Below are 57,671 nucleotides of genomic sequence, written 5' to 3' on the forward strand. Positions count from 1 at the left end.
ACCCAGAAGGTCTGCCCGACCATGCCGCCATTGATATGCGTCTCGGCAAGGCCACCGACCCAGAGATCGACCCGGTCGATCCCCTTCACGATGCCGGTGCCGTCGGCCTGGATGGCCACGCTGATATTCGAGTTGATCGCCTGGAAGGCCGCGATCTCGTCGGCGTCCAGGACGAGGTCCGGATAGGCCTGCTTGAACTGGGCGATCACTGCATCGCTCAGATTGTTGCGCTGCTGGAAGTCCTCCCACGAGGTATAGGGCGAGAGATTTCCGGCATATCCGACGGCCTCGGAGACATAGGGATCCTGCGAAGCGGCAAGATCCGAACGCACCTGGTTCAAGGTGCCAAGCCCGACATCCCAGCCGCGGGCCACATTGAAGGCGAAGAGGTCGGCATTGATCMGAACCAGATCGTTGCGCACCGCGTCGACGATGTTGAAGTCGACCTCCTCCGCCGGCTGCCTGATGATGCCGCCCAGGATCGATCCCACGCCGAGCTGCTCATAGCCGGGCTGCGGGACATAGCCGGGAGGCAAGGGAGCGGTGAAGGCGCCAGCGTCGTTCGTCGGGTTCAGGAAGGCGTCGAACAGCGCCACCTGCTTCGGCTGACCATCGGCATCGAGCACGGTCATGGTCTGGCCGATCAGGGAGTGACCGACCCGGTACACGGCCGCCGCGAACTCATGCGAGATGGCGGCCGTCGCATCCGGATTGTAGTCGCCGTGGCCGTGGTCGCCATCGCCCTTGATGCCGCCGATGAGATGATCGGCGAACTCGTCGAAGACGACGCGCTGGTACTCGGCCTCGTTGATGATCTTGGCCGCCTGGAAGAGCTCCTCCTGCGTGCCCTGGAAGCCGGCTTCCACCAGATTCTCGACGTGGAAGTTGTGATTGCGCGCCCAGATCGTGTGCATCGCAGTCAGGGCAAAGTTCTCGTTCGCCCGGCCGTCGCCGGCGATGTAGTGGTCGAGAACGCTGACGAACGGATTGGCATCGAGCAGCAGCGCATGTCCGGTGCCCATGAAATTGGACGCCATGCTCGCTGCCATCGTGGTGTTGATCACACCGCCGTTGACCAGCCCAGGGAAATAGGTCTGGAAGGCGACCGGGCCGCCTGGCAGGCCGGTGAAGACGGTGTTGTTCTCCCAATGCTCGAGGATCAGCTCGCGCAGCGTCGGCAGCAACCGGAAGTTCGGGTCAGACGGATCCGGCCCTCCCGCCAGCAGCATGGAGCCGAGACCGCCATCGCCGTCGCCTTCGCGGAGGAACTGGCCGACGAGCCCGTTCGAGCCATAGGCCTGGTTCTGGTCCGCGAAGGGCGAAGTGCGGTTGATATGCTGGGGAACGCCGTCGACGATTTCGTCGACCGTGCCCCGGGTGAGATCGGCCGGGTTGCCTGATCCGGGCGCACCGTTCCCGGGAGCTCCGATCTGGATCGTGCCGTTGCCACCCTTCGGCAGGAAGTCGAGGCCATGGTCGAAATACTGGCCGAAGGCCATGAAGAAGATATTGGCGTCGTTGCTGTTCTTCGGCAGGTCGGCTTCCTGCACACCCAGGATGTTGCTGATATTGCGCGGATCCAGCCCCTCGAAGATCGGGTTGATCTGGTTGTTGCCGGTCGCCGCGTCGTATTCGCCATAGCGGGCTTCGGTCAGCCGGATGAAGTGCTCGTCCGCCGCGCCGTAATCGGGATGGGCGACATTGTTGCCGTGGCCGCTGAGATCACGCACGCCGGGCACCGTGTCGTCATCGCCAGGAACGTCCTGGCCGTTGACCAGGTGCTTCAGCCCCGAAAGGTCGCCGGCGGTGAGTTCGAACGCGCCGGTGACGCCGTCGCCTCCACCATCTCCGCCTCCCGTGCCGCCCCCATTTCCGCCACCGCCGTTGCCACCGCTGCCGCCGGAATTCGCGAAGGTCGGCGACGCGCCGCCCGGCAGGGTCGCGAAGGTGATGGTATGGCCGCCATTCGTCAGGGTCGTCGTGCCGTTGCCGTTGTTCGTGCTCGTGTAGTTGGCGAGCGTCGAACCGGGCGCCAGTTCGATGACATCCTGAGGCCGCAAGGTCCCGATGATCGTGTCATGGCCGCCCATCGACTTGAAGACGATGCGATGTGCCGAGGTTAGCGCCGAGATATTGACGGTGTCGTCGCCCGTCGAACCATCGATCGTGATGGTGTTGGTGAACAAGGTGGTCGCCGCGAAATTGCCGAGGACCTGGAAGGTATCGCCGCCGCCACCACCGGTGATCTGGATTTCCTCGATGTTTGCCAGCTCCGCGATCACCACGCCATTGCGGACGATGGCGATCTCCGTTGCCGGGTTGAGATTGAACGCGGCCGGCGCATTGGCTGCCGCATAGATCTGGAAAACCTCAGCAGTCGCATTCCCCACGATCCGAACGGTGTCGGTGTCACGGCCGCCGTCGATGATGTCACGCCCTTCGGTCGAACCGACGATGATCAGATCATCGCCGCGATCGCCAAGGATCGTGTCATTGCCCAGGCCGCCATTGATGGTGTCGTCACCGCGGCCACCATCGATCGTGTCGTTTCCGGCTCCGCCATTGAGGATGTCGTTGTCGCGATCGCCGAGGATGGTGTCGTCGCCGTCGCCGCCGTCAACCGTATCGGCCCCGCGGCCTGCGTCGATCGTGTCATTGCCTGCAAGACCGGTGACGGTGTCGTCACCGCGATCAGCGTTGATGATATCGGCCCCGGCAGTGCCGACGAGCACGTCATTGCCGCGCGTTCCGAGGATGGCCGGATCCGTCGGGATATTGGTGCCGACAGTCGCGGTCGGGAGCGAGAACACCTCCTCGAGCACGCCATGGGCATCCTGGTAGACGATGCGCAGCCTGATCGGCAGCCCGTTCTCGCCATCCGTGACCGTGAAGCTCGGGCCATGCGCGCGCTCCACCTCGCCGGCGCCGAAGAGCTCGATATCGGCGAAACCGGTGCCGTCATCGACCTGCCAGAAGTAGGAAATGGGTGCGGCTGGAACGAGCCCGCCCGGATTGTCGGCATCCGTCAGCCCCGCCAGATTCAAGCCGGCCAGGCTCACAGTCAGGACGTCGCCGACCTGAATGCCGACGTTGGTGGTTGTGCTATCAACGATGACCGGCCGGCCCACGGGCTGGTTGTTCGCGCCGCCGAGCACGATCGACTGATCCGCGAACTGCAGCCGCTCGATGTTCCGGAGCGTATCCGTCCCATCAGTGCCAACATTGTCCGTAACGGTCACGGAGCCGTCGGCGTTGGGCGTGATCGTGTAGCTCGCCCGCAGGCCCGAGAACTTGGCCGTATCGAAATCGGTGGTATTCGAGCTCAGGATCTCGCGAACGATCCTGAGCTGGCCGGGATTATAGGTGCCGTTCAGCATCAACGGAACCATCGGCTCCATGCTGTCGAAGGTCGCGATCTCGGGGCCGCTACCGTCCAGATTCTGTCGAACGCTGATGCGCACGTTCAAGTAGCGGTCGCCGTCGATAATGTCGTCGCCGCCGCGGCCCTGGATGATGTCGCTGCCCTTGCCGCCGAGGATGATGTTACCACCATCGAAGAAGGTTGCGGCGCTATTGGGAAGCAGAGCGCGCAGACCGTCGATCAGATCGATATTGGTCATCACGCTGCCGGTCGCACCTGCAGTTGGCAGGGTGGTGGCATCGGAGTCATCGCCATTGAGGACATCGCCGAAATCCGAGCCGGAGAGGCCTTCGACGAAGTCGAAGCGGCTAAGCGAGGTCGACCCACCGGGCACGGGCGGCTGATCGAAGAAGCGGTCGGAGATGTCGATATAGACGCCGGTGGTGTTGGGCTTGTAGATCGCCCAGTCATAGCCGGAGCCGCCGATATAGCGATCGCCGAAGCCGGTCTTGCCGGCCATGATGTCGTCGCCGCCTTCGCCGTTGAACTTGTCGTTCTCGCCGTCGCCGATGAAGACGTCATTGCCGATGACCGGGTCATTGCCGAGCGGATCGAAATTGTCACCAGGCGCGCCGTCGGTGGTGCCCTTCTCGATCCAGTCGTCGCCCTCGTTGCCCATATCCTGTTCATTGGCCTTGCTGCCGAGGATGAAGTCGTTCCCCTGGCCGCCAATGGCCTCCGATGCGTCCTCGCCAGTGACGATGAAATCGCTGCCGAAACCGCCGATGATCAGGTTGACGCCGTTGCCGCCATGGAGGACGTCGTTGCCGTCGCCACCCTGGATGTTGTCGTCACCACCGGTGTCCGTGATGATGTCGTCGCCGGCGCCGCCGCGCAGCTGGTCGTTGCCGTCGCCGCCCTCGATGCGGTCATTTCCGCCATCGCCCCAGATCGTGTCGTCGCCCTCGCTCGCAATCAGGATGTCATTGCCGACGCTACCGCCGAGAACGACATGCTCGTCACCGGTATACTGCAGATAGTTGCTGTCGGGCCCGGCCGTATTCGGGTTGTCGCGAATGACGAGCGGAAGCAACGGATCGCCGTTTGTCGGGTCGTCGTTGCCGGTCGCGCCGAGCCCGGTGTGCTGCTTGGTCGGATCGACCTCGAGCGTGAAACCGGGTGTCGTGAAGACCACGCCGGGGAGATGGGTCGCCGACGAATTCGCCATGATCAGCTTGGCGAAGGAGTTGCTCTCGAGCTCCGCATTGAAGCTCAGGCCGGACGTGCGCTCGAGATAGTAGAAGCGGTCGCCATCCTGCAGCTTTTCGAGCTGGTTCTCGAAGATGAAGTTGAAGGTCGAGCCCAGCATGCCGCCGAAGGGCATCTTCTCCTCGGCGAGACCGCCGATCCAGAGATCGATGGCATCGACGCCGGTGATGGTGACACCATTGGCGCCGCTGGCCCAGGCCCCCGTACCGTTCAGGAAGTCGAGACGGTCGGCAGGTGCGCCGGCGCCACCGAGTACCAGCGACATGGCGGCCGCACGCTTGTCCACAAGTGTGGCCGCGCCCGTGATCGACGAATGCGTGCCGTAGGCGGCGATGAAGTTGATCAGCGAATCCGGGTGCTTCAGGCTCTGAACGAGATCCGCCCAGCTGGCGTAGGGCTTGAGCTGGACTTCGCCGGTCGACGTATAGATTTGCCGGCGGACTTCGTTCAGCGAGGGAATACCGACGTCCCGGCCGCGCGCGAGGTTGATCGCGGGAAGGTCGAGCGGCAGGCCGAGCAGGTTGTTGCGCAGCGCCTCGGTGACGAATTCGTCGATTTCGTTGCCGGCCTGGCGGGTCACGCCGCGGACGATCGCGCTGACTGCGTCTTCCGGATTGGCTCCGCTGGCAGCGAAGGCGAGCGGGTTCAGGAAGGCAGCGATCAGGCCCATCTGCTGGTCGGGATTGCTGGGATCGGACGAGACGACGTCGAAATCCGCAGTGAAGCGGTCGACCGTCTCGGTCAGCATCGAATGGCCGAAACGATAGACCGTGTGCGCGAACTCCGCGACGATCGAGGGATCCAGGTCGACGTCATAGACCTGGGTCGGCGCAAAGAAGAGGTCGACATTCGGCTGGATCGTTCGGGCGAACTCTTCGAAGACCAGATGCTGATACTGCATCTCGGTGCCGAATTTCGCCGTCTGGAACAGGCGCTCGCCATTCCATTGCAGGGCGTCGATCGCCGCCTGATTGGCCGGGAATGTCGCCGGCTCGGTGCCGGGGATCAGCCATTCCTTGAGGAAGGCGAGATCGCCCGAAGTCAGCACCGTATTCTTGGTCTGCTCGACCAGCCGGTTATGCTCGGAGTGGAAGATCGCGTGGACGGCGGTGAGGCCGATATTCTCGTTCACGCGGCCGTCGCCGGCGATGTAATGCGCGTCGAGCAGCTCGTTGTCGTAAGCGAGGTTGTTACCTTGCTGATTCACCGGCACGGGATTTCCCGTCAACACATCGCCATCGGGAACAAGGTCGTCAGCCGTGTTGGCAACCCCGTCGGCACCGAGACCAGCGAATACCGGCACGGCGTTGTGGGCGATGTCGTTGAGGAAGGCGTGGCCGGTGCGCACGGCATTGGTCAGGGAGATCGGCGCAAGCGGATTGCCCTCGACGAGGATGTCGTCAGCGGTGCCGCCGATGCCGTCCAGCCCCTTCATCACGACCTGCGGGAAGCCGTTCGGGCCCTTGATGAAATTGCCATAGGCGTCGGTCGCCAGCAGCGGACCGCTGTCGATATCGGCGTCGGTGAGATTGATGCCGAGAATGTCGCGCGCCTGCGCCTTCACCACCTTCCAGGTCGCCATACCGCCAATTTCGATATCGTCAGCGGTTCCGAACTTGCCGTCAGCGCCCAGATTACGATTGGTGATCAATTCACCGGTCGCAACTGGCCGCGCTCCTCCCACTCCAGCGCCATCGGTATCCATGAGTTGGTAAGCTCGCAGGAAGACCTGGTGCGAGGGATGCGAGGAGTAGGTCTGGTTCTGGTCGACGAAGGGCGAGGTCGTGTTGGTGTGCTCGTGGATGTCGTCGGCATTGCCGAGGATCCCGTCCGGACCAGGCAGGTTGGTCGCCCGGGTCAGGACCATGAAGTTMGTCGGGCTGCCCTGCACGTAGAGCGGATCGTCCGGCTGAAGCGGGATGAAGACCGTGCCGGAACCGCCCTTGGTCACGAGATCGAGGCCATGGTCGAAGAACTGGCCGAAGAAGGTCATCCAGGCGTTGAACGGCGCCGACAGACCGGCATCCGGAGCAATGTTCGGGATTTCGAAGACCTGCTTATCGTCGGCCGTGCCGAACTGGCCGTCGAGACCCGGGCTGGTAACGATGGTCAGGCCGAGGTCGTCGGCCACGCCGTCGAAGGTCGCCTGGGCGGCGACGACGGGGGCATTCGCGTCGTTCAAGGCCGCCTGATCGAGCGCAACGTGGTTCGCCGCCTGCGTCTGGGCGGTTTGGGCTGGGCCGAGAGCGGCCTGAGTCGAGGTAACGAGTGCGTCCGCCTCTGCGAACGCAGCTTCGGCATCCGTCCGCACCTGAACGGCGTTATCGAGCGCGATGACAGCCGCCTGCACGCCTGGATCAGCCAGAGGGTCTTCACCCGCCGGCACCGCGGCGACCGCCAAGGCCAAAGCCGTCTGCGCGGTCGATTCCCCCAGTTGCGCAGCCGTAACCGCGCCTGCTGCGGACGCGGCCGCCGTGGTGGCGGTGTTCGCAGCGGCCGTCGCTGCGGCGAGATTGGCATCCGCGGTTGCAAGGACCGCCTGTGAAGCACCGAGCGCTGTCTGCAGAGCGGCAACTCCGCTCGCCGCAGCCGCTTTCACAGCGTTGAATGCCTGGAGCGCGGCCAGGAAGGTCGCGGTGTCCGCCGTGATGTTTTCCGAGCCGGCGTTGCGAAGGGCCGCCGCAATCGCAGCGGGATTGTTCGCGGTCTGGTCGACGATGAGATTGCTGATCGTGCGCGGCTGCGAGTCGATCACCAGACCGTTCGTCTGCTGGTAGGAGGTACCCGACTGCGCCGGATTGAACACCGGCGTCGTGACGCGTGGGAAGACGTTGTCGGCGGCTCCGAAGGTGTCGCTCTGCTGCTGATTGAGCAGGTTGTTTCCGGAACCATCGACCGTGCGCAGGCCAAGCGCCGCCCGCACATTCGGCAGCAGCGAGGTCAGCGGCGTACCGGCCGCATTCGCTTCAGCAATCTTGATCTGGTCGAGGATGAAGTTGAGGTCAGAGCGCACCAGCATGATGCCCTCGCCACCCGCCGTCGCATCGACGACCGGCGTCGGCGCGACCGGCGGCGCCACGGGACCGGCCACGACCGGCTGGGTCGGAGCCGAGAACACCGTCTCGGTGACGCCATGCCCGTCGGTGAAGATCGCCTTCACCCGCAGGGCCGAACCGGCGAGATCGGGCGTGACCCTGAAGGTCGTGCCGTCGGCACTTTGGAAGGCGAGATCCCCGAGCGGAAGCAGGATGATGTCCTCGAAGATACCCGAACCGGGATCCGCCTCGAACTGCCAGAGATAGGAGATCGAGCCGGGCAGGATGCCATTGGGGGCCGCGGCACTTGTATTGCCGTCGCTCACGCCGGCAATCGAGACACGCAGCAGTTGACCTGAGGTCGGCGTGTTGTCAGCCGTGCTCGATGCCGCGTCGAGAATAGCAAGTGTGCCGCTCGGGTTGAGGTTGAGGCCGACGCCATTCGGAAGCGTCACGCTCTGATCCGCAAATTGCAGTCGCTCGACATTGACGAGAGTATCGCTGCCATCCCTGCCGACATTGTCGGTAACGGTGGTGATACCAGTCGTCGTGTTCGTGGTGACCGTGTAGTCGGCCCTGTTGCCGGAGAAAATGGCCGTGTCGAAGCCGTTGTCGTCGTCCTTGAGCTCGCGCACCGCCACCAGCTGACCAGGGTTCCAGACCCCGTTCAGCATGTTCTGCAGCAGTTGTGGCGCGACCATGCTGTCGAAGGTCGCGATCTCCCCACCGCTTCCATCGGCGTTGGCCCGCACGCTGATGCGCACGTTCAGCCAGCGGTCGCCATCGATCAGGTCGTCGCCGCCACGCCCCTCGAGCAGGTCGCTGCCGGCGCCGCCGAGCATGATGTTGCCGGTCGCGAAGCCGGTGGTCGAGAGACCGGCCTGGCCGAGGAGTGCCGCTAGCCCGTCGATCAGCGCGACATTGGTCAGCGCGCCGCCCGTGGCGCCGCCATGATTGAGGATCGTGACCGCGTCGATATTGTCGCCGCGCAGGATGTCGGCAAAGCGCGAACCGGACAGGCCCTCGACCTCGGCGAAGCGGTCGAGGATCGAAGCCGGAGAGGCGCCGACGGGCTGCACTGCCCCCACATTCGTGTTTGGCGTCTCGCCATGCGGCTGGGCCAGCGCGGCCAAGGTCAGGTCGACCGTGACGCCCTGATTGTCGCTCTTATAGGTGACCCAGTCGAAGCCGGACATGCCGTCCATCTTGTCCTGGGCATCGCTGCCGACGAAGATGTCATCACCGCCCTCGCCGATGAACTCGTCGAAGCCGCCGCCACCGACGAAGATGTCGTTACCGATGATGTCGTCGGCCAGGAGGGGCGCGAAATTGTCGCCAGGGGCGCCGTCCTGCGTGCCCTTCTCGATCCAGTCATCGCCCTCGTTTCCGGTCGGCGGCAAGCTGGTCTTGGAGCTGTAGATGAAGTCGTCGCCGCGGCCACCGAAGGTGGTCGAGATATCCTCCATCGTGACGATGTAGTCCTTGCCGGCGCCGCCCAGGATCAGGTTCCCGACGCCACCGACCATCATGTTCCCGGCGTGGATGACGTCGTTGCCGTCGCCGCCCTCGAGCCGGTCATCGCCGCCCAGATCCTGGATAATGTCGTCGCCGGCGCCACCCAGAATGGTATCGTTGCCGTAGCCGCCTTCCAGCCGGTCATTGCCGCCATCGCCATAGAGCGTGTCGTCGCCATCGCCGGAGATGATGACGTCATTCCCCGCGGTGCCGCCGAGGACAACATGGTCCTCACCGGTGTACTGCAGGTAGTTGGTGTCCGCGCCGGGCGTCGCCGGATTGTTGCGGATGACGAGAGGAACAATTTCGACGCCATTGATCTCGATGCCGCCGGTCGGGTCGGAATTGCCCGCAATGCCATCGGCTCCGACGACGTTGTCGGCGCTTTCGTCGACCAGGGTATTGGGATCGTCGAGCTGAATGCCATCAGGCCCAGCCTCGTTCAGCCCTGTGTGCTGCTTGGTCGGATCGACTTCGAGCGTGAAGGTCGGGGTGGTGAAGATCGCGTTCGGCAGATGCGTCGCATCACTGTTCAGCATCACCAGCTTGGCGAAGGAGTTGTTCTCGAGTTCGGTACCGAAATTCATGCCGGCGGTGCGCGACAGATAGTAGAAGCGGTCGCCGTTCTGCAGGGATTCAAGCTGGGTTTCGAAGACGAAGTTGAAGGTCGAGCCGAGCATGCCGCCAAACGGCATCTTCTCTTCCGCAAGGCCGCCGATCCAGAAATCGACATCGTTGAGGCCGCCGAGCGTGCCGCCGGTAAAGGCGCCGGTGGCGTTCAGGAAATCGAGGCGATCTCCGGGCGCACCGACTCCGCCCAGCACGATCAACGTCGCCGCCGCGCGCTTGTCGGCCATCGTCGTCGCGCCGGTGATCGACCCATGCGTGCCATAGGCCGCGATGAAGTTGATCAGCGACTCCGCGTGCTTCAGATGCCCGGCAAAGTCGGTCCAGCTGGTATAGGGCTTGAGCTGGCTGTCGCCGGTCATCGCGAAGAATTCGGAGCGCGCATTGTTGAGCGACGGGATGCCGGTATCGCGACCGCGCGCAATGTTCAGCGCCGGCAGATCGAGCGGCAGGCCGAGCAGGTTGTTGCGCAGCGCCTCGGTAACGAACTCGTCGATCTCATTGCCGACCTGGCGGGTAACGCCGCGCACGATCGCGCCGGTCGCCTGCTCCGGCGTCACGCCGCTTGCGGCATAGGCGAGCGGATTGAGGAAGGCCGCGATCAGGCCGAGCTGCGAATCGCCGCCGACAGTGTTGAAATTCGGGTCGAAGCGATCGACCGTCTCGGTCAGCATCGAATGGCCGAAGCGATAGACCGTGTGCGCGAACTCCGCGAGGATCGCCGGGTTGATCGTGGTGTCGTAGCCGTTGGGCGCCAGGAATTCGTCGACCTGCGGCTGGACCGTGCGGGCAAACTCCTCGAACACCAGATGCTGATACTGCATCTCGGTGCCGAACTTGGCGGACTGGAACAGGCGTTCGCCGTTCCAGTCGAGCGCGTCGATCTGGGCCTGCGTCAGCGGGAAGGTCGTGGCCGGCGTATCGAGCCACTGGTTGAGGAAGGCGAGATCGCCGGTCGCCAGCGCCACGTCCTTGGTCTGCTGGACCAGGCGATTATGCTCGGAATGGAACACGGCGTGCACGGCGGTGAGGCCGATATTCTCGTTCACGCGACCGTCGCCGGCGATGTAATGCGCGTCGAGGAGTTCGTTATCGTATTGGCCAGCCGCCAGCGGGCCGGTGCTGACGATGGTGTCGGTATCCGCGGTCTTGCCCGCCGGATCGGCATTATGCGCGATGTCGTTCAGGAAGGCATGGCCGGTATGGGCTGCGCCCGCCAGGCTGATCGGCTCCGCCCGGTTGCCCTCGGTGAAGCTGCCGTCGGTCATCATGACCATCGGCATGCCGCCCGGCCCCTTGATGAAGTTGCCGTAGGCGTCCACGGCCAGGACCGGCACATTGCCGACATCGGCATCGGTGAGATTGATGCCGAGAATGTCGCGGGCCTGGGCCTTGACCACAGCCCAGGTCGCCATGCCGCCGATCTCGACATCGTCGGCGGTGCCGAACCTGCCGTCAGCGCCGAGATTGCGGTTGGTGATCAGTTCGCCGGTCGCCACCGGATCGCCGTTGGCGTCCAGCTCATAGGCACGCAGGAAGACCTGGTGCGAGGGATTCGAGGAGTAGGTCTGGCTCTGGTCGACGAAGGGCGAGGTCGTGTTCGTGGCAGCCTGGCCACCTGCAGCGCGGCTCAGAACCATGAAGTTCAAAGCGCCGGGAGCCGTGCTGAACAGCGGGTCATCGGGCTTCAGCGGAATGAAGACGACTTCGGTCTGGCTTGAACTCTTGGTGACGAGATCGAGACCGTGGTCGAAGAACTGGCCGAAGAAGGTCATCCAGGCGTTGAACGGCGCGGAAAGGCCGACATCCGGGGAGACATTCGGGATGAAGTTGACCGGCTTGTCGTCCGCCGTGCCGAAAATCCCGTCCAGCCCGGGGCTGATGACGGTGCTCGATCCCGGGTTCTGCGCAGCAGCCGCAACGGCCGCCGGATTGTTGTTGGTCTGGTCGACGATCAGGTTGCTGATCGTGCGCGGCTCGGAGTCCACGACCCCGCCTGGAACACCATAATTGGTGCCGGCCTCGGCCGCCTGGAAGGACGGGTCAGTCAGGCGCGCAAACGCCAGGTCCGCGGCCCCGAATTCCGGGTGGGCCAGGTTGTTGAATGTACCATCGACGGTCCGCAGACCGAAGGGCACCTGGACGCTGGGCAGGATGTCAGTAAGGCTCTCGCCCTGAGCATTCCGCTCCGCAATCCTGATCTGCTCGAGGATGAATTCAAGATCGGAGCGAATGTACTGTACCATGACGCCCTCCTGGGGTGTCCAGGACCCCGTGTTGGCCTTGCCTGGGACAATGCTCCGCCGCTCGCGCCAAAGAGGCACGACGCTGGTTGCATCGTTTGCCAGAACTTGATCGGACAGCGCTTCAGCCCGTCATGGGCCTATCGCAGTGACAGCATGATGCCTGTCGGCACTACTGGTCGTTAGAGGACTATGTCGGACGTTATTTCCCGACCAGCGTCTGGGGCGCGCGACGGAGTTTGGTCTGGTCGTTCTTCCAGACCTAATTCCCTACACTACCGACCAAGGTCCCTAGCTCCTGCTGCCTCGGCGATGCCGACCTGCCGGACCGGTTCCCCCGAAGCCATTCCGGGACGCGGCCTCTTGCCCTCGCCGCCCGCCTATAGAGGGGGTCCATGCCCCCTCATCCAACAGCTGCGAGGTGGTCAGCGGTGATTGCAGACCGGGATGAAGGGCTTACGGGGCGAGTCGCCAGCGATGGCTAACCCATAGCCTCGTTCGTGCGCGGGATGGGGGTAGGCGCCGCCGCGCATGCCGCGCCCCCCGCACAAGGAATGGTCGGGATAGCAGGGGTTTTCGGGATTTGCGCTCCCGTGCCACGGCTCCAGGGCGAGCTTGGTGCTGATCGGTATGGAGCGAGCAGGGTGCGTGAACGGCCCAGGAGCTATGAGCCGTCGCGCCGGCCACGCCTGGCAAGGCCGCGAGCCCGGCTGTGCGGTCGCGAATCGGCCATTCCGGATCAGACCAATGCCGCCTGCCCCTCATGCACGACGCCGGGCAGAGCTGAGCCTGCCCGGCGTCGAAAGCTGCACAGCGTCAGCTGCGCGTTGCGACCCTGAGTTTGTTCGGGTCGCCCTCGGGCAGAACCTCGGGCTGTTTCCAGACGACACCGTTCGGTGTCGGGATCGGCGTCATCGTCACCTGGTACTGTGGTTGCCCCTTGTAGTCCGGGTCGCCGGGGGGCGGTGTCTGCAGCTGGTAGCGCAGCAGCATCGCGAAATCCTCATGGGTGGTGTTGTGGCAATGGCTGACATAGGCGCCACCGAACTCCCCGAACCGCACCTGGAACCTCACCCTCCCGGACGGCCGCAAGCGCCAGACATCCTTGCGGACGAGCCGCTCCGTTGCGGGAATGGGCGCGCTGCCCCGGTCCATGGTGACGCCCTCCTCGAAGTGGAGGTGGATGGGATGGTCCCAGCCGCCCCCGCCATTGATCAGGGTCCAATGCTCCACCTCGCCCGGCTTGGGCATCAGCAGGGAGATGCGGTTGGCGTTGAGCGAATGCGCCTTCTCGCCGTTGATCTTGATCGTCCAGGGGAAGGACTTGATGTCTCCGCATTCGGGTATGCACTGCCCGTCCGCCGTAGCGCGTGAATCCCCCTCTCCCGACCTGCCGAACTCGATCACCCGCTCACGCACCGGGRCCACGATCGGGATCTGCGTGGTCAGCGTCTTGACCCCTGATTTCCAGTCGGGATCGGCGAAATTGGCACTGCGATCGGCATCGAGCGGGTTGCTGGCATTGTAGACCTTGCCGGGATTGTCGACGCTCTGGACCTGGCTCACGACCCTGAACTCAAGGATGGGGCCGACGCACGGGTCATCGTCCCGTCCCTTGAACGCCTTCTCGATCGAGACGGCGCCCTTGGGCTTTCGCCCGTCGGTCTGTTCCAGCAGGTTCATGATGTAGACGCTGTCGCCCGGCGCAAAGGCGGAGAAATCGACGACGATATCGTAGCGCTCTGCCACGCCCATCTCGTCGGTCTCGGTCAGCAGAATCGGATTGACCACCAGGTTGCCGTCATTGGCGATGAAATAGAAKGGCACCTTCGTGCCCTGGGAAAAGCGCCTGCTCTTGTTGACCGCAAGCGCAAGCTTGACGAAGCGGGCCATGGCGGCGTTCAGGATGCGGAAGCGGTAGCGTCGCGGCAGCACCTCGAAATAGGGATAATAGGCACCGTTGACGCAGAGCATGTCGCCGAGGAAACCATCGGTATCGAAGATATCGAAGCGGCACTGGCCCCTGGCATCGAAGGCGGGATTCGAGATCGCGAGATTCACGTCGAAATCGAGATTACCCCATTTCAGCTGCGAGCCGCTCGGCAGCCGCAGGTTGATGCCGTCATTGAGATCCTCGCGCCCCCTGTCGGGCCCGCTATAGATGTTGCAGAGCGCGAAGATGCCCTTGTGCACATTCTCGGCGGTGAAGAAGAAGCGGTGATCGTGGAACCAGAGGCTGCCCTGGATCTCCCGGTAGTCGCCGGCGACCGGGACATAGCCTTCGTCATCGTCGGGCCCCGAGCATTTGCGCGAATAGTCGCGATCGCCCGTCGGCCACAGGCTCGGCATGTCGCGCCGGGCCATCGCCATGCCCCAGTGATAATCATAGAAGGTTCCGGGGAAATGATAGGCGTTGCAGGCACCATCGCTTTCGGCGCCGTTATGGGCGTTGTGGAAATGGATCGAGATCTCGTTCCGTCCGAAGCCGCCGTTCTTGGTCCGGTCGACYGGGAGATCATTGTAGATCCGGCTCAGAACCGGTTCGCCATAACGTGCCTTGATCAGGATCGGACGGCCGAGGCCCGTGCGCAGGCCGTCCTTGCTCCCCGCCTGTCCGGGCTGGCGCGGACCGAAGGTCCACATCGCAGTCGCGTCCTGCTCGGGCATTTCCCCGCAATAGCGGCTGCCCGTGCCAATCTGCCCGAGGGACAATAGGTAGCCCTTTTTCGGATAGAGTTCCTCCCAGCGCTGATGCGCGAAGAACTCGCCGGGCGGGCGCCCTTCCATCGGTCCAACCCAGGTGACCGGGTTGCGATAGGCCGCACCGCCGGAGTTGCTGAAATCGGTATGGTAGGAAAAGTTCTTCGCCGGCAGTTCCTGGCCTCCCCCAGCAAACTGCCAGGCCGCATCGCCATTCGACAGGCGCTGAAGCGGAACCGGCTTCTGGACGTCTGGCCGCGGCATCGGGTCATGAAATTTGACAGCGCCGAAGTTCGGGCTGCGCGGGGCACCGGTCGGCACCTGGGCATATGCGCTCTTGGCGAAGGGGCTGAGCCCATTTTTCGCGACCAACAACCCGCCGGCGGTAAAGTATCCCCACCGCAACAGGTCACGTTTGGTGATCTGCCCCACCGAAAGGGCCTTCACGATATCGAGCCGGTTCTCCAGAGCCCTCTCAGCTTCCTTCAACCGGATGCCAGTGGTCTCGCGCGAGAGATACATACCTCTTCCCCTCTTCCGGACTGAACCAAGGCGCGCCTCGACGCTAACCTTTAGTTCGGCCAGACGCGGTTCAGTAAGCGGAAAAGGTCTGACCCAGTATGCAACCAAAGTCCCTAGTCCTTGGCGCCTTCTTGCGTCGCATCACATCAATTCACTGAGATACGCCTATCGATCAAAATGAACCAGCCCGAACTGTCACTCAATCACAACGGTCGAGAGCGGGAATTTCGGCTCGGTAATTACCACCACAAGTTACCTATAAATTACATTTAAACATAAATATCTTAAAATTTATACGAAAATATACATACATCACTGGCGAAACAATCAACCAATAGATTACATGCAAGCCAACATCGACCCGCCCCTACGGTACTTCTGCAATGCGCAGAGTATTCATCGCCCAGGCATCATCCGCTGGTCCCGACGTCAGCGCGCCGGCGGCCGCGTGGAACCAGCGCTGGGTTGCCTCTGTTTCAGGCAAAGCAATCAGACGAATCGACTTTCGGCGAAACTGGCTGCGCGATCACCTGCCTTGCGTCCGCCGCACGCGTTGCACTGCACAATGAAAGCTTGGCAAGGCAGCATGAGTCATGCTGCCTTGGCCGGGAACGCCACCTGTCGACCCTTTTCCTCGCGAGGCGCCCGTGCCTGTCACCGCCATCGATCCGCGGCCAAATCCAATCGCCGGCCCCGCCGACGCCCAGCCCCTGTTCGAGGATATCCGGCTGCTCGGACAGATCCTCGGCGACACCGTGCGGCAGCAGGAGGGCGAGCAGACCTTCGAGCTGATCGAAGCGATCAGGCGGCTCTCCGTCACCTTCCAGCGCAAGGCCGATGTCGAGGCCGGTCGCGATCTCGATACGCTGCTGGCGCGATTGAGCCCGAAGGAGACCGTTTCGGTCATTCGCGCCTTCACCTATTTTTCGCATCTCGCCAATCTCGCAGAGGATTGCCACCAACTCCGCCGACAGGCCGATCTGGAGGCCGTTGACGCCCATCCCGAGGGCAGCCTGGCGCATAGTTTCGACCTGTTCGCGCAGGCAGGCGTCAGGGCGCCGGCGATCGAGCGCGCCCTCTCGCGCAGCCTGGTGTCGCCCGTGCTCACCGCGCATCCGACCGAGGTTCAACGCAAGAGCATTCTCGATGCCGAGCGCACCATTGCCGAGCTGCTCGCCGCCCGGCCCACCCTGCGCGGCGCGCGCGCCCGTACCCGCAACGAGACGGMGCTGCGGGCCAGCATCGCCCAGCTCTGGCAGACGCGGCTGTTGCGTTACTCCAAGCTCGCCGTGCGCGACGAAATCGAGAACGTGCTGAGCTATTATCGCGCGACGTTCCTGCACGAGATCCCGCGCCTCTATGCCGAACTCGAGGAGCTGCTCGGCGCCCGCGTGCCGAGCTTCTTCCGGATGGGAAGCTGGATCGGGGGCGATCGCGACGGCAATCCCAATGTCACCGCCGAAACCCTGCTGATGGCGGTTCGCCTCCAGGCAGAGACGGCGTTGCGTCATTACCTGACCGAGGTTCATGAGCTCGGTGCCGAACTGCCGGTTTCAAACACGCTGGTCGGCAGCACGCAGGCGCTGCGGGACCTTGCCGATCGCTCGGGTGACGACAATCCCCACCGCGCCGACGAACCCTATCGCCGCGCCCTGATCGGCATCTACGCCCGGCTGGCTGCGACCCTGCGCAAGCTGACCGGCACCGAGGCGCTCCGTCATGCGGTGGCGCCGAGCGCGCCCTATTCAGCGCCCGCGGAATTCGTGGCCGAGCTGCGCATCGTTGCCGACAGCCTGCGATCCCGCCATGGTAGCCTGCTCCTGGGAGCGCGGCTCTCACCCCTGCTGCGCGCGGCGGAGGTTTTCGGCTTCCATCTGGCGAGCATCGATTTGCGCCAGAGCTCGGACAAGCACGAGGCGGTCATTGCCGAACTCCTGGCCACGGCCCGCGTCGAGCCACGCTATGGCTCTCTCACGGAAGACGCCAAGCGCGCCTTGCTGCTCTCCCTGCTGGCCGATCCGCGCCCGCTTCGCGTGCGCAACGCCGCCTACACCCCGCAGACCGAGGGAGAGCTTGCGATCTTCGAGGCGGCAAAACAGGTCCGCGCCGATTTCGGCACCGATGCCATCCGCCACTACATCATCAGCCACACCGAAACGGTCAGCGATCTGCTGGAGGTGGTGCTGCTGCAGAAGGAATGCGGCCTGATGGCGGGCACGCTTGCGCCCGGCGAGGCGACGCAGCCCCGTGTCGAGTTGATCGTGGTGCCGCTGTTCGAGACCATCGGCGATCTGCGCGCGGCCGAGCCGATCATGCGAGGCTTCTACGACCAGCCCGGCATCGAGGCGCTGATCCGCAATTCCAGCGGCGAGCAGGACATCATGCTCGGCTACTCCGACAGCAACAAGGATGGCGGCTACTTCACCTCCAACTGGGAACTCTATCGCGCGTCGACGGCGCTGGTCCGCTTCTACGAGACCAAGCCGGGGCTGACACTGCGGCTGTTCCATGGCCGCGGCGGCACTGTCGGGCGTGGTGGCGGGCCGAGCTATCAGGCCATCCTCGCCCAGCCTTCCGGCACCGTGAAGGGGCAGATCCGCCTGACCGAGCAGGGCGAAGTGATCAATGCCAAATATGCCAACCCGGAGATCGGACGGCGCAATCTGGAAACCCTGCTGGCAGCGACGCTGGAGGCCACCCTGCTGCAGCCGCACAACGAGGCGGCGCCCGAATTTCTCGACACCGCAGCCGAACTCTCCGTGCGCAGCATGGCCGCCTATCGGGCGCTGGTCTATGGAACGGCCGGCTTCACCGACTACTTCTATTCAGCCACGCCGATCACCGAGATCGCGGAGCTGAATATCGGTTCGCGCCCGGCGTCGCGAAAGGCGACGCGCTCGATCGAGGATTTGCGCGCGATCCCCTGGGGTTTCTCATGGGGCCAGAGTCGCTTGGCCCTGCCCGGCTGGTTCGGATTCGGCTCCGCGGTCGAGGGCTTCATCGCCGCCGCGCCGGCCGAGCGCATCGCGCTGCTGCAGCGCATGAGCGCGCAGTGGCCATTCTTCCGCACACTTCTGTCCAATATGGACATGGTCCTGGCCAAGGCCGATCTCGGCATTGCCCGGCGCTACTGCGATCTCGTTCCGGATCGCGAGCTTGCCCAGCGCATCTTCACCGAGATCGAAGCAGAATGGACCCGGACGGTTCAGGCGATCACGACCATTACCGGCGAAACCCAGCGCCTGGCCKATAACCCGGCCCTGGCGCTGTCCATCATCCACCGCTTCCCCTATATCGCCCCGCTCAACCATCTCCAGGTCGAGCTCCTGCGCCGTTGGCGCTCCGGCCAGATCGACGAGAAGGCCCGCCGCGGCATCCTGATCTCGATCAACGGCATCGCTGCCGGGCTGCGCAATACCGGGTGAGCAGCGCGCGTCAGTCCGACAGTGTCGGCCCCGGAAGGTGCCGGGGCGACGACGCTACGGCACCGCGGAGATTTCCGACGAGACCGAACGATCGCGCCCCTCGTTCTTGGCGCGGAAGAGCGCGAGATCGGCGGCATTGACCAGTTTCGCCGGCTCTCCGCCTTCATGAGGCATCGTCGTTGCCATGCCCACACTGATCGTGACCCGGCCCGTGCCGTGCGCGATGTTCAGATCCCGTACGCCCTGAACCAGCCGTTCCGCCACGTATCTCGCGCCTTCCTGCGGCACATCCGTCAGAATGACGACGAACTCCTCGCCGCCGAAGCGCGCCGCCAGATCGGTCGAACGGGTGCAGCCGCCCTGGATCACGTTGGCGACCTGTTTCAGCACTTCATCGCCGGCGAGATGGCCATACGCATCATTGTAGCGCTTGAAGTGATCGACATCGATCATCAGGACAGACAGCGGATGCTGCGTGCGCAGGCAGCGTCTCCACTCCGCCGCAAGATACTCGTCGAAATAGCGGCGGTTCCCGAGTCCGGTCAGCCCGTCGATCCGCGTCAGGCGCTCGAGCTCGAGATTGACCCGCATCAGCTCGCGCTGGCTTTCGCGCAGCGCCCGATAGGCCTCGTCACGCTGGACATGATCGAGATAGGCGCGGGTGTGGTAGCGCACCCGAGCGATCAGTTCGAGCTTGTCGGGGAGCTTGACGAGATAGTCGTTCGCGCCCGCCTGGAAGGCCTCGCTCTTAGTGGCGGGATCTTCCTTGGTCGAGAGAACGATGACGGGAACATTGTGGATCGACGGGTGCTTGCGATACTGCCGCACCAGGTCCAGCCCGTCGACGCCCGGCATGACGAGATCCTGCAGGATCACGGTCGGCTTCACCTGTTCGGCCACCTTGATCGCCGCCAAGGGGTCGGTGCAGTAGTGGAAATCGAGATCGGGCTGGTTGGCCAGCGCCCKCCGCACGGCTTCGCAGACCATGACCTGGTCATCGACGAGCAGGATCATGGACATGTAACTGTCCGCCGGCGGGGGCACGGAAGACATGGTGAGGGTCGGTTCGCCTGTCATCAAGACAACCTCTTCAGAACGACTGACAGCATGCCTCGACAAGGCGTGGCGCAATCGCGGCAAGTGGTAGAATTTCGGAAGCTGCATCGATCGCAGCGGCCGCCTTGGGCATTCCGTAAACGGCGCTCGTCGCCCTGTCCTGTGCCAGGGTCAAGTATTTCCTGTCGCGCAGGAGCTTCAACCCGCGGGCGCCGTCCCTGCCCATGCCGGTCAGCAACACGCCCACCAGATCTCCCTGCCACCATTGCGCAACACTCTCGAAGAACACATCGACCGATGGCCGGTAGACGTAGTCGCGCGGTTCGGACCTATAGCCGAGGTCATGGCCCGATTTGAAGACCAGGTGATCGCCACTTGCCGCGATCAGCACGGTCCCCGGTTCGGGCCTGTCGCCTTCGATGGCGGGGCGCACGGAAAGAGCGGTGTGCTGGCCCAGCCAGCTGGCGAAGCCCGGCACGAATTGGGCATCGAGATGCTGGACGAGAATGAGAGCAGCGCGAAAGCCGCCCGGCAGTCCGGCCAGGAGTGTGGCCACGGCAGCGGGGCCCCCCGCCGACGCACCGATCGCGATCAACTGCTGCGCCKACGGTGCAGCGGTGCGGGCCGGCGCCGTCGTCCGGACGACGGGCGCGACATCACGCGAGAGCCGGCCGATCATCGCGATCCTGGCCAGCAGCGCCGCCGATTGAGCTTGGGCATTGCCGTCGGCCCCCACGCTGGGAATGTCGACCGCGTCCAGCGCGCCATGGCCCATGGCGTCATAGACGCCCGAGACATTGGCATCGACGCTCGCGGTCACCAGCAGAATGGGACAGGGCGTCTCTGCCATGATCCGCTGGGTGGCCGCGACGCCATCCATCTCGGGCATGTTCAGATCCATCAGGATCAGATCCGGCCTGTCGCGTCGGCACGCCTCCACCGCTTCGCGCCCGTTCACCGCGATCCAGGCGACTGCATGCTCGGTTGTCGAAACGACGATGCGCCGAAGCAGCTCGACCGCCATCGGCAGATCATTGACGAGGCCGATCCTCATGAACCTCTCTCCGTGCTGCCGCTCAGCCCCATGCTTCACCGATCAGGTCGGCGACGGCATGGATCAAAGTCTCGTCGTGGAAACTGCCCTTGGTCAAATAATAGTCCGCACCGGCATCGAGCCCGCGGCGGCGGTCTTCTTCCCGGTCCTTGTATGACACGATCATKACCGGCAGGTTCCGAAGCCCGCTATCCTTCTTGATCAGTGTCACGAGCTCGATGCCGTCCATACGGGGCATGTCGATATCGGTGACCACGAGATCGAACGGCTCGGATCGGACGGCGTTCCAGCCATCGATGCCGTCGACCGCGACCTCAACCTCGTAGCCGTGATGATCGAGCAGCTTGCGCTCCAGTTCGCGCACGGTGAGTGAATCGTCGACGACCAGGACGCGCTTGCGCCGCTTCTGGCCAACGCTGGCAACGACGCGCTCCAGGGTCTTGAGCCTGCCGGTCGAGGCGAGCTTCTCCATCGAACGGATCAGATCATCGACGTCGAGGATCAGGACGGGTGAACCATCCTCCATCAGGGCCGCAGCGCTGATGTCCTTGACCTTGGCGAGCCGTGGATCGAGCGGACGGACGACGAGATCGCGCTCGCCAAGGAAGCGGTCGACGACCAGCCCATAGGCCCCGCCCCCCTCGCCGACCACGACGACAGCGAGATCGACAGAACCCGATTGCGGTTCGTCACGCCCCAGGACCTCATGCGCCGTGACCAGTCCGACCTGCCGCTCCTCAAAGCGGAAATGCGGCCTGCCCTCGAGGATCTCGATCCGCTCCCGCGGCAGCATCAGCGTCCGCGTGATCCCGGCCAGCGGAAACGCATAGGGTTCGCCGTCGATCTCGACGAGCAGGGCGCGKATCACCGAGAGCGTCAGCGGCAACTGAAGCTGGAAACGCGTCCCGGCGCCGAGCTCCGACGACACGGTCACCTGCCCCCGGACCTGGCGTGCCATCGCCTGCACGGCATCGAGGCCAACGCCGCGTCCGGAAATGTCACTGACGCTGCCCTTCATCGAGAAGCCAGGCAGGAACAGGAACTCCAGGAGTTCGGCCTCGCTCAGGCTCTGCGCCGTCTCGGCCGTCGTCAGCCCCCGCCTGCTGGTCGCAAGGCGCAGCGCGTCGAGATCGATCCCGCGGCCATCGTCGACAACGATGATCTGCAACAGCCCGGCATTGTGCCGGGCCTCGAGCTTGATCAGGCCTTCTTCCGCCTTTCCTGCGGCCCGCCGCTCCTCGGGAGGTTCGAGCCCGTGATCGACGGCGTTGCGCAGGAGGTGCCCGAGCGGGGCATCGAGTTCCTCGAGGATGTCGCGGTCGATGCTCGTCGAGCCGCCGACGATCTCGAGGCGGACCTTCTTGCCCAGGGTTCGCCCGATATCGCGGACGGTCCGCGAAAAATGCCGGACGCCATCGTCGAAGGGGCGCATCCGGCTGGCGAGCGTCTCGTCATAGAGCCGATTGGCGAGATCGGTGGCGCGCCGGTCGACGGCATCGAGCTCGTCGAGGCGCTGCGCCAGAATAGCCTGGCTTTCCCCGAGCTTGAGCTGAGCCTCGGCGAGCGCCTGCAGGGCCCTGACATCCGTCGTCACCGCCGGCATCGCGGCGCGCAGCGCGTCAAAGCTCTTGGCAAGATCGGTCTGGACGCGCCTGAGGCGCAAGAGCCCATCGTTGAACGGTCTGAGGCGCCGGGCCGACATCAGGGACTCGCCCGCGAGCCCGAGCAGCCGGTTCAGGCTTTCTGCCGTGACGCGCACCATGCGGTCCGACCCCGGGCTTCCCGGCGTCTGGGATAGCGCCGGCGCGGATCCGGCAGCCGGCTCCTGGGCTCGAGCGGGCGGAGCTTCGCTGGAATGATCTCTCTCCGGAGCCGCCGCAGGGAGCTCGTCATTCACGTCCGGCCCCGAAGCCGAGGAGCCAGGCTGCTGAAGCGCCTGCGCGAAGCCTGCGATTCTGCGCTGGATCTCCTCTTCGCCAGGTCCCGGCTCAGTGGCGATCGCGGCCAGCAGATCGACGCCCTTCAGAAGCGCATCGATATGGGCGTGATTGAGCCTGACCTGCCCGCGCTGGGCAGCAACGAAGCACTCCTCCATCTCATGCGCCACCTGCACCGCAGGCGTCAGATCGATGATCCGGGCCGCGCCCTTGAGCGAATGGGCGGCGCGCATGCAGGCTTCGAGATGAACGGCCGCGACAGGATCGCGCTCAAGCGCCAGCAGGCCTGCTGTCAGCGCCTGCGACTGCGAGTCGAGTTCGGCGCGAAACAGGTCCAGCATCGAGAGCTGGCTGAAATCCTCGCCGCTCATGCGATACTCCGGTCGATCATGGCGAGCAGCGGTGCCTCATCGAGGCAGCCGACCGTGCGCCCCTGCCAGGACAGCATGGCCTGGATGACGGTCGAGGCCGATTTGCCGATCGTTGCCGGTACCGCGATCAGGTCGCGCTCCCCATAGGAATGCATGCCGTGCACCTCGTCGACCTCGAAGGCGACGCGCCTCTCATCCCTGCCAATCACGATCAGACGGCGAAACACGGCGATCTTGCCACCGCCTGAACTCTGCCCGCCCGTATTGATGCCGAGGAGCTCCGGCAACGACATGCAGATGAGCAGTTCGCCCCGGACATTGACGATGCCCAGCACTGCGCCGGTCCGGCGATGGGGCAGCGAATGGATGCGGCGCGGCTCCGCGATCTCGTGACAGGTCGTCGTCGGGAGACCGAGCCATTCCTCTTCCAGACGAAAGAGAACGACGCTGCGAGCCCCACCCTCGGCCTCGGGGCGCTCTGCAGCTCTCGCGAAATGCTGTGCCCATTCCTCGGAATAGCCCGCAGGCAAGGGGCGATCGAGCAGACTGCGTGCGATCTCCGCATGGGTCGGGCAGTTCCGACAATGCAGATGCTCCCGCAATTCCGGACAGGACCTGTCCCCGCTGACACCGATCTGGCGCCAGCACTCATTGATGCCCTGTCCCTGCTCCGTCGCTTGCATGCCGGCCGTGACGGACATCAGACGTCACTCCTCTTCGCAATCCGGTCGAGCCGGTCGGTCAGCGCCTTGGCTCCGGCCTTGTCGCCTTGCCGCTGCAGCAGGAGCTTGAGCTGGACGAGCGCCTGACGATGGTCGGGTGCAAGATAGAGTGCCTTCCGGTAATTCTGGATCGCGTCCGACGGCGCGTCATCCGCATCATGGGCGAGGCCAAGCAGGTAGAAGACCTCCGGTGACGGCCCGAATTCCTCGAGATGGCTCGCAGCGGCGCGCTTGACCTCACCGAGGCGGCCGGCATTGGCGGCGTGCTCGATGGTGGCAAGGCTCTTGGCTGCCGGGTCGGGCGCCGGCGAAGCAGCCTCTCCTGGTGCGGTCTTCTGCGCGAAGGGGCGCACGCGCGGAGGCGGCGCGATACGCCGTGGCGCTTGTGCGGGCAGTGGCGTCGGACGCGACCTCCGTACGGGAGCCGCTGCCGGCGCTTGCTGCACAGCGCTTGCCTTGATGAAGGCGAAGGCCCTGGGGAAGCGCACCGAAGCGAAGCCATGCAAGGTCGGCAATCCGGACTCGGCCGGCCCCACCAGCAACAGGCCCTTGTCTGCGAGCATCTGCCTGAGCCGGTCCAGTGCCAGCCCCTGCGTCTCGCGATCGAAATAGATCAGCAGGTTGCGGCAGAAGATGACGTCGTAAGGTTCGGCCCTCGGCTGCGGGACCGGCCCGAGCAGGTTGCCGAGCGTGAAGCAAACCTGCCGGCGGACGCGCTCATGCGGGCGGAAGCCGCCTTCGACCGCATCGAAATGCCGGTCGCGATAGCCGAGTTCCTCGCCGCGGAAGGAGTTGCGCCCGTAGACCGCACGTTCGGCATAGACGAGATTACGCGTGCTCACATCGACGGCGTCGATGCTGAATTCCGTTGCCTCGAAGCCCGCGTCGAACAACGCCATCGCCATGGAATAGGGCTCCTCGCCCGTCGAGCATGGCAGACTCAGAAGTCTGAGCGGCGTCCCGGAACCCCGGCTTTCGCGAGCCTGGCGCGTCATCGCCGCGAAGGCCTCGCGATCCCGGAAGAACCAGGTCTCCGGCACGACGACCGCATCGATCAGCTCCTGACGCTCGGTGCGGTTCTCGCTGAGATAACTCCAATAGGTGTGGAGGTCCGGCATCTCGCAGTCGGTCATCCGTCGCTTGAGCGCATGACGAATTACCGAGGCGCCGACCGTCTCGCTGCTGAGCCCGATCATCTCCCTGAGAAGCTGTTCGAACGCCCCTGTGCCCATGGCCCTGTCCATCAGGAATGCGTCGCGGGCTGCTGGAACAAGATCTCACGGATCGCTGGGGATAGCAGGGCTTCCGCCCGGATCCTCTGGATCAGCCCCTTGTCGTTGGAAGCGACCGGGCCGAGATAGGGAGGCATTCCAGCCTCGACACCCGTGGCCACGAAATCCGCCGGATCGCGCTCGACGGTCTCGATCGCACGCTCGGCAATGAGCCCGAGCAGGGCGTGCTCGCCTGCACCGACCGGATAGCGCACGAGGATGATCCGCGTGCTCAGCAGGGGGGCAGCAGCGCGCCCGAGCGCGAGCAGGCTGAGATCGATCAAAGGCACCGGTGCGCCCCGGTAGTTGATGGCTCCGACGACGCCGACCGGCGCAGCCGGCAGGGCTTTCACGGTGAGCAGGGGCAAGACCATTTCGACCTGCCGGGCATCGAGCAGATAGCGGTCCTGACCCAGGCGGAACATCAGAAACAGCATCGGACGGGGCTCGGCTCGCCTGCTCCTGCGACAGCATCAGACCGGATATCAAATCCGGCCTGATGCTGTCGCACTTTGTCTTTGCATCCGCTTTTACGAAAACCGGTATCCACTTTTCGGGCCGATGCTCTACGCGCGAAGTTTGAAACGCGAGATGCTGCTGCGCAGCCCGCTCGAGACCTGGTTCAGTTCGTCGATCGCGAGCGTGGATTGCTGCAGCGACTCGACCGTCTGCTGGGCGGCTTCGCTGAGCTGCGACAGGGCTTCGCTGATCTGGCCGGCACCGGTTGCCTGCGCCTGCATGCCCTCGTTTGCCACCTCGAAGCGCGGCACCAGCCCCTGCACCTGTTCGATGATCTCCGACAGCTGCCCGCCGACCTGCTGCACCTCCTGCATGCCGCGGCGCACCTCCTCGGAGAACTTGTCCATGCCCATCACGCCGGCTGCGACGGCCGACTGGATGTCCTTGACCATTTGCTCGATGTCGTAGGTCGACACCGCTGTCTGGTCGGCGAGGCGGCGGATCTCCGTCGCCACGACCGCAAACCCCCGGCCGTACTGACCGGCCTTTTCCGCCTCGATCGCGGCATTCAGCGAAAGCAGGTTGGTCTGGTCGGCGACCTTGGTGATGGTGGTGACGACCTGATTGATGTTGCCCGCCTTCTCGCTGAGGATCGCGAGCTTGGCATTGATCGCGCCGGCCGCCTCCATGACGTGGCGCATCGTCGTTTCCATGCGCGACAACCCGGCCTGCCCGCCTCCGGCAAGCACCGCAGTCTGCTCGGCGACCACAGAGACCTCGTCCATGGTGCGCACGAGCTCGTTCGAGGTCGCGGAGATTTCCTTGGCGGTCGCGCCGATTTCCGTCGTCGTCGCGGCGATCTCGCTGGCCGTCGCCTGCTGCTCCTTGGAGGTCGCGGCGACTTCGGTGATCGAGGTGTTGACCTGGATGCTGGATTTCTGAACCTGGCCGATCAGGCCGGCGAGATCGTCGGCCATGGCGTTGACGCCGTCGGCCAGCGTGCTGAACTCATCGCGACGCTGGAGCTCGAGCCGCGCGCTGAAATCTCCGCGGCGCATGAGATCGACGATGCCGAGCAGCTTTCCGAGCGGCACGGTGATGGCGCGAAACAGCAGGTAGCCGCACAGCGCCGCGAGCGCGAGCGCGACCAGGAAACTGACGGCCAGGCCCAACTCCGCCGTACGCACGATCGAGACGATGCGCTGGGTCGATTCATCGGCCTCCGACTTGTTGTACTCGACCATCGCCTGCAGGCTTGTCCGCAGCTTGGCAGCAATCGGCTCGAACTCGCTCCGGACTGCGCCGCGCTGGTCAAGAGCCTGACCGCCGGCCGCAGCCTGTTTGCCTGCGGCCACGATCGCGTCTTCGGCCGGAAAGACCTGGTCGAAAAGCTGTTTGACCAGGGCATAGTTCTGGCGATCCTGCTCGGAGTCGAGCGTGCCTTCATAGGACTTCAGCAGGCCGCGCAGCTGATCGCGATTGGCGAGCATGGCGTCGGCAATCCTGGCCTTGTCCGCGGCCACGTCCTCGAGCACGAATTCGCGCAGGAGGCTGCTGGCCTCCGTCCAGGTCGTCATCAGCCGGGTGCTGAAATAGAGAGCCGGCACCGTGTTGGTTTCGACCCTGGCCGCTTCGCGCTCGGTCTGAACGAACCAGAGATAGGAGATGGCGGCCATCGCCGACATCACCGCCAGGACCGCAGCAAAACTCACGAGAATGCGGCGGCGTATCGTCAGGCTCTTCATCAGGTTCGTTCCATCGTCCAGACACGCATCGAGGAGCAGCGTCGGTTCGACCGGCCGCCGCTCTCTGGCGAGGAGGCCGAATCAACTGTCGTGACAGGCTACCCTGAAGGTGCTTGCTCTCCGGTGAACTGCAGACGCTGCCTGAAGAGCTCTTAAGAAAGCGCTAGATCGATGGCCCAAAGGCGAGTCGAAGACGGCGCCGATGACGGTTGGCGCCGCGCTTGGCTGGCGAGCCTGCCCGCCGCTTCCGTCCGATGCCGTATCGTCACCGGACCCGGAGCGGAAGCAACGCCTGAGAGGTTGCCTGCCTTCGACGAGCCGTCATCGGTTTGCCCTAGCGGCACATACCGATCTCGGTGTGGTGACGAACCATAGGCCGACCGCGCCGACTTACTGTATCGCACTGCGGGTGTTACAGTATCAAAGTTCTAGGCAGAAGCGTTTGGAACGACTGTCAGGACCTATCGAGCATCCCCTTTGCGATGAGGTCACTGGATGACGGCGTCTGCGAGAGTTCTTCGACGGGCGATGTCGCCCTTCGGCCAGCTGTTAGGTCATCGGGCCGAAGCCAAAGGGCAACAGGCGCGCTCTCATCCCGGTCTGCGCGACGCCGATCACGCCTGGCCCCGCCGGGGCAGCGATCAAGATCGGGGATGTCACGCTCGATCGGCATCACACGGTCACTGACGAGATCGGCGAAACCTAGACCCGCTGCGCCATAGAGCGGCCCGGGAAGTGTTCACCACGGCTGGCAGGGAGGCGTCGATGTGGCGGATTGCATATGTGGCGGCTGTCGCCTGCGCCGTTGCCGGGCCGGCCCTCGCACAGACAGGCGAGCCTGCCGCCGTTCAGGTCGGCACCATCAACGCAGAACGCAAACCGATTTCCAAGTCTCTCGGTTTCGTCGGCCGCGTCTCGGGAATCGACAAGGTCGACATCAGGGCCCGGGTCACCGGCTATCTTGAGGAGGTGCTCTTCAAGGAAGGCGACATGGTCAAGGCCGGCGCCCCGCTCTACCGGGTCGAGCGCGACCTCTTCCAGGCAGCGGTCGAGAAGGCGGAGGGCGCGCTCGAGATCAGCAAGTCGGCCGACGCCCTGGCCGCGATCCAGCTCGAACGTGCCCAGGACCTGCTGGCCAAGGCCGCCGGCACCGTCGTGGCGCGCGATCAGGCCGTTGCCCAGAAACAGCAGACCGCCGGCGCGATCATGACCAACCAGGCCGATCTCGCCACGGCGAAAGTCAATCTCGGCTACACCTCCATCACGGCGCCGATTTCCGGCAAGATAGGCCTGACCAATGTCACGAAGGGCAATGTGGTCGGCCCCGACAGCGGCGTGCTGACGACGATCATCAGCCAGGATCCGATGTATGTGACCTTCCCGGTCAGCCAGCGCGAATTCCTCAAGAGCGCCGAAACGGGCAAGCATGTTGATCCCAAGGCGGTCAAGGTGCAGCTCCGCTTCTCCGACGGCACTCTCTACGACCAGCTCGGGCAGATCGATTTTGTCAACAACTCGGTCGATCGTGGCACCGACACCGTGCTCGTCCGGGCGAGGATGCCCAATCCGACCGGCGCTCTGACCGACGGGCAACTKGTGCGCGTCGCCCTGGAGGTCGGCGATCCGCAGCAGATGATCGTGGTGCCGCAGGCAGCCCTGATCGCCGACCAGGCCGGCGTCTATGTCTTTGCGGTCGTGGACGGCAAGGCCGTCGTCAAGCGGCTGAAGCTCGGCGGCGAGGACGGCCCCAATGCCGTCGTGTCCGAAGGCCTGGCCGGCGGCGAGCAGATCATCGTCGAGGGTCTGCAGGCCGTCAGKCCAGGGGCACCCGTCCGGGCACGCCCGGTGCCGGCGATGATCAAGGGAAGCTGAAGCCCATGATCTCCGCGATCTTCGTTGATCGGCCCCGCCTCGCCATCGTCATCGCCATCGTCACCACGATCGCCGGCCTGCTCTCGCTGCTGGCGATTCCGGTCGCGCAATACCCCGACATCGTGCCGCCGCAGGTCTCGGTGACGACGGTCTATCCCGGCGCATCGTCCCAGGTCGTCGACGCGACGGTCGCGCAGCCGATCGAGGCCCAGGTCGTGGGCGTCGACAAGATGATGTACATGAAGAGCGTCAGCGGCAACGACGGCAGCTACACGCTGCTCGCCTCGTTCGAGCTCGGCACCGATCCCGATATCAACGCGGTCAACGTCAACAACCGCGTTCAGATCGCCCTGTCGAAGCTGCCGCAGGATGTCCAGCGCCAGGGCGTCACGGTCAAGAAGAAGTCCTCGGCCCTTCTCGGCGTGCTCGCCGTCTATTCGCCGAAGCGCACCTATGATCCGCTCTTCCTGTCAAATTATGTCACCATCAACATGCTCGACCGGATCAAGAGCACGCAGGGCGTCGGCGATGCAGCGCTGTGGGGCGCGCAGGATTATGCGATGCGCGCCTGGATCAAGCTCGACGAACTGACCGGACTCAACCTGACGACCGGCGACCTCATCGCCGCCATCCAGTCGCAGAACGTGCAGGCCGCCGTCGGCCGGATCGGCGGACGGCCGATCTCCGACGACCAGCAGCTTCAGCTCAGCATCCAGACCAAGGGACGGCTGGCCACCACCGAGGAATTCTCCAACATCATCCTGCGCACGAACCCGGATGGTTCGGTGCTGCGGCTCGGCGACGTCGCGCGACTGGAGCTCGGGGCCAATAATCTCGACCGCGACACCCGCCTCGGCGGCAGCCCGGCAGCCGTGATCGCGCTCTACCAGGCGCCCGGCGCCAACGCGATCACCACGCTCGATGCCGTCCGCGCCCAGGTCAGGGAGCTCGCCAAGAGCTTTCCCGAAGACCTGGAATGGAAGGTGACCTACGATCCGACGGCCTTCATCACCGCAACCATCGACGAGGTCAAGAAGACGCTCGTCGAGGCCTTCGTGCTCGTCGTCATCGTCGTCTATCTGTTCCTGGGCAGTTTCCGCGCGACGCTCATCCCGACGCTCGCGGTGCCCGTCAGCCTGATCGGCGCGTTCATCGTCCTCAACGCCATCGGCTACTCCGCGAACTCGGTTTCGCTGCTGGCCGTCGTGCTCGCCATCGGCATCGTCGTCGATGACGCGATCGTCGTGGTCGAGAATGTCGAACGCGTGATGGAGGAGCGGCCGGAGCTCACGCCGGGCGAGGCGACGAAGGTCGCCATGCGGGAAATCACCGCGCCGATCATCGCGATTACGCTCGTTCTGCTCTCCGTCTTCGTTCCCGTCGCCTTCATTCCCGGCATCGCAGGCGAGCTGTTTCGCCAGTTCGCCGTGACGGTCGTCGTCGCCATGGTGCTGTCGGCGATCAACGCGCTCACGCTCTCGCCGGCGCTGTGCGGTGTCCTGCTCAAGCGCCATCACGGCCCAAGGCGCGGCCTGATGGGCTATGTGATGCGCAGCATCGACCGGGTCCGCGACGGCTATGGCGCGGTGGTCGCGCGCATCGTCCGCTTCTCCGTGATGGGCCTCGTCCTCGTCGCCATCGCGGCGGTGGGTATTGGCGGCCTCTCGAAATTCACCCCCACCGGCTTCCTGCCCGAGGATGACCAGGGCGCCTTCTTCGTGGTGGTCCAGTTGCCGGACGGCGCTGCGGTCGGGCGCACCTCGGCCGTGGTCCAGCAAGCCGAGGAGATCCTCAAGGGCGAGGCGACGGTCGCCGACTACACCTCCGTCGTCGGCCTCAACTTCATCGACAATTACTCGCAGGCGAACTCCGCCTTCATGGTCGTGACGCTCAAGCCGTTCAGCGAGCGTCAGGGGGCCGATCTCGGCGTGCCCGCCATCATGCGCCGGCTGGCGCCGAAATTCGCGCAGGTCCAGGGCGGCACCGTGGTGCCGCTCGCGCCACCGCCGATCATCGGCCTGGGAACCGGCGGCGGCTTCACCTATGTGCTGGAGGATCTGCGCGGCGGCGACCCCAAAACCCTGGCACAGGTGGTCCGCGGCCTGACCATTGCCGCCAACCAGGACCCGCGACTGTCGCGGGTGTTCAGCACCTTCTCGGCGACCACGCCGTCGATCTATCTCGATATCGACCGCAACAAGGTCCAGATTCTCGGCGTCAAGCTTCAGGATGTGTTCCAGGCGCTGCAGGCCTCGCTCGGCGGCTACTACGCCAACGACATGAACCTGTTCGGCCGGACCTGGCAGGTGCAACTCCAGGCCGAGGCCGTCGACCGCGCCTCGATCGACGACATCTACCGGATCAATGTCCGCAGCGCCGACGGCAAGATGGTGCCGCTGCGCAGCCTCCTGGAGATCCACGTCGTCGTCGGTCCTCCCGCGCTGATCCGCTACAACAACCTGCGGGCCGTCACGATCCAGGGCGGCCCGGCGCCCGGCGTCTCCTCGGGAGAGGCGCTCAACGCCATGCAGGAGGTCGCGGCCCGCGTGCTGCCCGCGGGCTATGCCGGAGAATGGACCGATACCGCCTTTCAGGAGAAGCGGGCCGAGGGCAAGACGCCGATCATCCTCGCCTTCGCCGTGCTCTTCGCGTTCCTCTTCCTCGTCGCGCTCTACGAGAGCTGGACGATTCCGGTGCCCGTACTGCTTTCGGTCTCGATCGGCATTCTCGGCTCCTTCGCCTTCATGGTGCTCGGGCACCTGACACTCGATGTCTATGCCCAGATCGGCATGATCGTGCTGATCGGCCTTGCCGCGAAGAACGGCATCCTGATCGTCGAGTTCGCCAAGGAGCAACGCGAGAGCGGGGTTCCGCTGCTMGAGGCCGCGGCGGAAGGCGCCCGGCTGCGCTTCCGCCCGGTGATGATGACCTCCTTCGCCTTCATCCTCGGGCTGCTGCCGCTCGTCATCGCCACTGGCGCCTCGCAGCTCGCCCGGCGCAATGTCGGCACGCCGGTCTTCGGCGGCATGATCTTCGCCTCGCTGCTCGGGATCTTCGTGATCCCGCCGCTCTACGTCTTCTTCCAATCGATGCGGGAACGCCTGCGCCCCTCGACGCGGCCGAAGCCGATCGCAGAGGCGGCGACACCGCAGGCTGGCGAAGCGGTGGCCAAGCCGCATAGTCCTGCAGAATAGGGTCTGACGCGGTGGGCGTTCGGACCGGGATGTGCGACGGTGACCGTCGAGGGGGCTGCAATCCGACCGAGCGACAAGACACTCCTTCGGGGCGATGTTGGGCAAGACGCGAACGCGGCCGGAATCGATTGTGGCCCCGGATAGAGCGTCCTCGCTCGAACGCGCCCGACACCTGTGACCCGGCCGCGCCGAAGGAATTGGCCTAGCGACGCGATTTCAAGAGGTTAGAAGTGGCGGAGACGGAGGGATTCGAACCCTCGATACCCTTGTGGGGTATGCTCATTTAGCAAACGAGTGCCTTCAGCCTCTCGGCCACGTCTCCGTTACCGGCTCTATGCCCGATTGCCCGGCGCTTTGACAAGCCGTCAGTGTGAAAGATTATCAGCCATCTTCACCGGGCTGAGGAAATCGCCGATGCACGCTGCCCTGAAAGTGATCGTGTCGCCCGCGCGCGGAGGCAGCCGCCTGCGCTGTCTTGGGGCCGGGCTCGCCCTCCTGGCTGCTGCCGCGATTCCGCCTCCGGCAGTGGCCCAGGCGCTGTTCGTGGCCTGCGACAATGGTTTGCGCTGCGTGCAGGCGCCCTGCCCTTCGAAGGATGTCGTTCTCGTGCCGTCAGGCCGGCGCTATGCGAAGACCGATCCCGACCTCTCCAGCCTGCCGGCCGCGGATGCTGCGCGCCGCGACCTCACCAGTGGCCTCTATTCCGGGCGTCTCGTCCTTTCCGGCACAGTGGAGGACGGACCGCCGGTGCGAATCACGGCGACGAAGATCCTTCGCCGCGCGACTGCGCATGAGGCTGCCCTCTGCCGGCGCCGCTGAAGCATCGGCCGGAAAAGTGGATTGCGGTTTTCGGGAAAGCCGATGCAATCACAGATGATCTAAGGACACGCCGTCAGCGCGTCGGCTTCACTGCGCCGGCAATCACGGCGATCTCGTCGGTCCAGATCCCGCCTGAATAGCCCGCGGGCAGACGGGACAATTCGGCGAGCGTATCCAGGCCCGTCGAAAAACCGCCGCCCTGATAGGGGCCGAGCGCGAAGACCTGGGTGCCGGCGCTGTCGAGACGGTTGAGGAAGCGGTTTGGCCAGCCCCAGAGCCATGGGGCGATGTTGATTGGCACCAGGACGATCGTTCCCCGGCAGATCTCGGGCATCACGCCGGTCCAGCCATAGGCGACATAGCGCGTCAGGCAGCCGATCTGCGTGCTCCTGGACATGGCCGGGATATCCGGTCGGAGGCGCCGCAGCGTCTCGACCGGCTCGTCGCCGCCATAGACGATCAGGCGCGCACGGGCCTTAGGCGGCAATGCCCCCAGGACTGCGGCGAGCTTCTCGCCCTCGTTCCTGTCCCGGCTCTTCACATTGATGGCGAAGCGCCGCCCGGGAAAAGCTGCAAAGACCTCGTCGAGCGTCGGCATCATGCCGATGCCCTTCCCGCGCAGCGGATGGGTCCTGCCACCATCGGCGGTATAGCCATAGCCGACATCGAGCGCCTTCAGCTGCGCCATCGCGTGCTCCCGCGTGACACCCTCGCCGTTCGTCCGACATTCCAGGGTCCAGTCGTGGAAGACCGCGAATTGGCCGTCGGTGGTCGGGTGCACGTCGAGCTCGACGATATCGGCGCCGGCCTCAAAGGCTGCCCGCATGGATGGCAGCGTGTTCTCGATGAAGTCATGGCGCGGCGGCAGCATGCGCGCGGCGCTGCAGACATCGGAGCGCAGGTCGGTCTTGTCGTAGAGCTGGGTGATGCCGCGATGGGCGAGCAAGGTCGGCCGGCCCTGCGGCCGGGAGGCCAGGAGACTGCTGTTGCTGATCAGGATGAAGAGCGTGAGGAGAAAGAGCGCGGCGAGCGCAAGGCGTGGGAGACGGCGCATCACTTCATCCTTTGAACCGCGGGCGCGAGCGCCTATCAATGTTCCCGAAAACGGGAGCATGAGAGCAATTGCTCCCAATTATGGGAACATTATGATCGCACCAGCATGATCGTCATCGGAGCCTCGGCCCTGGCCGAGTATGGCGAGGCGCACCCACAGGCCGGCTCTGCTCTGCGCGCCCTGAATGCGCTGCTGCGGCAGGCGAGCTGGCGGGCGCGCGACGAGATTGCGCGCGATTGCGGCGCCGTTGCCCGCTTCGTGAGCGAGGATGCGGTTGCGCTTGCCTTGCCGCATGTCGGCTGCAGCGTTGCCTTCAGGGTCAATTTCGAGCTGGGCGTGATCCGCATCACCGCGGTCACCGCCCTCAACGAGGAGGACGCAAGGTGAGGGAGCGCGAAACCCTTCCCGTCAGGCCGATCAGGAGCGAAGCGGATCATCACGCGGCGCTGGCCGAGATCGACCGGTTGTTTGCCGCGGAGCCGGGCTCCGCGGCGGCCGACCGGCTCGAGGTTCTGTGCCTGCTGGTCGCCGATTACGAGCGCAAGACCCATCCGATCGCGTCGCCGGACCCCATCGCCTATCTGACGCTCGCGATGCAGGCCAAGGGGCGGACGCAAGCCGACCTCGCCGAGCTCCTCGGCTCGCGCTCGCGCGCTTCGGAGGTCCTGAACCGGCGGCGGCATCTCTCGGCCGAGATGATCGCCAAGCTCGGCGAAGCCTGGGGCGTGGCGAGCGAGCCGCTCTCGGTGCCCTATGCGGTGGCGGGCAGCATCAAGCGCACCGCGCTGCGCGGCGCAGCCCTGCTCGGCCTCCTCGCGGGCCTGAGCGCATCGGCGATCGGCGGCCTGTTCTGGGCTCACGGCGGGGACCTGCCGAGCACGGCCGAGATCGCAGGCTATGTACCGCCCGATCTCGAGCGCTACGGCCGGGATGGCGGCCTGACGGCGTATCGCCGGCCGGTGCCGCTCGCGACCATCCCGCCCCATGTGGTGAAGGCCTTCCTCGCGGCGGAGGACCAGGACTACTACCGCCATGGCGGCTACAGCCTGCCGGCCATCCTGCGGGCCTCAGCCCAGAACCTCGCGAGCCTGGGCGAGAGCCGGACGCCGGCAGGCGCCGCAACCATCACCCAGCAGCTCGCCAAGAACCTGCTGCTGCCGGGCCAGCCGCCCTCGCTCGCCCGCAAGGTGAAGGAGATCGTCCTGGCGAGCCGGATCGAGGACGCTCTGAGCAAGGACCGGATCCTCGAACTCTACCTGAACCAGATCTATTTCGGCGGCTACGCCTATGGCATCGCGGCGGCCTCGGCCCAGTATTTCGGCAAGAGCCCGGCCGATCTCAGCGTCGCGGAAGCCGCCTATCTCGCCGCCCTGCCCAAGGCGCCGAACACCTACCGGCTCGACATCGCCGACAACCGCGGTCGCGCCAAGGAGCGGCGCGACTGGGTGCTCCGACGCATGGCCGATGACGGACTGATCACGGCCTCCGCAGCCCAGTTCGCCCAGGCCGAGCCACTGATCGGGCCGTGAAATCGACAGACCTCAGCCTGCGATGGCGCTCACCGTCCTTGCTCCGGAGCGGCGCAGCGTCAGGATTCAGGCTAGTGGGAGATCGGCACCGTCGCCAGGAACTGCTCGACCGCCAGAGGCACGATATCGACATCGGGCTGCGCACTCGACAGCCCGGCAACGATATGGCCGAGCCACAGCCTCATGCTCTCGCTGCTGGCGGCCTGGAAACAGAGTGACGGCTCGATATGAGCCCAGGCGATCTCAAAGKCCTCGCGCGCTGTTGCGAGTTCGAGGAGTTCGGGAAGGGAGCTGAACGGCATCGGGCACCTCCGGCACCCGCGAAACTCAGCATCGAACCCGACCTGCGGCAAGATGACGAATTCCGACCCAGGGCCCCCGCCTCTCGCAGAATGCCACAGCTCTCGCAGCGTTCAGTCGGGGCGCTCAGTGTCCGCGATGAAGGTCGCGCCGATCGAGTGCTGGCTGCGCCAGGCGATCCGCACGCAGCTGTTGATGTGCAGGGCCGGAGCGATCAGCCTGAAGACGTCTGGCGCCTCGAACCCCATCGGCACGCGCAGCTTGACGCCGGACACCGAGACATCGCGGATAATGCAGGGAATCTCGTTGTTCTGGCCGGGAAGCCGGATTCGCGCTTCCTGCACAACCTTCTTGCGGTGGTGGCGGCGCTCTTCAGTCTGACCCGGCAATTCGCAAATCCCCGCCACGATCGATCGGTTCAAGTCTATCTGGAACCTGCGCCCGGCACGTTAACCGATGACGTACAGCCCGCGAAGAGTCCGGGCAAGCTTGCCGGACCATCCGGGCCGCCAACCCACAATGAGTTGATCGACTTCCACATGACAGGCCAGCATGGATGGGCGGCGACGCGAAGCCACCGGAGCGCCATGGCTCGATGGGCGTGAGCGATTGCCGTGGAGGAGAAGAGATCATGCGCCATTCTCTCAAGCTGAAATCGCTTCTCATGCTCTTCGCCCTCCTAGCGAGCGTCGTGGCGCCCCTGCCCAGCCTGGGCACGGCCGAAGCGCAGGTCCGCTCCTCCAGCTCGCCGCAGATATCGGGGCAGACTGTCCGCAGGGGCCACCATTCCAGCGCCCAACGGCCCGGCAACGGGGCGCATGTCAGCCGGCCGCAGCACCGTCCGTATAAGCGCCCGTCGCATGTCCATCGGCCGAGCCCGCAGGTCCGGCATCATCGCCCGGGGCCTGTGACCGTCGTTCACCCGCGGCGTCACTGGCATCGCGGCGGAGCGGTTGCAGCGGGGGCGGCGCTCGGCTTCATCGCCGGGGCAGCGGCTGTCTCGCTCGCCGGCCCGGCGCCGCGCGCGGGCTATTGCTGGTACTACACCACGCCCCAGCGCATGACCGGCTTCTGGGACTGGTGCCCCCGCTGAGCGGGTGCCTCGCTCCAGCCGAATGCCCAAGGTTACGCGCCGGAAGAGCTCGGGACCATCACCTCGGAAGCGGTGAGCGATGCCGGTGGTCACCCCTTTTCGGCGGCGCGCGCCTGGAACAGCCGCACGAAGGCATCGAGCTCCGCCCGCTCCAGATCGGAGATCGCCCAATAGGTGAAGGCGCGATCCTCCCAGGTCACCAGTGAAAACCCCCGTGCCGAGCTGCCGCTGGGCCCGGCGGGCGGCTGGGACGAGACAGCGCGCGGCAAGGCGACGACCGAGATCAGATGCTCATTGTGGCGGTAGACGAGGGTCGGCGCGACGTGATTGCCGATGACATCGATGCGTGCGCCGACGAGGGGAAAACCATCCCGAGCAAAGTCGTCGGCCGGCGGAGACAGGCCGATCTTGGCGTCAAGCCATGGCTTGACCTGGTGTCGATCGGACGAGGCCATGTCGACCGGAGTGGGTGCGATGAGGGCCCGGCGGTGACTGCTGGCGATGTCGCCCGCCATATCCTCCGGCGCCACTCTCGACACGCCCCAATAGGTTCCGCCCCCGGCCAGCAGGCTGGCGATCAGAGCGGTTGCGGCCAGTGCGCGCCAATCGAAACTGCGAGCCGGCCGCGCCGATGCATCGGCGCCGATCGCAATGACACGCTTGCGCAGCTCGGCACTGGGCTCCGGCCGGGGCAGCTGCCGCATCGCGCTGCGCAGGGCAACGATCCGCGCCCTTTCCGCCGCGAGGGGCGGATCGGTTGCGAGGCGGCGCTCGAGCGCAGATGCACTGGCCGCATCGAGTTCGCCATCGACGAGAGCGTGCAGAAGCAGCCGCGCTTCGCCTGGATCGATGGGCTGGCCGTCACGCTCGGTCATTGCGTCCCCCAAGCTGGCGGATCAGGATCGTGCGGGCTCGCGACAGGCGGGACATGACGGTGCCAATCGGCGCCGAAATCAGATCGGCGATCTCGCGATAGCCCAGCCCATTGATATCGCGCAGCACGAGAACCTCGCGGAACGGCGGGGGCAGCGCTGCAATCGCCGCTTCGATCTCTGCCGCGTCGGCGCGGGCGATCATGGCCGCCTCCGCATCGTCATCGCCTGATGGGCCAGAAGCCAGGAGATCCGCATCCGTGACCTCGTCGAGCGGCACGAGCATCGGCCCGCGATTCCTGGCGAGCCATGTGTGACAGGCATTGCGCACGATCGCGAGAAGCCAGGCGCGAGCGCTGCCGCCTGCATAGGTTCCGATCCCGGCATAGGCGCGAAGGCAAGCCTCCTGGACGACGTCTTCTGCATCATGTGCATTGCCCGTGAGCCAGCGGGCGAAGGCCAGCGCATCCGCAAGATGGGGCAACACCACCTCGCGAAACCGTTCGGCGGAAGGGTCGCCGCTTGCTGCCACTGTCGGCTCGCCGTCTGGACACCCGGCCACAAGGTCCGATCAGCGGGAAACGCGGATCTTTCCCTGCATATGCGGATGAAGGCTGCAGAAATACGAAAACTCCCCCGGCAGGGTGAAATCATACGCGAAACTGTCCTTCGTATCGAGCGCGCGGGATCTGAACGAGCCGTCACCCGCGACAACCAGATGCGGTTCGTCATCCTCGTTCCGGAACGTGACCGTCGTTCCGGCTTTCACGGTGAGGTCCGGCGGAACGAAAGCGAAGTTGGAGATCCTCACCAGCGCCTCCTCCGCCCCCGCGGGACGGGATGCGGCGAGGACCGACAGGACGATGATCGCGCCCGCAGCCCAGAGGGGCCTGTGCCTGCAAGTCATGTCGCTCTCCCGATTGCACGGTTACGCCATCCCTCGTTCAGCCGCGCGCGAGCGTGCTGTCGATGATCGCCAGATCGTTTGCGCCCGGGCGAATGGCGACGCTCGTAATGCCGAGGAACTTGCGCAACTCGCCAGCCGGGACGGTCAGGGGACCGGGCGAGGAGGCGGTCCCCGGCGCCGGCTGCGGAAAGGCCGTGGACCTTGCAGTGTGAAAGGTCACATTGCCTTCCACCTTCTGCATGATCTGGTGGATATGGCCGTTGAGGATGGTGACGGACCCGAAGGGCTTGAGCAGCGCAAGCGCCTGCGTGCTGTCGGCGGTGCCCCAGCCCCAATCGGCATAGACCGTCCAGAGCGGGATATGCGCGAAGACCACGATGGGAGCCGAGGCGCTGCGGCCGCGCAAATCGTCGGCGAGCCATTTCAGCTGCTCCGGCCCGAGCTGGCCGAGCCCGCCGGCCTTGAGGTTMACGACGTTGACCAGGCCGATGAAATGCACGCCGCCTTCGTCGAAGGAATACCATCCGGCGCCCTGCTTGCCCTTGCCGTACCGCTCCGAATAGGCCTGTCCGTTCCCCTCGTCGATCACGTCATGTTCGCCAGGCACGTAGTGAACGTCGAGCCTCGCGCCGCCGATGACACGCGCCGCATCATCGAATTGAGCGGCCGTGGAGAGATGCGTGATGTCGCCCGTGTGGATCATGAAGGCGGGCTTGGCCGGGAGCGCCCCGATCTGGGCGATGGCCTCGGTGAGCGTGTCGAGAGCATGCGGGTTCGCGGCCTTGTCGAAGCCGACATGGCTGTCGGATATCTGCAGGAAGGTGAACCCCTTGGTGACCGCTTCTGCCGCCTCGGCCTTGCCGAGCAGGCCCAGCKAGACCGGCACCCCGCTCGCAACCGTCCAAAGCACGCCGGTTCCGGCCCAGATCATGCATTCGAGCGTCTCGCGGCGGGTGGTGTCAGGCCGCCCATTGTCGATCCGATGATGTGTCATGGTCGATCTCCCAGGAACGCAACCACGCTGCGTTCATTGAGGAGACAGCTCTGCAGCGCCGTTTATTCCCGAACCTGCGAATTTTCGTCATCGGCTTTGCGCAACGGCGTCCGCGGCATGCGCGAGGCCCGAATGCGCACGGGATGCAGGAGGGGTTCGCGCACCCTGATGTCATTGCCTGGGATAATGGGCCGGAACGAAGCAGAAGGCGGGCCTCGCCTCCTGCAATCGCAGCGCCGACACAATGCGAATTCTCGCCCGCCGAACGGTTTCGCCGTGGACGATGCAAGCAATCTTGCATCGTGGAGGCTCGCATGTATGGATAAGATACGATTTCGGCTGCTCGATTCCTGTCTGCAAGCCTTGGCTCCTTCTCCAGCGCGCGCAGGCACGGTCAGCAGCTCTTACATGTCTACCACCGGTCGAAATTACCGAATGTAATTTACTAAGGGACCACGGCTTTGGCTCTCAAGCTACTCAATGCAGATGCGATCCGCGACAGTGCGTTCTCACTGCAGCCTTATCCGCATTTCCTTGGTGAGAACTTTCTCAGGCCTGAGGCCATCCCCGATATACGTCGGGATTACCCGACCATTACGAAGCCTGGCTATCTGACCGTCGACGATATCGAGCTGGCGGGAAGCTTTAAGCAGCTGATCGATGAAATGGAGAGCCCGGACCTCACCGAGGTGCTTTCGCAGCGCTTTGGAAAAGACCTCCACGCCTTTCCGCGCCTGACCACTGTGCGAAAGCTCTCGCAGGCCAAGGACGGCCGCATTCACACCGATGGCCCGAGCAAGGTCATGACCGTGCTGCTCTATCTGAACGACGACTGGTCCCCGGCTTCGGAAGGCCGGTTGCGCGTGCTCTATGACGGCACGAATTTCGAGCCCTTCGCCTGCGAGGTGCCTCCGACGATGGGCGCCGTTTTCGGCTTCCTGCGCTCCGACAACTCCTGGCACGGCCACAAGCCCTTCGCGGGCGAGCGGCGTGTCGTTCAGACGGCGTGGATCACCGACGCATCCGAACTCGAGCGCAAGAAGAGCAGAAACACGGTCGCGAAGTTCTTCAAGAGCATCTTCGGCCGCTAGATTCCATGTGGAAGGCCCACTCGGCAGACCGGCGCAGATTTTGCGCCGGCCTTGCGCGGGCCATCGCGATGACCGACCGAAAGCCGAAACAGAGCGCATGGCGCCCATGGCCCATAGGGCGTCGGCGCCAAATTCGCGATCAAATCAAAGCCTCGATAAGCCATCCGGCATGACCTATTGTCATCGACCTGTGTCACCCGCCGAGGCCCGCATCTCCAGCGAAGCGCAATGTTGAGCAATCGCTCCGGCCCGCCTACGCTCTCCCCGTGACAGACCTTCCCCCCGCTTGGGCCCATCTTCAGCCGTCCTCCCTCAAGGCGCTCCTTGAGCCTCCCGGCAGAGTCCCGCAGGCTGTTCGCCTCACGCCCGATGACGTCTCGGTCGAGGTCGCGCTTCAGGCTCCCATGGTTATCGCCGCGAGGCTCCTGCTGGCGCTTGCCGTGGAGACGGGCGGACTGGTCCTCACCCCTGCGGGCGCCCTGAAGCGGGCCGATGTCCGGCATGTCTTCGACCGGACGGAGTGGCCGGGATACGACAAGGCCACCACGCTCGCGACGAACAAGGTCATCAACGAGCACGATGCCTACGGGGTCCTGTTCACACGGATCGTGCTGCAGGCGGCCCGGCTCCTGCGGAAACGTTCGGGGGTCCTGAAGGCGAGCAAGGCAGGCAAGGCCATGCTGGCACCCCAGGCCGCCCCGGCGCTGCTGGCCGCGCTGTTCGAAGCGACATTCTGGAAGGTGAACCTCCAGGACTTCGACCGGAACCCGCTGGAGTTCTGGCCCCAGCACCACATGGGCGTGATCCTGTGGAGCCTGTCGGTGACGGCGCATGGCTGGTCCCATGCGAAGGACCTGATGCCGGCCTGCACGATCATGGAGACCATCGGGGACCCGATCGCTCCCGACTTTCCCGAGTTCGCCCTGACGACGCGGGTGCTCCGGCCGCTGTCATGGCTCGGGCTACTCGAGAGCCGACGATCGGAGAAGAGGCCCGATGGCGGGCTCGATGATGACGTCCGAAAGGCGCCGCTGTTCGACCAGCTCTTGCGATTTGAAGTGGAGCTGAAGGGCGGCAGCGAGCCGCGACACTGAAGCGGCAATTTCGCGAGCTGGGTGATTGGGCCGGTGTCCGTCACGAACGGGCTCCACAACCGCCGGAGACGAACTCCGCAGGCGCGCGTATTCTGCCATGCCCCCTCGGGTACTCCCGTGCCGCGGCAGACTGGCCCCCGCCCCTCCCGATAGGGAACAGGCTGCAAAGTCCGCTCCGCGCTACCCCTCCAGTCCGATCACTGGCCAGCGACACAGACTCCAAGCTTTAACACGGTGCCGGCCGGGCAGGTCTTCGCGCTGCTGGCATTCGGCTGTGCCTGTGGAGAGATGGCATTGAAGGATTCACAGCACGCGCCCCGCACGTAGTAGCCGCTTGGGCAGCCACCTGTGAGCTCAATGCGATCCTTGCCGTCGCGCGTGGGGCGGCAGGCACCGGCAGCGAGAGCCACTTGGGCGATCCCGAGAGCCGCGAGAAAGAACAACGTGGCGGCAATGATTCGAGCCATGCGCCGAGAATTCCGCATTGGAGGCTTGGGGTCCACCCGAGGCAACTGTCACTCCGAGGGTAGGGTTCGTGAGGACGCAGTGGTTTGCTACAGCCCATGCGAAGAGCGTCTTCAGGCCCGATAGGTCCCGTTCACCGTCGTCGAGAAGATGGACTTTCGGCGGAGCGGTTTTTCTTTGCTGATCAACCCCTGAGAAGGGGGAGTGGTGCCCAGAGCTGGAATCGAACCAGCGACACTGCGATTTTCAGTCGCATGCTCTACCAACTGAGCTATCTGGGCATCCGGCGAAGCGCCAGGCGCTTCGTGTTGGTGGGGGCGATATAGAGTGTGATTGGCGGGCTGTCCAGTCGCTTCAGCCGGCTTCCGATCAAGTCTCGTCTTCGCGTGTGGGTAACCCGGTTTCAGCCTCCTCCACCGGCTCGCCGGGAATGACATAGCTGCCCTTCAGCCAGTGGCCGAGATCGATGTCGCGGCAGCGTGACGAGCAGAAGGGCCTGAAGCGATGCACCGCCGGCTTGCCGCAGATCGGGCAGGGTCTTGGCGCCGGCGGGGGTGACGTATCCTGATTCTCAGCCATATTTGAGCGTGATGCCTCCATCGACCACGAGTTCGATGCCGGTGACATAGCGCGCTTCGTCACTGGCAAGGAAGAGCGCGGCATAGGCCACGTCCCAGGCCTCGCCCATATGACCCATCGGCACCTGCGCATCGCGTGCCTTCCACATCGCGGCGATGTCGCCTTCGCCATAGGCCTGCGCGAGGCCGGCGGAATGCTCGACCATCGGCGTCTTCATCAGGCCGGGCAGGATCGCGTTCACGCGAATCTTCTGCGCCGCGTATTGCACCGCGGTCGTGCGGGTCAGGTGATTCAGCGCCGCCTTTGTGGCGGAGTAACTGGCATAGGGCACGCCGGTGTGGCGAATCGAGGCGATCGAGGAAATGTTGATGATCGAGCCGCCCTCGCCCGTCTCCTCGAACTGGCGCTGCATCACCGGGATGACATGTTTCATCGCCAGGAAGGCGCTGGTGACATTGACCTTGAAGACCCGCTCCCAGGTCTCCTGCGGCAGATCGACGACGCTGCCGACCTCGGCGATGCCGACATTGTTGTCGAGGATGTCGATGCGGCCGTAGCGGCCGAGCGCCTGGCCGACGAGATCGGCGATTGAATCGGCCCGGGTTACGTCGGTCTGCACCGCGAAGGCCTGGGCGCCCTCGTTCTGGATGATCGCCGCCGTCTCCTCGGCGGCATCGCGGTTGAGATCGGCGCAGACCACCCTGGCGCCCTCACGCGCAAAGATCGTCGCGGTTGCCTTGCCATTGCCCCAGCCGGGCCCGATCGAGCCTGCGCCCGCGACGATTGCAACCTTGCCCCTCAACCGTTCCGTCATCGGCCCCATCCCTGGTTGCGCGCCTTGCGCTGCCGAAGAGGCAGCGGCGACAGGATCGGGATAACCGCAGGTCAGGGCAAGATGCGCTGACGCTCAGCCGACATTCATCCAGCCGAAGCGGATCGGGAAGCCTTCGCCGCCGAGCAGGTTCACCGTCTCGTAGAGAGGCAGGCCGACAACGCCGCTATAGGAGCCGACGAGCTTGACCACGAAGGAGCCGGCAATGCCCTGGATGGCATAGGCGCCGGCCTTGCCGCGCCATTCACCTGAGGCGAGGTACATCTCGAGATCTTCGGTCGAGAGCCGCTTGAAGCGCACGCGCGTCTCGACGATGCGGTCCCGGATCGCTCCGCCCGGCGTAACCAGGGCTACGCTGGTATAAACGCGATGGGCGCGCCCGGAGAGCATCCGCAGGCAGGCAGCCGCCTCATCGACGATCTCCGCCTTGGGCAAGACACGACGGCCGACTGCGACCACGGTATCGGCCGCCAGGATGTAGCAGCCTTCGAGATCGGGGCGGCTCTTCGCGCCCTCCCGCGCGGCCTGCGCCTTCTCGCGCGCCAGGCGGCGCGAGAGATCGCGCGGACGCTCGCCCTTCAGCGGTGTCTCGTCCAGATCGGACGGCAGCATGGCGTCGGGCTTCAGCCCGGCCTGCTCCAGCAAGGCCAGCCGGCGCGGAGAGGCCGAAGCCAGGACCAGCATAGGCCGCCAGCCGGGCTGCTTGGGAGTGGAGAAGAAACTCAAGGGCGTTCGTCTCTGAGGCTCGCAGGCGCCCATGGCGGACACCCTCCGACCAAGCCTCTAGATCATTTTCGCCGGTTGCGAAATCTCTCTGAACCGCCACGCGCCGAATGCAATCCTGGAGCGCAATACCCATTTCGTTATGTTCACTGCGCATAAAATACGCAGCCTCGCCCTTGCGTTTCAGCCTTTCACTTGACACATTAAAGCCTACGGCCCGCAGACGCGGCCTCTTTGCGAGGCCGGAGTCCTTTCCGACCTGTCCCGTGTTCCGGAGCCCTTCACCGAAATGACCACATCGACCCGACGTCCGCGTTCCGCTCTGGGAACGGGAGTGGAAGCGCAGGCGCTCGTGAGCAAGGTCATGACGATGCAGGCCGAGGCCGGGCTGACCATCGCGATGCGGATGCCGATCCTGCTCAAGGGCGCGCTCGGCGACCGGCGCGGCCAGCGCGAGGCGACGAAGGCCCTGACCGAGAAGGTTTCCGCGGTGATGGAAAGCGGCCTCGCCGCGAGCCAGGCCGTCAGCCTGTTCTGGTGGGATCTGGCCTTCAGCCCATTCAGCCAGCTCGATATGAGCGAGGCTGTCGCCAGGGCGACCAGCAACACGCTCGAGCCGTTCTCGAAACGGACCCGTGCCAATGCGGCGCGGCTGAGCAGCCGCCGCCGCTAGATTATCGCCGGCCCGACACTTTTCCGGCCGATGCTTCAGTGCGTTTGCATCGGCTATCCCGAAAACCGCAAATCCACTTTTCGAGCCGATGCTTTAGTCGGTATCCGACACGGACGCCTTGGCGAGCTCGGACGGAGCTTCCACCAGGCCGGCGTTGTATTCGCGCTCGAGCTTGCGATAGCGCGCAACGCTGATCGGGATCAGCGCGAGATAGGCCAGCACGATCAGCGACAGCATCTCGAAGGGGTAGGCAAAGAGCAGCCCCGCCACCACCACCACCGCGACGAAGAGCGGCAGCACCTTCTCACGCGGCACGCGGGTGCCGAGCGTCTTGCCGGCATAGCAGGGGATGCGCGAAATCGTCAGGAAGGCGATGAACAGGATATAGATCCCGACCAGCAGGGCGCCATATTCCTGCACCGGCACACCGATGAAATGCAGATAGAGCGGTAGCATCGCGGTGATCGCGCCCGCGGGCGCCGGCATACCGACGAAGAAGTTCTTCTGCCAGTCGGGACGATTGGGATCGTCGATCATCACGTTGAAGCGCGCGAGCCGGAGCGCCATGGCGCAGGCCAGCGTCAGCACGATGATCCAGCCGAAGGAGCGCAGATCGTGCAGGACGAAAATCCAGAGCACATAGCCCGTGGCGACGCCGAAATTGACGAAATCCGAGAGCGAATCGAGCTCGGCGCCGAAGCGCGACGTGCCCTTCAGCATGCGCGCCAGGCGGCCGTCGACGCCGTCGAGCGCGGCAGCGATCAGGATGAAGATCGTCGCCGATTCGAGCTTGCCCTCGACCACGAGCCGCATCGCGGTCAGGCCGAGGCAGAGCGCCAGCAATGTGATGACATTGGGCGCGATCAGCCGAAACGGGATCGCCTTGAAGCGCGTGCGCTTCGATTCAGCCTGCTCGGGCTCGAAGGGGGGAAAGAGATCGCTCATGCCAGCCGGAATACGCGGTTTTAGGCGCGGAGGCTAGGAGCAGTCGGCGATCATCCCGGGCGCCGCATCACGGCGCTCCGGGATGTCGAAAGCGCTCAGATTCCGCGGAAGCTGCGCCGTGTTTCGCTGGCCGAGACATCGGCCAGCACGGTCTCGCCGGCGATCGCGGTCTGGCCTTCGCCAACCAGCGGAATCACGCTCGTCGGCAGATAGACGTCGACGCGCGAGCCGAAGCGAATCAGGCCGAAACGCTCGCCGGTCGCAATCGCATCGCCCTCCTTGACGAAGGGCACGATGCGCCGCGCGATCAGGCCTGCGATCTGGACGACGCCGACCGTGCCGGCCGGGGTCTCGATCGCCAGCGCGTTGCGCTCATTGTCCTCGCTCGCCTTGTCGAGCTCCGCATTGAGGAAGAGGCCCGGCGTATAGGCCATCTTGATGATGCGGCCCGAGACCGGGGCGCGGTTCACATGGCAATCGAAGACGTTCATGAAAATCGAGATGCGCGTCATCGGCTCGGCCGGCAGGTTCAACTCCGGCGGCGGCAGCGCCGAGGCGATCTGGCTGATGCGGCCATCGGCCGGCGAGATCACCAGCCCCTCGCGTTGCGGCGTGATCCGGATGGGATCGCGGAAGAAATAACAGACCCAGATCGTGATGATCGCGCCGAGCCAGCCGAAGGGCGACCAGAGATTGGCGAGCACGATCGTCGCCACCAGCGCGATCGCGATGAAGACGTAGCCCTCCTTGTGGATGGGAACGATCACTTTGCGGACGGAATCGACGAGCGACATGGGCAATCCTGTTTGGTCTTGTCAGCGCGTCGGCAGAGTGACGCTCCCCTGCGGCCCGAATGGGGCGGCAGGCATTGTCGCGTGATTTACGGGGTTCGGCGCTCCGGGGGAAGAGGCCGCATGCCGCGCCCCTTGTGGCAGACGAAACTCCGCCTCTTTGCCGCCGCGTCTTCCAGACAGGGCAGCGGAACGGCTAGAAGCTCAGCCATGGCATCGGCGCGGAGCGCGGGACATGGCGGAGGCGGGCGATATCGACACGGCTCTTCTGGCCAGGCTTGGCTGTGACGATGTCAGCCTGCGGCTGAGCCGGAGCTATTCGCCGGAAACCTCGCCCTGGCGCGCCGCCGCCTATCGCTTCGACATCCTGGCTGAGGCTGAGCCCGCCGGCACGATCAGCCTGCGGCCAGGCGCGAGCTATCTCCTGACCCATCTCGCCGGGCAGATCGGCTTTTCCGTCGAGCCAGCCTATCGCGGGCGCGGCCTCGCCGGCAAAGCCGTGAGGGCGCTGCTTCCCCTGGCCAGGGCGTGCGGCCTCAGCGAACTCTGGCTGACGACGACGCCCGACAACCTCGCCTCCCGCCGCACGCTGGAAAGGCTCGGCTGTGTCCTCGTCGAAGAGGTCACGATTCCGGAAAGCTACGAAAGCTATGCCCGCGGCGAGCGCCTGAAGCTGCGCTACCGGCTGGAGCTGGACTGAGCGTAGCCGTCAGTCGGCCGGGCACTGCCCGACAAGCTCGGCCAGCGCGCTCCGGCCGGATGCAAGGTCGAAATCGGCAGAAACCGCCCCGCTGCCCTGAGCCGGGATCAACACACTCATCTCGGCCCCGCCGAGGATCAATCCGAGCAGGGACGCCGGGCGCGCAACATGCACGGCCCGGTCCGCCCCGACCGCGCCCGCCAGTTCAACCGCCGGCTGACCATCGGCTTGAACGAAGGATGCAGCCGCCCGCCCCGCCTTGCCGAACAGTCCGTCATTGTTCAGCGGCAGAAAGGCGATGGACAGGCTGGCCTCGATGCAGCGGATCGCGAGGCCGACATGGGCCTCTCTATCGCTCAGCACCGCCGCGACATCCTTGCGCCCGCCCTGCCGGTCATTGGTAATGACCACCCAGTTGCCGACCTTCTTCGTGCTGGAGGCCTGCACAGGCATGGCCGACAGCGCCAGGACCAGGCTGGCGCCGAGCCCGAACACCGCTCGCAAGCGCTTCGCTGCCGTCATCGCGTGGCCCCTGAGGGGCGGCTGAGCGCACCGAGCGCCGCCGCCCAGGGCGCAGGGGCCGGCAGCATGACATCCGCCGGAAAATGCGGGAGCAGTTCGAAGGCGAGCCGCTGGCCTGCCCGGTCCTCCTGGACCACGAGAGTATCGAAGCGAAGCAGCTGAGCGGAGGCTCGTGGCAGCACGGCGCCGGCCGCAACTGGCTTGCCCGCAACCATCAGGACGAAGCAACTATCGGCCGGATTCCAGCCTCGCTTCGCTGCGGGGCTCTCGGGCGCGCCGTCCTGCACGAGATAGCCGCCCTGCCAGCGTATCGAGAGCGCCTCATCGAGCCGAAGCGGTTGCCGATCGGGAGGAAGTGTCGATTCAAGCGGCGACGGCGACATTCTGAGCAGCGAGCACGTCTGGACGATGCCCGGCCGTCCCGGCTTGACGATCCAGAGCTCCCAGCCCTGCTCCGTCGCGGCAGCGGCCCGGTCCGCGGCCAGGATGGAGAAGAGAAGCGCCCCGGTCAGGCGCAGGCGCTTCAGCATGGTGTCACCGCGGCAGGCAAGGATCGGCCAGTTGCGTGGGAGCGAGCCATCGCCACGCAAGCCACGCAATCCTCAGGCGAGCGCCGTCGGGCTGCGGACGAAGCGGCGCGCGGCGAGATAGGTCAGCACCACGAAGATCAGCAGCACGAGCCCTTCGGCAATCGCGAAGGGCGGCTCTGACTGGGTCGGCGCCATGGCCTGGAGAAACGGCACCTTCATGAAAGCCTGCGCGACCGCAACGAAGATCAGCAGATAGAAGGCGAGCATCGCCGTGACCGCATAGATCCGCCGCCAGGCGCCATCGAGCCTGCGAGCGTAGAGGGCGTATCCGGCAAGGCCGACCAGAATGAGCGAGATCGCACCGACGATATGCGAGGGCAGGAGGCCGTTGAATGGAAAGCCGAAGCCCGTCGCGCTGGTGGCAAACGCGGTGGAGAGGAAAATTCCGGTCCAGCGCGGCCGCGTGTGCCCTTTCAGCATGGCCGCGGCGACGGGAAAACCCGCCACGATGGCGATCAGGCTGAGCCAGGTATGAAAGCCGGTGAAGGTCGTCGGATCGAACATGAGCAGCCCCCGCAATGCTCCACCGGCTTCGTGTGAAACCGGCGGAGTGTAGCATGCAGGAAGCAGGCCGCGTTTGGCGAGAGAATTCCGTCGCCCCGACTACTGCGTCAGGGTCACTCTCACACTCTCTTCTTCTTCCTCGGTCGCGCGCTTCAGCGTCGCCTTGGCCTCGTCGACCTGGCGCTGACGGTTCCAGAGCGCCGCATAGACGCCATCCGCCGCCAGCAACTCGCGGTGATGGCCGCGTTCGACGATCAGGCCCTTGTCCAGCACGATGATCTCGTCGGCATTGATTACGGTCGAGAGCCGATGGGCGATGACCAGCGTCGTGCGCCCCTCGCTGACCCGGTCGAGCGCGTCCTGGATCTCCTTCTCGGTGAAGGAATCGAGCGCCGAGGTCGCCTCGTCCAGCACCAGGATCGGCGGCCCCTTCAGGATGGTGCGGGCGATGGCGACGCGCTGCTTCTCGCCGCCTGAGAGCTTCAGGCCGCGCTCGCCGACGGAGGTCTCATAGCCGTCGGGCAACGACCGGATGAAGCGGTCGATCTGGGCGAGCCGCGCCGCCTCCTCGACCTCGGCCTCGGTCGCATCCGGCCGGCCATAGCGGATATTGTACTCGATCGTGTCGTTGAACAGCACGGTGTCCTGCGGAACCATGCCGATCGCCGAGCGCAGGCTGACCTGCTGGATCGCGGCGATATCCTGCCCGTCGATCATGATCCTGCCCTTGGCCGGTTCGTAGAAGCGGAAGAGCAGGCGCGAAATCGTCGACTTGCCGGCGCCGGACGGGCCGACGATGGCGATCGTCCTGCCCGGCGGCACCGTGAAGGAAATACCCTTCAGGATCGGCCGCTCCGGGATATAGGCGAAATGCACGTCCTCGAAGCGGACCTCGCCTGCATCGACGCGAAGCGGCGGGGCGCCCGGATGGTCCTGGATCTCGGGATCGCGGCCAATCAGGGCGAACATCTCGCCGATGTCGAGGGTCGCCTGCTTGATCTCGCGATAGACCGTGCCCATGAAATTCAGCGGCTGGTAGAGCTGGATCAACATGGCGTTGATCAGCACGAAATCGCCGACCGTATGCGTGCCGGCCTGGAAGCCGCGCACCGCCATCACCATCGAGATCGTCAGGCCCGTCGCGAAGATCGCCGCCTGTCCGAAATTGAGCCAGGCGAGCGAGGTATAGGCCTTGATCGAGTTGCGCTCGTAGCGCGCCATCGAACGGTCGTAACGGGCTGTCTCGCGAGCCTCTGCTCCGAAATACTTCACCGTCTCATAGTTGAGCAGCGAGTCGATCGCCTTCGAATTGGCGTCGGTATCGGACTCATTCATGGCGCCGCGAATGGCGATGCGCCATTCGGTGGCCTTGATCGTGTAGGCCATGTAGGTCGTCACCATCACCACCAGCACGACGACATAGAGCCAGTCGAACATCGTCAGCAGCACGGCGGTGATCAGGGCGACTTCGACCACGACCGGCACCAACTGGTTCAGGCCGAGGCGGACCATTTCCTCGATGCCGTTGCGGCCGCGCTCCAGCACGCGGGTCAGACCGCCGGTCTTGCGCTCGAGATGGAAGCGCAGCGAGAGATAATGCAGATGACCGAAGGTCTGCAGCGCCAGCGTGCGCACCGCATGCATGAACACGGGTGCGAACAACGCGTCGCGCATCTGGATGAAGGCCGAGGAGCCGACGCGCGCCAGCCCGTAGATCAGCGTCAGGGTCAGCGGTGCGCCGACCAGCCAGGGCAGCCAGCGCCCGAGACTGGTCGGCGTGTTCGCCAGGGCATCCGTCGCCCATTTGAAGGTGAAGGGCACGCCCATCAGCACCATGCGGCCAATGACCAGCAGGATGAAGGCCGCGACCACGCGCTTGCGCAGATCGGCGCGATCCGGTGGCCAGAGATAGGGCCAGAGCGCACGGAAGGTCGCGACGAAGCCGGAGCCGGGTTGCAGGACGGCCGAGTGGGCGAAGTTCGACGCTGGAGGCGGCGCGGCAGGCGGGGACATTTTTCAAACAGTTCCAAGTTGAACCGCCCATATATCCGCGATCGCGGGCGAATGCATGAGCCTTGCTGCAAGCCGGGGATTGCGGAACACGCGCGCCGGCTTGGCCTTGTTCTTGTCGAAGGACCGGTGTGAGATGGCGTCGGAGCGGTCAACGCTCGGATCGGGGAAAGAAACAGCCATGAGAGCTCAACGGGTTATCCTTGCCGGCCTGATCGGCGCCAGCGTCTCACTCTGCCTCGCGACGCTTCCCGCCCTGGCGCAATCAGCGCGCCCGCCGGCACAGATCAAGGTAACCAATGCCCGCAGCGTGCCGTTGAACACGCTCGAAATCACCACCTCGGGTGAACAGCCCCGCCTCGTCGCCAAACTCGCCAAGCCGCTCGCTCCCGGAAAGAGCGCCGTGCTGAAACTCAACAAGCCGGCAGGCTGCAGCTATTTCGTGCTCGGTCGCTTCAGCGACGAGGTCGAAAACGACAATGACGGCGTCGATCTCTGCAGGGAAAAGACGATCCGCCTGACGGATTGAGCCGCCAGGGCCCTCATGGCCGGGCCTCGTCCCGGCCATTCCCGACCGCGGCGGCACCGCCGAACACTCATCCGCAGAATGATTACCAGGTGGGCGCTGCGCCTCACCCGGGAATCGCGGCGGATCAAAAGCCCTCTTCGCTTACGCCGTCGCGCCGGCCCGCATCAGCTTGTAGGTGATCGAGTCGACCAGCGCCTGGAACGAGGCGTCGATGATGTTGGCGCTGACACCGACCGTGGTCCAGCGTTCGCCGGTCTCGTCGGCGGATTCGATCAGGACGCGCGTCACCGCATCGGTGCCGCCCTGGAAGATGCGGACCTTGTAGTCGACGAGCCGCAAGCCGCCGATCAGCGACTGATAGCGGCCGAGATCCTTGCGCAAGGCGACGTCGAGCGCATTGACCGGACCGGCAGAGCCCTCGGCAGCCGAGATCAGCAGCTCGTCGCCGACCTGCACCTTCACGATCGCCTCGGAGAAGGTGACGAGCTCGCCATTGGCGTTGTAGCGGCGCTCCACATTCACCTTGAAGCGCTCGACCGTGAAATAATCCGGCACCTCGCGCAGTATCCGCTTGGCGAGCAGGAAGAAGGAGGCGTCGGCCCCCTCGAAGGCGTAGCCTTGCGCCTCCTTGTCCTTGAGCTCGTCGAGCAGGCGCCCGAGCCGCGGATCGTCGCGCCCAAGCGTCACGCCGATGCGCTCCAGCTCGGCAACGAGGTTGGACTTGCCGCCCTGGTCGGAGATCAGGACCTTGCGGATATTGCCGGTCGCTTCCGGCGCGACATGCTCATAGGTGCGCGGGTCCTTCAGCACCGCTGAGGCATGGATGCCGGCCTTGGTCGCGAAGGCAGACGAACCGACGAAGGGCGCGTGCCGGTTCGGGGCGCGGTTCAGCATCTCGTCGAGGGCCCGCGAAACATGGGTCAGCTCGCCGAGCTGCTGCTCGTCGACATTGATGCTGAAGCGCTCGCGATACCTGTCCTTCAGTTTCAGCGCGCCGATCAGCGTCACCAGATTGGCGTTGCCGCAGCGCTCGCCGAGCCCATTCAACGTGCCTTGGATCTGGCGGACGCCGGCCTCGACCGCCGCCAGCGAATTGGCAACGGCGCAGCCGCAATCGTCATGGGCATGGATGCCGAGATGATCGCCCGGCACGACCTTGGCGACCTCGGCAACGATGGCGCCGACCTCGTCCGGCAAGGTGCCGCCATTCGTATCGCAAAGCACGACCCAGCGTGCGCCCGCCTCATAGGCTGCCTGCACGCAGGCCAGCGCATAATCGGGATTGGCCTTGTAGCCGTCGAAGAAATGCTCGCAGTCGAGCATCACCTCGCGTCCGGCCGCCTTCGCGGCCTTCACGCTGTCGGTGATCCCCTCGAGATTGTCCTCGAGCGAGATCTCGAGCGCGACATGGACATGGTAGTCCCAGCTCTTGGCGACGAAGACGATGGCGTCGGCCTTCGCCTCGAGCAGGGCCGCGATGCCCGGGTCGTTGGCGGCCGAGCGCCCTGCCCGCTTGGTCATGCCGAAGGCAGCGAACTTGGCCTTCGAAGTCGGCTTCTCCGCGAAGAAGGCGGTATCGAGCGGGTTCGCCCCGGGATAGCCGCCCTCGACATAGTCGATGCCGAGCTTGTCCAGCATGGCGGCGACCGCGCGCTTGTCGTCGAGCGAGAAGTCGACTCCGGTGGTCTGGGCGCCGTCGCGCAGCGTCGTATCGAAAAGATGGACGCGGGCGCTCATCGCCCGGCCCTCATCCGATAGCGCAGCACTCGCGGCATCACCATGGCGAGCATGACGAGCTTCATGGCGACCGAGAGCGCACCGGCGCGCCGGATCTTCGGGGCATCGCGGTTMATCGTTTCACTTCCCATGCTGTCGTGGGCTCGCCCGTCGCCGGGTCCTTGCCATCCTTGAGCTGGATGCCCATCGCCGCGAGTTCGTCGCGGATGCGGTCGGACTCGGCAAAGTCCTTGGCGCGACGCGCTGCAAGCCGGTGCTGGATCAGATCGTCGACGCGCGTCGCAAACCCATCGTCGGTCGCCGTCCGGATGAGGAACTCCTGTTCCTTCCGCCCCCAGGCCTGACGGTTCAGGCCGAGGAAATCGACGCTTGCCGCCAATGCGCGCGCAGCCTTCGGATCGCCGGCCTTCGCTTCGCGTGCGAGACCGTGAAGCCGCGTCATCATCTTGGCCGTGTTCAGGTCATCGGCCAGCGCGGCGATGATTTCGGCATCCACGTCGCTTGGAGCGGCCTGCGGTTCCGTCGGAATGCCATGCAGGATTTCCTCCCAGCCACCGATGATGGACTCGACCTCCTCCAGCGACTTCACCGTCCAGTCGATCGGCTGACGATAATGCGTCTTCAACATCGCAAGGCGCAGCACTTCGCCCGGCCATGTCCGGCCGCCGAAGGCATCGGTCTGCAGCAGTTCGTTGATGGTGACGAAGTTGCCGAGAGACTTCGACATCTTCTCGCCTTCGACCTGCAGGAACCCGTTATGCATCCAGATATTCGCCATGCGGCCGGCGCCATCGGCACCGCCGAAGGCGCAGCAGCTCTGGGCGATTTCGTTCTCATGATGCGGGAAGACGAGGTCGATGCCGCCGCCATGGATGTCGAAGACATTCCTGGCGGGGTCATCGCAGGCGAGCCCGCCGCCGAAGGGTGCGAGCAGCTTCGCCATCGACATGGCCGAGCACTCGATATGCCAGCCGGGGCGGCCGGGCGTGGCGATGCCGGCCGGGGAAGGCCAGCCGGGGTCGATGCCGTCGCGGCTTGGCTTCCACAGCACGAAATCCATGGCATCGCGCTTGTAGGGCGCGACATCGACACGGGCGCCGGCCATCATCTCGTCCAGCGAACGCCGGGCGAGCGAGCCGTATTTCGGTGCCTTCCCCAGGCTCGCCACAGCCGGCACATGGAACAGCACATGCTCCTCGGCGACATAGGCGATGCCACGGGCGATGAGGCGCTCGATGATCGCCTTCATCTCCTCGATATGGTCGGTGGCGCGCGGCTCGGCATCGGGGCGCAGATTGCCCAGCGCATCGACATCATTGTGGAACTGCGCCGTCGTCGTCTGCGTGACCCGGGCAATCGCCTCGTTCAGCGGCAGGCCCGGAAAGTCGCGGGCGGCGCGCGCATTGATCTTGTCGTCGACGTCCGTGAGGTTGCGGGCATAGGTGACATGCTCGGGGCCATAGAGATGGCGGAGCAGCCGGTAGAGCACGTCGAAGACGATGACCGGGCGGGCATTGCCGATATGGGCGTAGTCATAGACCGTCGGACCGCAGACATACATGCGGACATTGCCGGGATCGATCGGCGCGAACGTCTCTTTCGTCCGCGTCAGCGTGTTGTAGAGCCTTAAAGTCGGCGTCATCGAAACGGTCCTGGCGAATAGGCGACGAGAAGCGTGGTCCGGGCCGCTGGCCGGGGGCGCTTTCTGTCGGGTCGTTTCAGGACGATGACGTGAGCAGCCGGCCAGCGAAAGCTAGCGGCAAATAATGCAAATCCGGATGGCGGCCTGCGTCATGAAAAACTGATTGCCTGTGCGCGGGCTTTGCGTCAAGAGGGCGCCCGAGTTTGTTGCGCCGCAACATAGCTGACGCCGAATTCATTCAAATTTAACGGACTGGAACCATCCTCATGCTTCGAAGGTTCTTTGGCCTGTCGGGTCACGAGGAAAGATCGAGAATGCGCCGCGCCATCGCCCTGATCGGCCTGTTCGGAATCGTCGGAGCCGGCCTCTCGCTCGCAGTCCTGCCGACCTCGAAGACGGTGGCCGCTTCCAACGACCAGCGCATTTTCCTGATTCCGGCGAGCGACGGCTATGGCGTCGCCGACTGCCTGTCCTCGAAGACTTCGGAATGCGGCAAGATCGTCGCCGATGCCTGGTGCGAGGCCCAGGGTTTTGCGAAGGCGACAGCCTTCGGCATCGCCTCGCGCGAAGATTTCACCGGTTCGGTCTCGAAGCCTGTCATCACCGAACCGGCCGAACAGCCGCTCTCGATCACCTGCGGCGGCTGAGCCTGCGGCTCACCTCACCCAATCCGAGCATTTCGGCGCCTCGCCTACCCCGCCCCAGGGCATGATCGGGACGGTGGATGTCGAATTCTGCGGCGACCCGTCGATCAGCTTGTCGGAATAGACGAGATAGACCAGCACGTTGCGCTTGATGTCGCAGCCGCGCACGATCTGCATCTTCTTCCAGACCATCGAGCGGCGCTCGCGGAAGACGACATCGCCCTGCTCGAACTTCTCCTTGAACTTGATCGGACCGACCTGACGACAGGCGAGCGAGATCTCCGAGACCTCCTCCGCCACCCCGAACATGCCGGAGACGCCGCCCTTCTCGGGGATAGTGTAGTGGCAGGCCACACCCTCGACGATCGGATCGTCGACGCCATAGACGGCGAGCTTGTCGTTCGGCGTCAGCATCTTCCAGACGGTCGATTTCCTGAAGATCAGGTCCTCCTGGGCCTGTGCGGCCCCGGTCAGACCGAGCCCTAGCGCCAACAGAGCCAGGGCCAGGGCGCGTGAAGAGGTGGTACCACAGGCGCGCATTCTCGATCTCCTGACTGTTCCGCGTAGCCGGCGCCGCATATGGGTTCTGAGGCGAAGCAATGCCAGAGGCGTCCGATGCAGACCAGCAAGATGCCGGCGACGACGCAGCCGATCCTCGCGACGGACCGCCTCATCCTCAGGCCGAGAACCATTGAGGATCTCGACCATGTCATTGCAATGAATTCCGATCCGGAGGTGATGCGACACATCGCGCCAGTCGGCACCGCCTTCATGAGCAGGGAGGCCGTGGCGAAGCGCAGCTTCACCCATGTCGATCGGGGGCTGGGCTACTGGTCGATCAGCCCGCGCGAAAGCCCTGGCGCGTTGCTGGGCTATGTCGCGCTGTTCCCCGGCGCTCCGGCGACGGCGCAGATCGAGCTGAGCTACCGCTTCGAGACGCGCCATTGGGGCCGGGGTTATACGACGGAGGCGGCCTCGCGCCTGCTCCAGCACGGTTTTGGCCCATTGGACCTAACCGAGGTGGTCATCCTCACGCACCCGTTGAACGCGGCATCCCTTCGTCTGGCGGAGAGGCTCGGTTTCCAGCGCGAGAGCGACCGGTGCTCATGGCTGATGGGCGATCCGCACTTCCTCTGCGCCTTCTTCCGCCTCGGCCGCGCCGGCTGGCTTGCCACCCATGACGCAGCCGCGGCACCGGTCGTCACACCGCCAGTGGCTTGAACACCAGATAGGCCGCGGCCAGCGCGCCGAGCACGCCGAGCGTGAACAGCACCAGCTTCAACTGCGTGAAGCCGCTCGCCATGGCGACATCGCCCGCCTCGACCCGGGGGTATTTGTCGAGCAGCCGGGCAATGACAAAATTCTCGACGACATCGCAGAGCCCGCCGAAGAGCCAGCCGCCGCCGCATAATGCCGCCACCCACCAGGGATAGCCGCGCATCGCGACGCCCGCGACGATGATCGCGCCGACGATCGCATAGGTCAGGGCGAAGGCGACATCGGCCGGCAGCACCCGGTGACGGTAGCGGTTGCGGCGTTCCTCGCCATAAGCTGCGAAGAGCTTTTCGACATCGGCAGCGTTGAAGCCGTTCCAGTMGCTCTCGAGCATGCGGGCCACGCCCTGACGGCTCGCCCAGAGCCCGGTGAGCCAGAA

45 protein-coding genes and 2 tRNA genes (1 of these 47 running past the window's edge) are annotated in these 57,671 nt (G+C 64.9%); 14 read left to right on the forward strand and 33 right to left on the reverse strand.

The genetic code is table 11. The features are described from left to right. Nucleotides 1-12,053: peroxidase family protein (locus tag AC1DIO_RS23005; RefSeq protein ID WP_476854121.1), on the reverse strand; the 12,053-nt coding region annotated here is incomplete at its 3' end. Between the two features lie 813 nt (nt 12,054-12,866). Next, nucleotides 12,867-15,272, reverse strand: a complete 2,406-nt coding sequence (locus tag AC1DIO_RS23010; protein WP_476854122.1) for a multicopper oxidase domain-containing protein — start codon at nt 15,270-15,272, stop codon at nt 12,867-12,869. 593 nt (nt 15,273-15,865) lie between these two features. On the opposite strand from AC1DIO_RS23010, the gene ppc reads away from it, so the two are divergent. Next, the gene (ppc, locus tag AC1DIO_RS23015; RefSeq protein WP_476854123.1) at nt 15,866-18,697 is read left to right on the forward strand and encodes a phosphoenolpyruvate carboxylase; all 2,832 of its coding nucleotides are present in this window, start codon (nt 15,866-15,868) and stop codon (nt 18,695-18,697) included. A gap of 54 nt (nt 18,698-18,751) precedes the next feature. Here the strand turns inward: ppc and AC1DIO_RS23020 are convergent, their stop codons facing one another. The 7 genes from AC1DIO_RS23020 to AC1DIO_RS23050 form a co-directional block, all read right to left on the reverse strand. Beyond that, nucleotides 18,752-19,717: a diguanylate cyclase gene (locus AC1DIO_RS23020; protein WP_441507878.1), complete on the reverse strand. Its 966-nt coding sequence runs from the start codon at nt 19,715-19,717 to the stop codon at nt 18,752-18,754. Between the two features lie 70 nt (nt 19,718-19,787). Continuing rightward, nucleotides 19,788-20,807, reverse strand: coding sequence for a chemotaxis-specific protein-glutamate methyltransferase CheB (cheB, locus tag AC1DIO_RS23025; RefSeq protein WP_476854124.1), 1,020 nt, complete (start codon nt 20,805-20,807; stop codon nt 19,788-19,790). Between the two features lie 22 nt (nt 20,808-20,829). After that, nucleotides 20,830-23,115, reverse strand: coding sequence for a hybrid sensor histidine kinase/response regulator (locus AC1DIO_RS23030; RefSeq protein WP_441507880.1), 2,286 nt, complete (start codon nt 23,113-23,115; stop codon nt 20,830-20,832). Continuing rightward, nucleotides 23,112-23,816: a chemotaxis protein CheW gene (locus AC1DIO_RS23035; RefSeq protein ID WP_476854125.1), complete on the reverse strand. Its 705-nt coding sequence runs from the start codon at nt 23,814-23,816 to the stop codon at nt 23,112-23,114. Before AC1DIO_RS23035 ends, AC1DIO_RS23030 begins: the two co-directional genes overlap by 4 nt. Further along, complete coding sequence (locus tag AC1DIO_RS23040) at nt 23,816-25,069, reverse strand: CheR family methyltransferase (RefSeq protein ID WP_441507882.1); 1,254 nt, start codon at nt 25,067-25,069, stop codon at nt 23,816-23,818. Before AC1DIO_RS23040 ends, AC1DIO_RS23035 begins: the two co-directional genes overlap by 1 nt. 11 nt (nt 25,070-25,080) lie before the next feature. Further along, nucleotides 25,081-25,545 carry a chemotaxis protein CheW gene (locus AC1DIO_RS23045; RefSeq protein WP_476854126.1) on the reverse strand — a complete coding sequence of 155 codons (465 nt, stop codon included), beginning with the start codon at nt 25,543-25,545 and terminating at the stop codon, nt 25,081-25,083. Nucleotides 25,546-25,674: 129 nt separating this feature from the next. Further along, the gene (locus AC1DIO_RS23050; RefSeq protein WP_441507884.1) at nt 25,675-27,312 is read right to left on the reverse strand and encodes a methyl-accepting chemotaxis protein; all 1,638 of its coding nucleotides are present in this window, start codon (nt 27,310-27,312) and stop codon (nt 25,675-25,677) included. 765 nt (nt 27,313-28,077) lie between these two features. On the opposite strand from AC1DIO_RS23050, the gene AC1DIO_RS23055 reads away from it, so the two are divergent. After that, entirely contained in the window at nt 28,078-29,184 is a 1,107-nt protein-coding gene (locus tag AC1DIO_RS23055) for an efflux RND transporter periplasmic adaptor subunit (RefSeq protein WP_476854127.1), read from the forward strand. Between the two features lie 5 nt (nt 29,185-29,189). Beyond that, entirely contained in the window at nt 29,190-32,378 is a 3,189-nt protein-coding gene (locus tag AC1DIO_RS23060) for an efflux RND transporter permease subunit (RefSeq protein ID WP_476854128.1), read from the forward strand. A 231-nt stretch (nt 32,379-32,609) separates the two neighbouring features. On the opposite strand, the gene AC1DIO_RS23065 is transcribed toward AC1DIO_RS23060, so the two are convergent. Then, a tRNA-Ser gene (locus tag AC1DIO_RS23065) sits at nt 32,610-32,700 on the reverse strand. 92 nt (nt 32,701-32,792) lie between these two features. Here AC1DIO_RS23065 and AC1DIO_RS23070 point away from each other — a divergent pair. Further along, complete coding sequence (locus tag AC1DIO_RS23070) at nt 32,793-33,197, forward strand: hypothetical protein (RefSeq protein ID WP_441507887.1); 405 nt, start codon at nt 32,793-32,795, stop codon at nt 33,195-33,197. Nucleotides 33,198-33,270: 73 nt separating this feature from the next. On the opposite strand, the gene AC1DIO_RS23075 is transcribed toward AC1DIO_RS23070, so the two are convergent. Then, nucleotides 33,271-34,251, reverse strand: a complete 981-nt coding sequence (locus AC1DIO_RS23075; RefSeq protein WP_441507888.1) for a glycerophosphodiester phosphodiesterase family protein — start codon at nt 34,249-34,251, stop codon at nt 33,271-33,273. Between the two features lie 105 nt (nt 34,252-34,356). Here AC1DIO_RS23075 and AC1DIO_RS23080 point away from each other — a divergent pair, with 105 nt between their 5' ends. Both AC1DIO_RS23080 and AC1DIO_RS23085 read left to right on the forward strand, forming a co-directional pair. Continuing rightward, on the forward strand, nt 34,357-34,638 hold the full coding sequence (locus AC1DIO_RS23080) for a type II toxin-antitoxin system HigB family toxin (protein ID WP_441507889.1): 282 nt from the start codon (nt 34,357-34,359) through the stop codon (nt 34,636-34,638). Beyond that, a complete protein-coding gene (locus AC1DIO_RS23085; protein WP_476776983.1) occupies nt 34,635-35,780 on the forward strand; it encodes a helix-turn-helix domain-containing protein in 1,146 nt (381 codons plus the stop codon). Before AC1DIO_RS23080 ends, AC1DIO_RS23085 begins: the two co-directional genes overlap by 4 nt. 71 nt (nt 35,781-35,851) lie before the next feature. On the opposite strand, the gene AC1DIO_RS23090 is transcribed toward AC1DIO_RS23085, so the two are convergent. After that, a complete protein-coding gene (locus AC1DIO_RS23090; RefSeq protein WP_476854129.1) occupies nt 35,852-36,082 on the reverse strand; it encodes a hypothetical protein in 231 nt (76 codons plus the stop codon). Nucleotides 36,083-36,193: 111 nt separating this feature from the next. Beyond that, nucleotides 36,194-36,469 (reverse strand): PilZ domain-containing protein, encoded by a 276-nt coding sequence (locus AC1DIO_RS23095; protein ID WP_441507892.1) that lies wholly within the window; start codon nt 36,467-36,469, stop codon nt 36,194-36,196. 242 nt (nt 36,470-36,711) lie between these two features. Between AC1DIO_RS23095 and AC1DIO_RS23100 the strand changes: the two genes are divergently transcribed. Next, a complete protein-coding gene (locus tag AC1DIO_RS23100; protein ID WP_441493055.1) occupies nt 36,712-37,173 on the forward strand; it encodes a hypothetical protein in 462 nt (153 codons plus the stop codon). Between the two features lie 89 nt (nt 37,174-37,262). On the opposite strand, the gene AC1DIO_RS23105 is transcribed toward AC1DIO_RS23100, so the two are convergent. Genes AC1DIO_RS23105 through AC1DIO_RS23120 form a run of 4 tightly spaced genes read right to left on the reverse strand, consistent with a single transcriptional unit; the run spans nt 37,263 to nt 39,946 of the window. Continuing rightward, complete coding sequence (locus tag AC1DIO_RS23105; protein ID WP_476776981.1) at nt 37,263-38,048, reverse strand: anti-sigma factor family protein; 786 nt, start codon at nt 38,046-38,048, stop codon at nt 37,263-37,265. After that, a complete protein-coding gene (locus tag AC1DIO_RS23110; RefSeq protein WP_441507894.1) occupies nt 38,035-38,577 on the reverse strand; it encodes a sigma-70 family RNA polymerase sigma factor in 543 nt (180 codons plus the stop codon). Before AC1DIO_RS23110 ends, AC1DIO_RS23105 begins: the two co-directional genes overlap by 14 nt. Nucleotides 38,578-38,616: 39 nt before the next feature. After that, nucleotides 38,617-38,952 carry a cupredoxin domain-containing protein gene (locus AC1DIO_RS23115; protein ID WP_441493058.1) on the reverse strand — a complete coding sequence of 112 codons (336 nt, stop codon included), beginning with the start codon at nt 38,950-38,952 and terminating at the stop codon, nt 38,617-38,619. Nucleotides 38,953-38,989: 37 nt separating this feature from the next. Beyond that, a complete protein-coding gene (locus AC1DIO_RS23120; protein ID WP_476854130.1) occupies nt 38,990-39,946 on the reverse strand; it encodes a metallophosphoesterase family protein in 957 nt (318 codons plus the stop codon). Between the two features lie 461 nt (nt 39,947-40,407). Here AC1DIO_RS23120 and AC1DIO_RS23125 point away from each other — a divergent pair, with 461 nt between their 5' ends. After that, nucleotides 40,408-41,037: a 2OG-Fe(II) oxygenase gene (locus AC1DIO_RS23125; protein WP_476831985.1), complete on the forward strand. Its 630-nt coding sequence runs from the start codon at nt 40,408-40,410 to the stop codon at nt 41,035-41,037. A 404-nt stretch (nt 41,038-41,441) separates the two neighbouring features. Next, complete coding sequence (locus AC1DIO_RS23130) at nt 41,442-42,131, forward strand: hypothetical protein (RefSeq protein WP_476854131.1); 690 nt, start codon at nt 41,442-41,444, stop codon at nt 42,129-42,131. Nucleotides 42,132-42,328: 197 nt separating this feature from the next. Here AC1DIO_RS23130 and AC1DIO_RS23135 read toward each other — a convergent pair whose 3' ends face one another. The 5 genes from AC1DIO_RS23135 to AC1DIO_RS23155 form a co-directional block, all read right to left on the reverse strand. Beyond that, on the reverse strand, nt 42,329-42,598 hold the full coding sequence (locus AC1DIO_RS23135; RefSeq protein WP_441493062.1) for a hypothetical protein: 270 nt from the start codon (nt 42,596-42,598) through the stop codon (nt 42,329-42,331). 203 nt (nt 42,599-42,801) lie between these two features. Continuing rightward, nucleotides 42,802-42,877 (reverse strand) — tRNA-Phe (locus AC1DIO_RS23140). Between the two features lie 88 nt (nt 42,878-42,965). Then, on the reverse strand, nt 42,966-43,175 hold the full coding sequence (yacG, locus tag AC1DIO_RS23145) for a DNA gyrase inhibitor YacG (RefSeq protein WP_441480815.1): 210 nt from the start codon (nt 43,173-43,175) through the stop codon (nt 42,966-42,968). After that, entirely contained in the window at nt 43,168-43,989 is an 822-nt protein-coding gene (locus AC1DIO_RS23150) for an SDR family NAD(P)-dependent oxidoreductase (RefSeq protein ID WP_441493063.1), read from the reverse strand. The genes yacG and AC1DIO_RS23150 overlap by 8 nt, the downstream gene beginning before the upstream one ends. Before the next feature lie 93 nt (nt 43,990-44,082). Further along, the gene (locus tag AC1DIO_RS23155; protein ID WP_441493099.1) at nt 44,083-44,691 is read right to left on the reverse strand and encodes a Maf-like protein; all 609 of its coding nucleotides are present in this window, start codon (nt 44,689-44,691) and stop codon (nt 44,083-44,085) included. A 328-nt stretch (nt 44,692-45,019) separates the two neighbouring features. Between AC1DIO_RS23155 and AC1DIO_RS23160 the strand changes: the two genes are divergently transcribed. Then, nucleotides 45,020-45,403 carry a hypothetical protein gene (locus tag AC1DIO_RS23160; protein ID WP_141739951.1) on the forward strand — a complete coding sequence of 128 codons (384 nt, stop codon included), beginning with the start codon at nt 45,020-45,022 and terminating at the stop codon, nt 45,401-45,403. Nucleotides 45,404-45,496: 93 nt separating this feature from the next. On the opposite strand, the gene AC1DIO_RS23165 is transcribed toward AC1DIO_RS23160, so the two are convergent. After that, nucleotides 45,497-46,348: a CDP-alcohol phosphatidyltransferase family protein gene (locus tag AC1DIO_RS23165; RefSeq protein WP_441493064.1), complete on the reverse strand. Its 852-nt coding sequence runs from the start codon at nt 46,346-46,348 to the stop codon at nt 45,497-45,499. 95 nt (nt 46,349-46,443) lie between these two features. Continuing rightward, nucleotides 46,444-47,142 carry a phosphatidylserine decarboxylase gene (locus tag AC1DIO_RS23170; protein WP_069877150.1) on the reverse strand — a complete coding sequence of 233 codons (699 nt, stop codon included), beginning with the start codon at nt 47,140-47,142 and terminating at the stop codon, nt 46,444-46,446. A 232-nt stretch (nt 47,143-47,374) separates the two neighbouring features. Here AC1DIO_RS23170 and AC1DIO_RS23175 point away from each other — a divergent pair, with 232 nt between their 5' ends. Further along, complete coding sequence (locus AC1DIO_RS23175; RefSeq protein ID WP_476826510.1) at nt 47,375-47,839, forward strand: GNAT family N-acetyltransferase; 465 nt, start codon at nt 47,375-47,377, stop codon at nt 47,837-47,839. Nucleotides 47,840-47,848: 9 nt separating this feature from the next. Here the strand turns inward: AC1DIO_RS23175 and AC1DIO_RS23180 are convergent, their stop codons facing one another. The 5 genes from AC1DIO_RS23180 to AC1DIO_RS23200 all read right to left on the reverse strand — a co-directional run bounded on the left by AC1DIO_RS23180 (nt 47,849) and on the right by AC1DIO_RS23200 (nt 51,648). Next, nucleotides 47,849-48,361 (reverse strand): hypothetical protein, encoded by a 513-nt coding sequence (locus AC1DIO_RS23180; RefSeq protein ID WP_476826509.1) that lies wholly within the window; start codon nt 48,359-48,361, stop codon nt 47,849-47,851. Beyond that, complete coding sequence (locus AC1DIO_RS23185) at nt 48,358-48,951, reverse strand: hypothetical protein (RefSeq protein WP_476854132.1); 594 nt, start codon at nt 48,949-48,951, stop codon at nt 48,358-48,360. The genes AC1DIO_RS23180 and AC1DIO_RS23185 overlap by 4 nt, the downstream gene beginning before the upstream one ends. Before the next feature lie 12 nt (nt 48,952-48,963). Beyond that, nucleotides 48,964-49,455 carry a hypothetical protein gene (locus tag AC1DIO_RS23190; RefSeq protein ID WP_441493068.1) on the reverse strand — a complete coding sequence of 164 codons (492 nt, stop codon included), beginning with the start codon at nt 49,453-49,455 and terminating at the stop codon, nt 48,964-48,966. 99 nt (nt 49,456-49,554) lie between these two features. Next, complete coding sequence (locus tag AC1DIO_RS23195; protein ID WP_441507903.1) at nt 49,555-51,468, reverse strand: ABCB family ABC transporter ATP-binding protein/permease; 1,914 nt, start codon at nt 51,466-51,468, stop codon at nt 49,555-49,557. A 3-nt stretch (nt 51,469-51,471) separates the two neighbouring features. Beyond that, nucleotides 51,472-51,648, reverse strand: a complete 177-nt coding sequence (locus AC1DIO_RS23200; RefSeq protein ID WP_476854133.1) for a hypothetical protein — start codon at nt 51,646-51,648, stop codon at nt 51,472-51,474. On the opposite strand from AC1DIO_RS23200, the gene AC1DIO_RS23205 reads away from it, so the two are divergent. Further along, the gene (locus AC1DIO_RS23205) at nt 51,647-51,994 is read left to right on the forward strand and encodes a hypothetical protein (protein ID WP_441493071.1); all 348 of its coding nucleotides are present in this window, start codon (nt 51,647-51,649) and stop codon (nt 51,992-51,994) included. The two genes, AC1DIO_RS23200 and AC1DIO_RS23205, sit on opposite strands and share 2 nt — an antisense overlap. A 141-nt stretch (nt 51,995-52,135) precedes the next feature. Here AC1DIO_RS23205 and cimA read toward each other — a convergent pair whose 3' ends face one another. Beyond that, on the reverse strand, nt 52,136-53,731 hold the full coding sequence (cimA, locus tag AC1DIO_RS23210) for a citramalate synthase (RefSeq protein WP_476854134.1): 1,596 nt from the start codon (nt 53,729-53,731) through the stop codon (nt 52,136-52,138). 61 nt (nt 53,732-53,792) lie between these two features. After that, complete coding sequence (gene cysS, locus AC1DIO_RS23215) at nt 53,793-55,373, reverse strand: cysteine--tRNA ligase (RefSeq protein ID WP_476854135.1); 1,581 nt, start codon at nt 55,371-55,373, stop codon at nt 53,793-53,795. Nucleotides 55,374-55,687: 314 nt separating this feature from the next. On the opposite strand from cysS, the gene AC1DIO_RS23220 reads away from it, so the two are divergent. After that, nucleotides 55,688-56,020: a hypothetical protein gene (locus AC1DIO_RS23220; RefSeq protein ID WP_113512928.1), complete on the forward strand. Its 333-nt coding sequence runs from the start codon at nt 55,688-55,690 to the stop codon at nt 56,018-56,020. Nucleotides 56,021-56,029: 9 nt separating this feature from the next. Here AC1DIO_RS23220 and AC1DIO_RS23225 read toward each other — a convergent pair whose 3' ends face one another. Continuing rightward, a complete protein-coding gene (locus AC1DIO_RS23225; RefSeq protein WP_441493075.1) occupies nt 56,030-56,557 on the reverse strand; it encodes a CreA family protein in 528 nt (175 codons plus the stop codon). 75 nt (nt 56,558-56,632) lie between these two features. Between AC1DIO_RS23225 and AC1DIO_RS23230 the strand changes: the two genes are divergently transcribed. Then, nucleotides 56,633-57,238: a GNAT family N-acetyltransferase gene (locus AC1DIO_RS23230; protein ID WP_476768790.1), complete on the forward strand. Its 606-nt coding sequence runs from the start codon at nt 56,633-56,635 to the stop codon at nt 57,236-57,238. Here the strand turns inward: AC1DIO_RS23230 and AC1DIO_RS23235 are convergent. Then, on the reverse strand, nt 57,219-57,671 hold the 3' portion of the coding sequence (locus AC1DIO_RS23235) for a hypothetical protein (RefSeq protein ID WP_476854136.1). The gene runs 81 nt beyond the window's last position; 453 of the gene's 534 nt are visible here — the last part of the coding sequence; its start codon lies off the right edge, out of view; its stop codon occupies nt 57,219-57,221. The genes AC1DIO_RS23230 and AC1DIO_RS23235 overlap by 20 nt on opposite strands.

The sequence above is a fragment of the Allobosea sp. 05T439 genome (genome assembly GCF_056396005.1).

What these genes read in the sequence shown, in the direction of transcription:
- AC1DIO_RS23180 (WP_476826509.1), bottom strand. Translation starts at nt 48,361, where the DNA reads ATGACGGCAGCGAAGCGCTTGCGAGCGGTGTTCGGGCTCGGCGCCAGC.
- AC1DIO_RS23205 (WP_441493071.1), top strand. Translation starts at nt 51,647, where the DNA reads ATGAGAGCTCAACGGGTTATCCTTGCCGGCCTGATCGGCGCCAGCGTC.
- AC1DIO_RS23100 (WP_441493055.1), top strand. Translation starts at nt 36,712, where the DNA reads ATGCGCCATTCTCTCAAGCTGAAATCGCTTCTCATGCTCTTCGCCCTC.
- AC1DIO_RS23050 (WP_441507884.1), bottom strand. Translation starts at nt 27,312, where the DNA reads ATGAAGAGCCTGACGATACGCCGCCGCATTCTCGTGAGTTTTGCTGCG.
- AC1DIO_RS23225 (WP_441493075.1), bottom strand. Translation starts at nt 56,557, where the DNA reads ATGCGCGCCTGTGGTACCACCTCTTCACGCGCCCTGGCCCTGGCTCTG.
- AC1DIO_RS23045 (WP_476854126.1), bottom strand. Translation starts at nt 25,545, where the DNA reads ATGCTGTTTCTGATGTTCCGCCTGGGTCAGGACCGCTATCTGCTCGAT.
- AC1DIO_RS23070 (WP_441507887.1), top strand. Translation starts at nt 32,793, where the DNA reads ATGCACGCTGCCCTGAAAGTGATCGTGTCGCCCGCGCGCGGAGGCAGC.
- AC1DIO_RS23230 (WP_476768790.1), top strand. Translation starts at nt 56,633, where the DNA reads ATGCAGACCAGCAAGATGCCGGCGACGACGCAGCCGATCCTCGCGACG.
- AC1DIO_RS23075 (WP_441507888.1), bottom strand. Translation starts at nt 34,251, where the DNA reads ATGCGCCGTCTCCCACGCCTTGCGCTCGCCGCGCTCTTTCTCCTCACG.
- AC1DIO_RS23105 (WP_476776981.1), bottom strand. Translation starts at nt 38,048, where the DNA reads ATGACCGAGCGTGACGGCCAGCCCATCGATCCAGGCGAAGCGCGGCTG.
- AC1DIO_RS23165 (WP_441493064.1), bottom strand. Translation starts at nt 46,348, where the DNA reads ATGAGCGATCTCTTTCCCCCCTTCGAGCCCGAGCAGGCTGAATCGAAG.
- AC1DIO_RS23190 (WP_441493068.1), bottom strand. Translation starts at nt 49,455, where the DNA reads ATGTTCGATCCGACGACCTTCACCGGCTTTCATACCTGGCTCAGCCTG.
- AC1DIO_RS23220 (WP_113512928.1), top strand. Translation starts at nt 55,688, where the DNA reads ATGCGCCGCGCCATCGCCCTGATCGGCCTGTTCGGAATCGTCGGAGCC.
- AC1DIO_RS23195 (WP_441507903.1), bottom strand. Translation starts at nt 51,468, where the DNA reads ATGTCCCCGCCTGCCGCGCCGCCTCCAGCGTCGAACTTCGCCCACTCG.
- AC1DIO_RS23200 (WP_476854133.1), bottom strand. Translation starts at nt 51,648, where the DNA reads ATGGCTGTTTCTTTCCCCGATCCGAGCGTTGACCGCTCCGACGCCATC.
- AC1DIO_RS23035 (WP_476854125.1), bottom strand. Translation starts at nt 23,816, where the DNA reads ATGTCCGTCACGGCCGGCATGCAAGCGACGGAGCAGGGACAGGGCATC.
- AC1DIO_RS23080 (WP_441507889.1), top strand. Translation starts at nt 34,357, where the DNA reads ATGATCGTCATCGGAGCCTCGGCCCTGGCCGAGTATGGCGAGGCGCAC.
- AC1DIO_RS23170 (WP_069877150.1), bottom strand. Translation starts at nt 47,142, where the DNA reads ATGTCGCTCGTCGATTCCGTCCGCAAAGTGATCGTTCCCATCCACAAG.
- AC1DIO_RS23175 (WP_476826510.1), top strand. Translation starts at nt 47,375, where the DNA reads ATGGCGGAGGCGGGCGATATCGACACGGCTCTTCTGGCCAGGCTTGGC.
- yacG (WP_441480815.1), bottom strand. Translation starts at nt 43,175, where the DNA reads ATGGCTGAGAATCAGGATACGTCACCCCCGCCGGCGCCAAGACCCTGC.
- AC1DIO_RS23040 (WP_441507882.1), bottom strand. Translation starts at nt 25,069, where the DNA reads ATGGGCACAGGGGCGTTCGAACAGCTTCTCAGGGAGATGATCGGGCTC.
- AC1DIO_RS23130 (WP_476854131.1), top strand. Translation starts at nt 41,442, where the DNA reads ATGGTTATCGCCGCGAGGCTCCTGCTGGCGCTTGCCGTGGAGACGGGC.
- AC1DIO_RS23115 (WP_441493058.1), bottom strand. Translation starts at nt 38,952, where the DNA reads ATGACTTGCAGGCACAGGCCCCTCTGGGCTGCGGGCGCGATCATCGTC.
- AC1DIO_RS23135 (WP_441493062.1), bottom strand. Translation starts at nt 42,598, where the DNA reads ATGGCTCGAATCATTGCCGCCACGTTGTTCTTTCTCGCGGCTCTCGGG.
- AC1DIO_RS23150 (WP_441493063.1), bottom strand. Translation starts at nt 43,989, where the DNA reads ATGACGGAACGGTTGAGGGGCAAGGTTGCAATCGTCGCGGGCGCAGGC.
- cimA (WP_476854134.1), bottom strand. Translation starts at nt 53,731, where the DNA reads ATGAGCGCCCGCGTCCATCTTTTCGATACGACGCTGCGCGACGGCGCC.
- AC1DIO_RS23155 (WP_441493099.1), bottom strand. Translation starts at nt 44,691, where the DNA reads ATGCTGGTCCTGGCTTCGGCCTCTCCGCGCCGGCTGGCCTTGCTGGAG.
- AC1DIO_RS23160 (WP_141739951.1), top strand. Translation starts at nt 45,020, where the DNA reads ATGACCACATCGACCCGACGTCCGCGTTCCGCTCTGGGAACGGGAGTG.